Genomic DNA, 47,809 nt, shown 5'->3' on the forward strand with positions numbered 1-47,809 from the left:
TCCGCGACTGCGATAGCCTCGCTGTCACCGCCGCCTGCTGCGCCGCGGCCGCCGAAAATCGCACCGGAAAGGTCAGCGTCCGCGAGCCAGAAATCGCGCTTGGCCCTGCCTGCCAGAAGCATGGCATTGGTCTTCGCCCGCGTATCGGCGAGGAGTTCGAACGTGTTGGTGAACATCGCGTTGTTCGTCAGCAGGCCTTCTTCTTCAATGCGTGTGCGCAGAGGCAGGACATTGGTTTGGTAATGGCGTGCGATGTCGTGGGTCGAGCGGTAGGCGGTATAGGCCGACCGCGCTTCGGAGCGGATATTGACCGCCCTTTCCGCCAGCAGGTTGGCTGCCCGCATATACGCCAGTTCCGCCTTGCGAAGCCGGGCTTTACCGCTGTCGAAGACCGGAATGACGAATTCCAGCTCGAATTGAGGCGTCGTACTGGTTGAGGTTTCTCCATCGTCCCTCTCTCGCTCCACTTCGAGGCCGCCGATCAGTTCCAGGTCGGTGACGTATCGCGTCGCCTCGGTGAACCTGTAACTCTTGGACATCGCTTCGAGCTCAAGCCGGGCAATCTGAAGGTCGACACGGTTCTTCAAGGCTTCCGCCTCCACCGCGTCCTTTACGGCGAGCCTTCCCGGCAGGGCCGGCAGTTGGTCAGGAACGAAGAAGTCGACTTCGTCGCCCCAAAGTCCCATCAGGCGGGCTAATTCTTCCTTCGCAAGCCTTGCGGCAAGGCGCGCCTCGGCCTTCTGGCCGGTCAACTCGGCATAGAAGACATGCTCGCGCGCCTGGCCCGCTTTCGGCAGCGCTCCCGTTTCACCGAGTTTTTCGGCGAGTTCCGATGCGGCGTCGGCCGCGACCTGCGCCTGGTTGAGAACCTGGACCGCTTCGAAGCCGGAAACCGCGTCGATCCAGGCTTTGCGGGTGGCACCTGCGAGACGAAGCGTTTCTTCTGCCGCCCTCAATTGCGCTTGCCTGAAGCGGGTATCCGCCAGATCGACGCGATCCTTGCGGGTTGCCAGCGATAGGATATTGGCGGCCACCGTCCCCTCAATGCTGCGGAACGCATCCAGGCCTGGAGCACCGATGCCGAATGTGCCGATCGAAACGCGCGGGTTTTCCGGCAGGAGCTGCTGCCAGACATCCGCAGCCGACATGCCAAGGTCGGCGTAGGCCGCCTGCAGACCTCGGTTGTTGAGAAGCGCAACCTGGATCGCCGTGTCAGCCGAGACGGTTTTCTTGTGCACCAGGCCATGCACCTGTTTCTTGAGCGATTCCGCGTGCTCCTGGTTCTGAATCCAGACGGAAGATCTGCCTGTTGCTTTGCGGGTAGTTTCGGCCACGGTGGAGAAGCCGGCGCCCGGCTCCGAATATTCCGAGATCTGCGCGGTACTGGCGCAGGCCCCGGCAAGCAGCGACAGCAGGGAGACGGCGCCCATTTGGCGCGCGATACGCCTCATGAATCACCTCCCGCTCCAGGAGCCTGCTCGTCGTTGAGTTGACGCCAGGGTTTGGGGTCGATTGGTACTCTGTGAGTGTATTCGCCGATGGCGGAGATGTCTGCGCTGCGCAGCAAGCCGATTTGGGCGTCGGCCGGCGATTGAAGTGGCAGCACGTTTTGCGGCTGCGATGCCGTACATGCGCCAAGGCCTGCCGGCAGCAGCACTGCCAGGATCAGATTTTTCACGAAATTCACCTGAAAATGAACATTGCCAGTCGCAGGGGGCAATTACGTCCCCCGCGGTCGAGATGGTCAGCGCGCTTCAGCGCGATCAGGCAATGGGTGGCTCGTAAAGGCGACCTACAGGCTGCGCCGCCAAGCCTTCGAGGAAGAGATCGTACATATCGCGACCCGGGCTTCCATCAGTCAAATCCGCTGCCACCGCGAGGTCCGCGACAAAACATAGCCCGTAGCAGCACGTGTCATCACGGGCCGTGTCATGATCATGCGCTGCTTGGTCTTCATCGCACTGCGCCTGACTAAGTGAGTGCGAGCCGGTATGAGACCTGCCGTCAACCTCAGTATCCATCCAAACGAGGGCGGCATCAGCCGCCCCTTGGATTTCCGCTGGCGATACTGCGGCAAGATGCGGCTGGGAAAGGGACGGCAGGACGAGCAGGACGGCGATCATCACCATCCGCATTAGCCCACCGAGCGTCCCAATCTTCGCCAACATCGAATCCTTTTCTCACGATTCGCTTAATCCGAGTAGGCGAGATGTATTGTCGCGCCATTTAGAGATCAAGCCCAATCTCGGAGCACTCAACGCGTGCGACCTGTACAGGCCGCCGAAATGACGCGTGAAGGACCAATTAATCTCCTGAGCCAATGGTTTTTTCTAAGCTTTGGCTGATCCGGAGCGGAGCTGAATTTTGCGTGATCGCTGTGGCAAGTGGGCACCGCTGAAAGGGCTGTGCCCGGTTCAAGTCAGGTCCCGCTGCTCGGATAGGCGGCGACGACAAGTGTCTCGGAAAACTTATCCGGTTGCTTTTCGGACAAAATCTTTGCGATTGGTCATTCAAACCTTTTCGAAACGGTCTCTCAAGCGTACAACGGTCTGGCGTAAGTTTTCAGCTAGCGAAAAAGTCAAATTTCTGAGGCATATTCGCCCCACCTTTACGCCCACGGGCTGATACGCAGCAACGCTTTATGGAATAGACTGACTACATCCTAGATAATGCGAATCTCTCATACTGGGAATGATGTGAGTGCCCGCGCCAGGGATACTCCGCGCCTGCTTCGCAGGTGGCGGCGATAGTTTAACACAGTGACGCTTCTGAAGTCTTGTTGAAGGCAGTGCGCTGCAATTCGGCGGTTTCCACCTGTGCTCAAGCTGGCGGTGCGTTCGGGGCGGAGATGGGACGCAGCTACACTGACCTGGACAAGCTCGCCACTCATGGCGCCGGGCGCGGCCGACGCGAGTCTCGCCGATCGGACGATACCAGTATGGAGCTACATGGCGGGCGCCCAGTACATGCTTTCAGGACACTCGAAGCCTGATTGTTTGGCGAGTTTCCTTTCGTTGTAACCCCGGCCAAGCCGTCGTCGGATGCGGTAAACTCGGTGGCGGGAAAGGCAACGGCGCTCCTTCGCCGGCTGTTCATCAAGGCAGTCACCATCCCTGCATGTCTCTCATCGCGTAAATCCCGCGGCGGTCCGTTCAACCCGCCGTCCGAGAAAATTTCCCCTGCCGCGAAAAGTGCTCCGCTGACGCTGCGCCCCCGGCGGCCCGTGGCCGCCTATTCTTCGAATAGCGCGCAAGGCGCGCCGGGGTGACGGCAATGCCGTCAACTTTTCCCGGCATTCCTCGCGCCCGCTTCGCTCCAAATTTTCCCTCCCGGCGGGTCCTCCACTTCGTTCCGGCCCTCCGCTTACGCTGCGGGTGATCCGGCCCGCCTATGCGGTCTTTCCGCTGGAGCCATCGCAGGGATGGTCCCTGCGACGAACAGCGAAAGGATTATCACCATGGCCATCACCCTCGGCACGTTCTCCAAGCAGAACGACGGCAGCTTCACCGGGACCCTCAAGACCCTCAACGTCACCGCCAGCCTCATCGTCGTCCCCGTCGACAAGATGTCCGAAAACGCCCCCGACTATCGCGTCTATGCCGGCAACGGCCAGCGCTACGAGGTCGGCGCCGGCTGGAGCCAGGTCGCCAAGTCGAGCGGCGAGACCTACCTGAACCTCAAGATCGCCGCGCCGGAATTCGGCCCCAACTGGGTACGCGCCCGCCTCGTCAAGCTGGAGACGCCGATGGAGGACCGCACCTCCCACCTCGCCCTGTGGGAGCCGCGCGAGCGCTGATCCCGCCCATTCCCGAAGACCCCGCCGGAGCGCATCCGGCGGGGCTTATCTTCATGCATTCCGCCGCGCCCGACCGCCGCAATCCAATCGGTGTCGGCGCTGGTCGCGCCGACGGGCTTTCCGTCTCGATCTTCCCATTCTGCCATCCGGCGCAACGAGCCTGTAAAGGATCGGTGCTGCGCACCCCTCCAAAATACTCCGTTCCGCTGGCGCTTCACTCCGCATTTTGGCTCCTCCCGCGCCCGCTTCGCGGCGGCTTCGCCGTCCTTGACAGGCTCTATCCGGATGACCGGGGACCCCGTTCTCGACGGGAGAACGGCTCAATCATAGGAGGTTCCCATGTCCATCCAGATCAATTTCGGCCACGACATCCGCGTTGAGTATCGCGGCCATTTCTACGCCGAGGACGAGCTGCGCGAGAGCATCTGGCTCGTCAACATGGAGCTGCGCAATGGCCTGCCGACGCGCGAGCGCATCGAGGCCAAGCGGCAGATCACGGAGATGGAAGCGGCGCTGACAGCGCTGCTGAACACAGCGGAGGCGGGGCATTGAGCCCCGCTTTTCGCGGCGTTTTCGAGCCAGACGCCGGTCTCTCGTCCATTCATTGCGAGGGGGGATCGTTTTCGGCACCCCCCGCTTTTCGATCCTGAGCAAGCGCGCTCCCCGCCGACATCCTTCGCCCATTCGCGTCGAACTTCGCCGAAAGGAGCTAAAGGATGATCGATCACACATCGAGGGCGGCCGAGGCCCGCAAAGGCTCGCCGTTCCTCTCGACGCGGGAGGCCGCATTCTATCTCGGCCTCTCCTTCCGCACCCTCGAAAAGATGCGCCTGACGGGCAACGGCCCGCGTTTCCGCAAGCATGGCCGCTTTGTCCGCTACCACATTGCTGACCTCGATGCCTGGTCGGAAGGACGACGGCATTCCTCCACATCTGATGAGGGAGAACGCGGATGAAAAGGCCCGCTTTCCTTCCTCTCGCCGCAACGCTTGCAGGCATCGTGCTCGTCGGCTTCTCCGCCATCGCGCTCCCCCAGCCGCGCCTTGTCTGGAACGCCTCCGCCAGTGCGCCGATCGGTCTTTATCGCGTCGTCTCCGGCACGCCGGAACGCGGCAACTTCGTCCTCGTCCGCCTCCCGAAATCCATCGAAAAGCTGGCCGCCATCCGCCGCTATCTGCCCGCCGGCGTGCCGCTCATCAAGCGCATTGCCGCCGTCGCCGGGGATGATGTTTGCGCCTTCGACGGGGCCATCATCGTCAATGGCGAAATCGTTGCCCGCCAGCTCAAGGTGGATCGGGCAGGACGTTCCCTGCCGCGCTGGAATGAATGCCGGGAACTTGTCCAGGGCGAATTCTTCCTCTTGGGCGAAGCTCCGGACTCCTTCGACAGCCGCTATTTCGGGCCGGTGACGAGCGCCCGCGTGATCGGGAGGCTCGCGCCGCTATGGATCGACTGAGCCCCCTTATTTTCGCGGCCGCCACCATCATTTCACCGGCCTATGCAGCGCCGCTCGACCAGTTTCAGGCGCATATCAAAGAGGCGTCACAGCGTTTCGGCATCCCCGCCAGATGGATCGAGGCGGTCATCATGGCCGAGAGCAACGGCGATGTGTGCGCCGTCTCACCCAAGGGCGCCATGGGCCTGATGCAGCTCATGCCGGAGACCTGGGTCGAGTTGCGCGATCAGCATGACCTCGGCGCCGATCCCTTCGATCCGCGCGCGAACATCCTCGCCGGAACCGCCTATCTCAAGGCCATGCAGGACCGTTTCGGCTATCCGGCGCTCTTCGCCGCCTACAACGCCGGACCGGGCCGCTACGAGGACCATCTGCGGACCGGAAAGCCGTTTCCCACCGAGACCCGCGCCTATGTCGCGCGCATCGCAGAGACGCTCGCGGACGCGGGCGGATTCGCTTCGGACGGAATGAATTTACCGCCGACCGACACGCGGAATCCCGATCAAATCGCCTCCGGGCATCGGCTCTTTTTCTCTCTCTCGAAGACGAAAAACGAGGCCGCAGGCGACGACAAATCGTTGCTGAGCGGAGCGCTTTTCGTGCCGCTTTCGACGCGAAAACCGGATGAAAAATGAGGCGAGAAATGCGTCGCCAGAGTTCGCTTCCGGTGCGCTTCTCGCTCCTTCCTTCGCCCGGCGGCGCGGCTTCGCCGCTGCCGGGCTTTCTCGCCATCAGTCGATGTGATCGCGGATGATCGTGGATGGTCGCAGGCAGGCTCAGGGAAGCCGCGTAAGGCAAGATGAAGCTCCGGCACCATCTGCGGTGTCGCGCATCGTAAGCCTTTGTCTGCACATCGGTTTTTCCGTGGGCGGATGGTGCCATGCACCTCCGCCGTGGTGCCATGGGGGGCGCAATGCCCCGGATTTCCTGGGGGCGATTGGCACCAATTTCCAGAGGCTCGTTTCGCGCCCATTTTATAGGGATTGATGAGGAGCGGACCGTGTTCGACGACGACGATTTCAAACCCAAACTCGGCAAGATCCGCTCGCGCGGCTCGAAGGGCGGACGCAAATTCCTGCATCAGGTTTTGGCTGCATCGAACCTCGCACGCGGCGGGGCGGGCGGCACACGTAAGTCCCGCTTCACTGGCAGCCGTATCGGGCGCGGCGCCGGCGTGGGACGTGTGCTTGTCAATCGCGACCGTTACGCCGCCTTCCGCCAGCGCCGCGTCATCATCAAGTCCCGCATCGTCAAGCTGGCCGGGAAGGGGATGGCCAAGGGACTGGAAGGCGCGCGGGCGCATCTGCGCTATATCCAGCGCGACGGCGTGACCCGCGAGGGGGAGCCGGGCGAGCTTTACGGCGCCGAGCAGGACCAGGCGGACGGCAAGGCCTTCCTGGAACGCTCGGAGGGCGACCGCCATCAGTTCCGCTTCATCGTCTCGGCCGAGGACGGCGCGGAATACGACGACCTCAAGCCGCTCACCCGTCGCCTGATGACCCGCATGGAGGAAGATCTCGGTACCAAGCTCGATTGGGTGGCGGTCGATCATTACAACACCGGCCATCCGCACACGCATATCCTGCTGCGCGGCCACGACGAGCGCGGCAAGGATCTCATCATCGCCCGCGATTACATCACCACCGGCATGCGCGAGCGCGCAGCCGAGATCGTCAGCCTGGATTTCGGGCCGCGGTCGGATTTCGAGATCGAGGGCCGGCTGCGCCGCGAGGTCGAGCAGGAGCGTCTGACCAGGATTGATCGCCGCCTCGTCCGCGACATGGACGAGGCGGGTCTCGTCGCCGCGACCGACCGCGACGCCTTCCAGCAGAGCCTGTGCGTGGGCCGGCTGCAGAAGCTGAGGCGGCTCGGCTTAGCCGTGGAACTTCGCCCCGGCCAGTGGCGGCTGGAAGTGGGGCTGGAGGATACGCTCCGCCGCATGGGCGAGCGCGGCGACATCATCAAGACCATGCATCGCGAAATGGCCGGAAGAAGCATCGCCCGCAGCCCCGGCGACTACGCGATCCTCGTCCTAGGAGACCCGACCACGAACCCCGTCACCGGGCGCGTGGTGGCGCGCGGGCTGTCCGACGAACTCAAGGACCGGCATTACCTCATTGTCGACGGGGTGGATGGGCGGACCCATTACGTCGACATCGGCAGGGGCGAGGCGACCGAGCCGACACCGGACGGCAACATTGTCCGTGTGACGCCGAAGACCATCGAGCCTCGGCGAGTAGACCGAACCGTCGCCGAGGTCGCCGCCGCCAACGACGGGCGCTACACCATCGACCTGCACCTCAAGCATGATCCCCGCGCCACCGAGGGATACGCCGAGACCCACGTGCGGCGGCTCGAGGCCATCCGCCGCGCCACCGGCGGCGTTGCCCGCGAGCCTGACGGTACCTGGATCATCGCGCCCGACCATCTCGACCGGGTGATGGAATATGAGCGGAGCCTTGCTCGCACAGCGCCGGTCATCGTGGAGAAGCTTTCCCATCTCACTCTCGACCAGCAGGTGGGCACCGACGGCGCCACCTGGCTCGACCGCGAGCTCCTCTCGGATCATCCCGAGCCCAGCCGAGACTCCGGTTTCGGCCGTGAGCTGCACGAGGCGCAGGCGCGCCGTCGGCAATGGCTGATCGCCGAGGGCCTCGCTCACGAGGAACGGGATCGGATCGTCTATCGCGCCAACATGCTGGCGACCCTGCGTCGGCGCGAGCTTGCTCGTGTTGCCGGTCAGCTCTCCAACCAGCTCGGGCTTTCCTACGTCGAGACTCGCTCAGGCGAGCCGGTGGAAGGGACGCTCCGCCGCTCCGTCGAACTCGCCAGCGGCAAATACGCCCTTGTCGAGAACAGCCGTGAATTCACCCTCGTCCCCTGGAGGCCCGTCCTCGAACGCCACATCGGCAAGCAGGTCTCCGGCATCATGCGCGGCGACGGCATCACCTGGAGCATAGGAAAGCAGAGGGGATTGGGGATTTCGTGAGAATCTTTCAACCTGACCATTCCATCAATGATGCCTTGATGTTTTCTAGAATCGTTGCTGACATCGGAGCTCCGCCAGCATGAATCCAAATCCCATTTGGGTAGATTTGGTTCGCAGAAGTCCTTATGGAATATGGTCATGGCGCGCAGCACGCCACGTGCTCCTTGTCAGCGTTATTGGCGACAACACCAATGCCGACACGACGAGCCGGCCTGTTTGTGTGTCATGCTCGTGCAATCATCATGCCCGCAGTAATGATTGCGATATTGGCATTATTGCTACCACCACCGGACTCGGCGCATTGGTCGGCACGCCGCAGTAGGTTTAGCGCAGATTGTAGTTGTCACGACCCTGGTGCTGGCGAGGATGATCGTCATTGTACCCATGGTTATGAATGAGTGATCATTGTCCTAGCTTCCTTTGGTGTAGAGCAATGCGGCGCCGCCCGCGTGTACCCACTTGTGCGTGTGTTTGCCGTTGTAATAGTGGTTCGGGGCGCCCAGCGATGTCGGCGTCAACTGATAGGGAAGACAACTATTTCCGCCTCGGGCTCCGTCTTCTGCACCGTGTGGTTATGGCGAAGGGCGCCTAACAGTGCTTTGTGCCGTGGGCGGACGGTTCGCGCACCAGCAATGTCTTCATTTGCGGAGGATGCGGCGGCGCTCCTCAAGTTCCTTCTTGCAAATCTCGCCCCAGGCGAAGCGATCCTCGATAATTTCCAGACGTGCTCGCGCAGGTGGCGGACAATGCGGCGGCAATGGCGGAACCCTTGTCCACCCCACACGAACCAAATTTATACGCTGCTCCATAATTGCGTTGAATCCGGTCAGGTCGCCTAGGCCGACATCGCCGCTCATGGCCAGTATGAGTACCGGCCCGGTTAGGATCGTGCCGGCGGGCATTGGCTCGGACGTCGGCTTGCCCTTCAGGTATGCTTCCGGCTCGGCCTCGAACTTCTCCTCGCAGCATTCCGAACAGAAATAGTGCTTCTCGCCGACGTGCTGGTGTAGGAAGCGGGCCGTAGCGCGCCTGACCGTCATTCCGCAGACGGGATCCTCGAACATTTTGGTGGCGTCACCGACAGTTTCCATGTTCCTGCCTCAGACTGGCCACTCCTAGAAAATGGCGATTCCAGTCACTAGGAGGTCAAGAAATGAAATTTCTTGCTCTCGCGGCTTGACCTTCCAGTGGATGGAATCTCTATCTTGAACTCGATCGCACATAAGTTGTGCACTCGATGAACATTGGCGACGTCTCCGAATGCTGTGGCCTGCCGGCCAAGACGATTCGGTACTATGAGGATATCGGTCTCGTGCAGCCCGCGCGCCGCGAGAACGGCTATCGTGAATTCGCGCGCCGCGATCTTCACAAGCTGGCGTTTCTCGGTCGAGCTCGTTCGCTTGGCTTCAGCATCAAGGAATGCCGGTCCTTGCTGTCGCTCTACGAGGATCGCAAGAGGTCCAGTTCCGACGTTAAGGCAATCGCGCGGACACATCTGGACCGTATCGATCGGAAGATCGAGGAGCTGCAGGCGCTGAGTGCGACGCTACGTGACCTCGTCGAACGCTGCCAGGGAGACGACCGCCCCGAATGCCCGATCATGGACGATCTGGCCCGGCCCGCCCCCAACGAGCACCCCGCACCGCTGATGTCACGCGCCTCTTCGAAATGTGACAACGCATCGCTGGAAAATCGTTCGGCGCGAATGTAACCTGATCTAATGACGTTCTTCGCACGCCTTTTCTGCATTTTCGCGCTTGCGGCATTCGCCGCAGGTGCGGTTGCGCATTCGGTGGGCTCGGTGGCCATGGCCTTCGCGATCATCGCTTCTGATGCCGACATGCCGGCCATGGACGACTGCGACGCTTGCGGCGACCCGCAAACGGGTCTCAATGATATCGTCTGCGGTTTCGTGTGCAACGCCACGGGAGCGGCTGCAATTCCGACCCCTTCGGTAGGTTCGGTTCCGGCACTCACCTCGTGCGCGCATGCGCGTCTGGAGGAGCGGAGGTCGCACGGCATTGCCTCTCCGCCGGCCAAACAGCCACCTCGATCCTACCTCTGATCTGACACCCGGCGTCTGATCGCGTTCGGTGTGTCGCCTCGTGTCGACAGGGCGCATCGGCTCTGGCGCGCGGGTCAATCGAGTCGTTGCCGCAATTCTGCTTCGGCCGCGCTCCACAAGATCAGAGAGTGTCTATCCATGTCGACTGATTTCAGGCTCACCATATCGCGCCGCTCGTTTCTCACTGCGTCGCTGGCAGGCTTCGCGGCGACCGCCGTGCGAAAGCCGGCCTTGGCCACACAGCAGACCCGCAGATTCACCTTGCGCGCCGCCCCAGGCCGCACGCGGCTGGTGCCCGAACCCCATCCCGAAACCTTGGTGTGGTGCTACAACCGCCGGGTTCCCGGTCCCGAGATTCGGGTGCGGCAGGGCGATCGGCTCCGTATCGAAGTCACCAACACGCTGGCCGAGGAGACCACGGTCCACTGGCATGGCGTCCGCCTGCCGAACGCGATGGACGGGGTTCCGCATCTGACACAGAACCCGATTGCGCCCGGTGAAACCTTCACCTACGAGTTCGATGCGATCGATGCAGGCACCTTCTGGTACCATCCGCACCAGCGCAGTTTCGAGCAGGTCGCGAGAGGACTCTACGGGCCACTTGTTATCGAGGAAGCCAACGCTCCGAACGTCGACCGGGATGTTACCTGGGTACTCGACGATTGGCGGCTGGATTCGGATGCCGCGGTGTCGGACGACTTCGGCGCGGCCATGGATGCAAGCCACGCAGGCCGACTGGGAAACACCGTCACGATCAACGGGCGTGTACCCGAGACTTTCACGGTGAGGTCCGGGGAACGCATTCGGCTGCGGCTAATAAACGCCGCCAATGCACGCATCTTTGCGCTCGACTTCGGCGACCATACGCCGCGCGTCATCGCGCTCGACGGCCAGCCGGTCACACCCCACGCACCTGCAGGAGGGCTCGCCGTGCTTGGACCAGCAATGCGGGCCGACCTCATCCTCGATTTCTCCGCAGAGCCCAGCTCTCGGCTCCAGCTGGTTGACCGGGCCTATCGTGGAAATGAATACCGCGTCCTCGACATCGTCTATGGCGATACCCCTTTACGCGACGCGCTTCCCGACCGGGATATTGCGCTGCCGGCCAATCCCCTTCCCGAGCCGGATCCCGCGTCCGCCCGCCGCCACGACGTCTTGTTCACCGGTGGCATGATGGGCGCAATGGTCGAGCGTCAGATGGACCTCGATGCGTTTGGGGACGCGATGCGGGGCCTACGCCACGAAGGACGCGGTATCTGGTTCGTCAACGGGAAGGCGGCTGAGGGGCACGCGCTCGATCCCTTTCTGACCTTGGAGTCTGGCGCGAGCCATGTTCTTCAGATGACGAACGCAACGGCGTTCCATCATCCGATTCACCTGCACGGCTACTCGTTTCGCGTCATCAGCCGCGACGGGAAGCCGACCAAACACCGCGAATGGCAGGACACGGTGCTAATGGCCCCTCGCGAGCGCGTCGAGATCGCGTTCGTCGCCGACAATCCGGGCGACTGGATGTTCCACTGTCACATTCTCGAGCACCAGGCGGCCGGGATGATGGGCGTGATCCGTGTCGCATGAGCGAAGGAGTGCTCGAGATGAAATCGAGTAATGAAATCCGACCGACAAGACGCGTTTTTCTGACGTCAGTGGCGGCTGCCGGCGCTATCTCGTTTCTGCCAAGGGTCGGATTGGCATCGCAAAACGAAGCCACAAGCAAGACACTGGCTTTCGATGGCGACAACCTCCTTTCCGCAGGCCGCGGGTTGGCCGTCAGCGGCGATGACGGGCGCAGCTGGATCGAGCTCGCGTCACCCGGGCGCATCCTGGCACTTGCCACACATCGCGACCAGCCCGGGCTCGTCGTTGCCGGGTTAGCCGAGGGTGGCGTCGCGCGTTCCAGGGACGGAGGCAAGACCTGGCAATCAGGACGCGGCGGGCTTCCTGCTGGCGAGGTCGGCGCGATCGCAAGTGCCGCCCGCAATCCTGACTTGCTCTACGCCGCGATCCGCGGCGACGGGCTCTGGAAGAGCGAGGATGCGGGCAAGAATTGGTCGCTCGCGATGGACCGCCCATGGCTCAACGAGGCGGAGCGCGATCCGCTGACTCTTGTCTCGGTTGATCTCGAAACCGGAATGGGCGGCATCTGGATCTATGCCGGCACCGATGTTGGCCTGACGAGGGTACCCGATTGTTTCTGCCGCTGGCAGGAGGTGCTGCCGGGAAACGCAATGGATGCACTCGTCACAGGTTCCGCGTCGCCACCGGAAGCCCCGCTGCCGCTTGGAGAACCCGTCCTGTCGCTGGCAAGTGCCCCTTCAGCGCCGGAACGGCTCTTTGCCGCGCTGCCCTCGGGCATCTGGGCGTCGGAGGATGGCGGGGTTGTCTGGCGACGCATGATCGAGGGGACCGCCTCGGTTGTCGCGGTTCATCCGGGAGACGAACAGCACATCGCCGCCGTCATCGGCAGCACCTTGAATCTCAGCCGCGATGGTGGCGCAACCTGGCACGCGCGAGCGGCCGGATAATGGAGAGAATGATGCAAAGAAGAACCGTATTGGGTCTCATTGGCGGTGCCGCGGTTGGAGCGACGGCCCTGACGACGCTGACATGGGCGCAGAGCTCTAAAGACACGACGCCCGCGCCGGGCGGCCCTGCGAAGCAGATCACGATATGGCGAGATCCGGGCTGCGGATGCTGCGACGCCTATGCCGACTACCTCGAAGAGAACGGCTTCGCCGTAACCCGCATCGATGACCCCAACTTCGACAAGCGCTCCATCGAGGTCGGAGTGCCCGAGCAAGGGCTCGGCTGCCACCTCGCCGAGATCGAGGGCTACTATGTCAGCGGTCTCGTGCCCGCCGATATTATTGAACGGCTGGTGCACGAACGGCCCGAGATCACGGGCATCACCCTGCCGGGCATGCCTGCGAACGCCCCGGGCATGGCGCGAGTAAAAACCGGCACGCTCAAGACCTATGCCTTCGGAGAGGGCGGCATCACCGTCTATTCCGATGAATGAGTGCATGGGGGAAATGATGGGCAGCCCCATGATGCTGCTGATGATGGGCGGGGTTGGTTTGCTGTTCGTGCTCCTCGTGGCCGTCCTGATCCTAAGCCTCTTCGCGTTGGCGAAGTTTGTTCGGAGTTAGGCGTAACCGAGAAAGAAGCCAGAAGCCAAGAAGCGGGTGATGGCGCCCTCCGTGCGCTCAAATGGCGCATGGATGGCACATCCAGCAAAGCATCCAAGGAACCACCACGATGACTGACGAAATAGGATCCAGCATTTCCGCCGAGATCCGCAGCACTTTCGCCGAATTTCTCACAATCAAAGGATTGTGGACGATGGCGCTCGCCGGCGCCTGCGCCACCGTTGCCTTCGATTTCTTCGGCCAGAGCCTCAGCCCGATGCTCGGATTTGCCAATCTTGCGCCGGTGCCTCTCGCCAACAACGTAATCCAGGTGCTGTTCGGCGCAGCATATCGACCGGGCGCCGAGTTCCTGCACTACTTCGCGGGCATGGTGGCCTATCCCCTCGGCTGGATACTACTCGGCCGCCCTATCGCGCGGGCGGTGATACCCAGCCTTGGTTGGGTCATCCCGGCGGCGATTTACGGTGTGCTGCTTTGGATCTTCGCACTCTATGTCATGGCCCATCTCGTGGCGGGAAATCCGCCGTTCCTCGCGTTCACCGGGATCACCTGGGTCGCGCTGATCGGCCATGTCCTCTTCGCCCTGATCGCGGCATGGGCCGTCGACTGGCGGGAGAACAGCAAATGAAACCTCGCTTTCTCCTTCTTGCCTGCGCGGGCATAACCGCCGCGATCGCGGTCGCCGCGCTCGCCCAAGCGGGCGGTCCGACGGCCAAGGCCGAAGGCGTCACCTTTCTCGGGGAACCCCTCACGCCGGAACAGATCGGACTCGGGCGGGAACTCTACGCCGCCAACTGCGCCTCCTGCCACGGGAGCAAGCTCGAGGGCCAGCCCGACTGGCAGAGGCGCCTGCCGAACGGCCGGATGCCGGCGCCACCGCATAACGAAACCGGGCATACCTGGCACCACGCGGACCGCCAGCTCTTCACCATTACGCAGCGCGGCGTCAGTGCGGTCGTACCGGGCTACGAAAGCGACATGCCGGCCTTCGAGGGCGTGCTGAGCGATGCCGAGATCGCGGCCGTGCTCGCCTACATCAAGAGCACCTGGCCGGAACGTCAGCGCGAGTTCCAGGCAAAAGTCTCGGCAAGAGACGGAGGGCGATCATGAGGGCAGATATTTCCCGCAGTCCTACAAAACTGTCCTGGTTCGCCTTGGCGCCCCTGGTTTTCTTCGCCCTGATCGGCGGGCTGTTGTACTGGGGACTTTTCAACAGGACCGACCGCCTGCCTTCGCCGCTCATCGGCAAGCCGGCACCGCAATTTCATCTGCCACCGATCGAAGGCCGGACGGATGGGCTCTCCACTGCGGATCTGATTGGACAGGTCTCGATCGTCAACGTCTGGGCTTCCTGGTGCGTACCTTGCCGGGTCGAGATGCCGCTCCTCAATGAATTGGCGGAAAGTAACGAAGTGACGATCTTCGGAATCAACTACAAGGATAATGCGAAAGAAGCGCTCGCCTTTCTCGAAGAGCTTGGCGATCCATACACCAAGGTCGGCGCGGACCGGACCGGCCGCGTCGCTATTGAATGGGGCGTCTACGGCCTTCCGGAGACCTTCGTCATCGATGCCGAAGGCCGCATTGCCTACAAGCATATCGGCCCCTTCAACCGCCACTCGCTGGAAGCGGATATCCTTCCGCTCGTTCAGCGCCTGCAGGCGGGAGGCGGCACATGAACCGGCGATCGTTCATGGCGGGGCTGGCGGCGTCCACCCTGGCCGGACCGGCATTGGCCCGGCCTTTGATCCCTCTTCACGACACGCCGCGCGAATTGCTGCCGCCGCCTTTCCTTGATGGCGAGGGCCGCGAGGTCACGCTGGAGGACTTCCGCGGCCGTGTCGTGCTGCTGAATATCTGGGCGACCTGGTGCGTGCCATGCCGCGAGGAAATGCCGACGCTCGATGCGTTGCAGGCACGGCTCGGCGGCGAGGATTTTCATGTGCTGCCGCTTTCCATCGACCGGGCAGGCATATCGGTCGTCCGTCGCTTCTACAACGAGATCGGCATTCGCCACCTCGGCATGTATTTGGCCGATAGCAGGCGCGCGATGTTCGCTCTTGGTGCATTCGGCCTGCCGACGACGATCCTGATCGATCGGGAAGGGAAGGAACGCGGCCGTCTGGTCGGGCCAGCGCAGTGGGACAGCCCCGAAGTCATAACCCAGATGCAGATACTCATCGACGAAAGGAGAAACTGAACGATGTCGGAAGCAACAAACTCACAAGCGGCGGATCGGGCCGGCTCGCGACGGCTGCCGTTTGGCCGCCGGGGAATGATCCTCTGCGCGATGACCGTGATTGGCGCCGGAATGGCCCTCAATTGGGGTTGGCTGACGGCAATTGGCCTGGCGCCCTTGATCTTGGCGGCCGCTCCATGCGCGGTCATGTGCGGGCTGGGCCTTTGTATGATGGGTGGATCCAAATCCTGCAACACCACGACGGGTCCGATGGTTCCACCGAGCCAATCGAAGGACTGAATGCAAACAAATCAAAAGGAACGGAAAATGAAGCGTCTCAGGACACTTAGCGCCGCCGCAATCGTGGCGACCACTGTCGCTACCGTCGCAGTTGCACAGGACAGCGACGGGGCGTTCGGACCGATAAAGGATGGCAACTCCGGCATCTCGGGAGAAATGATGGGCGGCAATATGTCGGGAATGCGAGGCATGATGCTGATGATGCAGCAGATGGGGCCGATGATGGAAGCCTGCGCCGAGATGATGCAGGCAATGACCGGCAGCGTCCAACAGTCGCCCTCGGCCGTCGAAAAGGGTTGAGACAAGACGCCGTTGGCGAATGCTTGCGGCGCCATAGGCATGGAGATCCCTCGTGCGTTTCGCTCGACTGACTTTATGGAGCATGGCATTTCTGGCGCTGGCCGGTTTCGCGCTCGTGACCGGGCTTAACTTATACCTCGGAGGGGAAGAGTCGGGAGTTCGGTATTCGGGGGAGGCCGACGTTCGATCGGAGTTCACTCTGACCGATCATACCGGCCGGCAGGTTACGCAGGCCGACTACTCCGATCGCTGGCAACTGGTGTTCTTCGGCTTCACCCATTGCCCGGATGTCTGCCCTACCACGCTCGCCTACATGGCGAGCGTTCTGGATCGGCTCGGCGGTAATGCGGACCGGGTGGCGCCGATTTTCATTACGGTCGATCCGGCCAGAGATACGGTGCCGGTCATGGCGGAGTACGTGTCGGCATTCCACCCGCGCCTAATCGGCTTGACTGGCTCCGAGGCACAAACCGCCGAAGCCGCACGGAACTTCCGAACGTGGTTCGAGCGTTCCGATGACGCCTCGGCCCCGGACGGATATTTCATGGCACATGCGGGGCATATCTACCTCATGCGTCCGGACGGTGCGTTCGAGGCCGTTTATCAGGAGGGCGGCCAATCGTCGGAAGCATTGGCGGAAGAAATTCGCAAAAAAATATAGAGGACGAAGCAAGCAGGATGAGAACTTACATACTTTTGGCGGCGATGGCGTTTTGGCCGATTTCGGCGCAGGCCGACGTCACGGTCCGTGACGGCTGGGCGCGGGCGAGCGTTCTCGAGTCGCGCCCAACCGCAGCCTACCTCACTCTCGCGAGCGATCGGGAGGATCAATTGATAGGGATTGCGTCACCGGTAGCTGGGCACGTCACCATTCACGCCGTTAAGGCCGATGCTTCCGGTGTCAGCCGAATGGTCGAGATCGACGCGTTGAACATGTTTCCAGGCAAAACCGTCACGCTGGCGCCAGGCGGGATGCACTTCATGCTGTTGGACCTGTCGCAGAAACTTGAAAAGGGCACCACTCTGCCCTTGTCGCTGACATTCGCATCGGGCGCGACGATGCAGATTTCCGTCCCGGTGCTCGGGCCGGGCGCCAGCGGGCCACAGGGAGACTAGGCATGAAGCACATTCTTGCGCTCATGGCCTTTCTTGCGGCTGTTCCAGCCTACGCAAATCATCCTGGAGAGCGCTTGGACGAAGTGATGGCGCAGAAGGAACCTTCCTTCGAGGCGGTCGATGTGGATGAAATTCCTGCGCTGAACCTGCGGGACCCGCACGGGGCGCCGGTTAATCTGGAAAGCTTTTCGGATCAGGTTATCGTCCTCAGTTTCGCTCCGTCCGATTGCGGGATGCCCTGCGTCAATCAGCAGGCGCTTCTGTCAGAGGTGATAGACGACGTGAATGCGTCGCCGATGGTGAACCTGGTGACCTTCGTAGTGGTGAGCGACGCAGACAATCCGGTGCCGGCGCACTCCGCTAAAAACGTGGTCGTCGCACGTCCGCAGGAACCGATCGAAACCGTCGTCCAGCGGTTTCGCGCGCTATCGCCGGATGGGCCGGAGGACCCGCTCGTCCATGTGATTGCGCGCGGAGGTCGCCACGGAGGCATCTTCCATGGCGCCGCCTTCCGTCACATCAACATGCTCCTCTACGTCAACGGCCTGACGAACGAGCACTGAATCAAGGCAAAGCTTAGGGCATGACGACAAAAGCAAATTCCTACCAAGTCCCAGACCTCGGCTGGCTCCCGGTCATCCGCCGCTATATGGCTTATTCAGCCGCAGGTCACCTGATCTGGGAGACCGCCCATATTCCCCTCTACACCATCTGGGTCGATGGCAGCTGGGGCGAGATCGCCTTCGCCATCGTGCACTGTACCGGCGGGGATTTGCTGATCGCCATGAGTACGTTGCTTCTCTCCCTCTTTCTCGTCGGCAGACAGGCCTGGCCCGCTGCGCACGCGGGGCAGGTCCTCCTTCTCGCCATCGCTTTTGGCGTGTCCTACACGGTATTCAGCGAATGGCTGAACATCGTCGTCCGGGCTGCCTGGGCCTATCGCGACATCATGCCAGTGGTTCCCGTTCTCGATGCCGGGCTGACGCCCCTGATGCAATGGGTGATCGTTCCGACGCTGGCCTATCTGACTGCCGCCCGATATCGGCTGCGCGGGATCTTCAACCCCGAGTACCGCCAATGGTAGACGTCTCGCTTTTCAGCCTCACCGCAGCGCTCCTAGCCGGCGCGATTTCATTCGTGTCTCCCTGCGTGCTGCCGCTGGTGCCAGGTTACGTCTCCTATGTCGCCGGGCGCACTGCCGCTCAGGGCGTCACCGCCTCGGCACCTGCGTCTCGCGCCGTATGGTTGAGCTTCTGGTTCGTCCTGGGCTTCTCGACGATCTTCATGGCGCTCGGCGCCTCGGCGTCGGCCCTGGGTCAGGCTTTACTGCGTTGGCGCTACGAACTGAACCTTGTCGGAGGCGCGATCGTCGTCCTGTTCGGGCTCTTTATGATTGGTGCCGCACGATTGTCGGTCATGGAACGCGACCTTCGCTTCCATGTTAACATTCCCGGCGGCCAGCCCGTTGCCTCGTATGTTCTCGGCCTTGCGTTTGGTTTCGGTTGGACACCCTGCATCGGTCCGATCCTTGGCGCGATCCTCACCGCCAGCGCAGCCAGCACGACGATAGGCGAAGGCGTCGTGCTGCTCGCCGTCTATTCGGCCGGGCTCGGGATTCCATTTCTGATTGTCGCGGGCTTCACCGATAGGATCGCCGGCAGATTGAAGTCTATTGGGCGGTTCGGTCGATGGCTTCACCAGGCGGCGGGCGTCGTCATGATCCTGATGGGGCTGGCGATGATGACGGGACAGCTAAGTGCCTTCTCCTACTGGATGCTCGACGCCTTTCCATTTCTCGGACGGATTGGCTGAAAGTCGCAGCTGACCAACCCTGTCGCAGCCTTTCCGTCCCGGATGAAATCTCCGATGGCTAAATGCGTTCAGAGTGGCGAGCACGGTCGCGCCGGTATTTGTGAGAATGGCGATCCAGGCTCTTTGATTCCAAGGAACGTCGTCATCTGAAATGCCGTTTCGACGACAAGTCCGATCTGCTTGTTCCTAGCGCCATTCGTCATGGCCGCTTGGGCAGGCAGAGGCGTTCCGGCCACGTCGGTCATCCGGTGGTGCAAGGTCACTGTCCTGATAGTCTCGAGAGCGACGCCCAACATCGTTTCCACGGCCACGCCGATGCAGACGGGGGCGAGCGTAGGCGCGTCACCAGTGCCGGGGCCAACCTGCATGGCTCGGCCCATGATCGTCATTTCGAGGAGGCTGGCCGTTGAGTGAGCCGGGTGCATTCCAGCTCGAAGGCTCGATCAGATTTTTACCAGCATCGCCGTTGCGTACATGAACGCCACGCCGAAGGCCAAGCCCGAAAGGACTGGCCAGGAGGAGAGTGCAACAACACCGCGTCCGTCGGCCTTCATCAGGTAGGACGTGACTTCGACTACCACCTGCAGGATCGCGCCTGCCCCGATCGCCAACGCCAGTGCCGACCATTGGGGCGCATAGGCAAGGCTGCCGATCCAGAGCCCAAGAACTGCCGGGCCGCCGGCAAGCAGCGCCAGCGCAGCAAACACCCATAGCGCCGGCCGCACTTTGAGAATCGGGGCGGCGATGCCGATCCCCTCGGTGATGTTGTGGATGGTGAAGCCGAGCACCAGGAAGGTGCCGAGCCCGGCCGCTCCCGACGCGAAGGCCGCGCCGATGGCAAGGCCCTCGCCGAGATTGTGCAGGCCGATGCCCAATGCGATGAGCGTCGCAAGCGTCAGCCCGGATGGCGTTCCCCCGCGGCGACCGGCCGCCATGAGCATGAGGAAGGCAGCGCACGCCGCCAGAACGACCATGACCCGCCCCTGGAAAATGGCGGCGGCTTCACCCGCAAGCTCGAATGCCTCCCCTCCGGCGTCGATCATAAGGAACACCAGCAAGCCCACCGTCATCGCGAGAAGGAAATTCATGCCGCCGCGGCCGATGCCGCGCAGCGCTGGATAGAACATCAATCCGATGGCGACCGGCACGATGCCGACGAAGGCACCCAGAAGCATCTGGCTCCAGAACGTAGCGACATTCGCGACCGGGGTCGGCACGGCAACGGCGATCTCGTGCACGAAAGTGGCGCCGGTATTGGTGACGATTTGCACCGCATGCGCCTCGCCGAGAACCCATGGATAGGACAAGCGAATCCATGCGGTGTCGCCACGCCGGAGGGGGGCGGCGGGTTCCTGCACAAACTGCCAATAGGCGCCGTCAACCTGCACTTGAGCAATCGTCATCGGCTCCGATCCGCCGGCGCGGACGAGAAGATCGACGCGGCCTTCGGACAGGATGGTGCGCTCGAATGTCAAATTCTCTATCGGCGGCGCGCCGTTGTCGAAGCGGCTCAACGGGTTGGCTGTAACGAGCCAGGCTACGGCAAGGACCAGCACGGCGAGCGGCAGAAGCAGCCAGATGAGGGCAGCGCGTGACCCCACCTGCTCGACCGGAACCGAACCTGCTTTGGGAACGGGGCGGGTTTCGTTCATGCCACGGCATCCTTGACGTCGAAAAAGCTCATCCAGCCGAGTTCGGCAAATTCCGACTGATGGGCATGGAACATGTAGAGGCCCGGTTCGTGCTCGTTGAAAGAGAATTCGAGAATGCCGCGTTGCGCCTGGCATTGGGTGATCGTGTCTACGGTCCGTAGCGTCGGTGTCAGATTTGTCCCGTGGTCGTAATAGTCGAAGAAATTGCCGTGCAGGTGGAACGAATTGATCGGATCGAACTCGACGGCGTTGACGAGATAAATGCGCACGGGCCTGTCACGCCGAACAGGAATTGGCCGTTTCATGTAGGTATGGGCCACGGTGTTGACCGCATAGACCTCGTTTTCGTCGTCGAAATTGGTGTCGAAGGCGTTCATCACCATGGCGAATTCCTGCCACTCGTCGTTTTCCGGCGTGCCGAGGAGACGCGAGCGGGCGACATGCGCCTGATCCGGGCGCCGCTCGGGATCGGGATCGACCACGAACAACCCGTAAAGACCTTTGTGGATGTGCCGTTTCAAGGGCAGCGCATGGCAATGGTAGAAATGGCAGCCGAACGGTTTGGCGTCGAACTCGTAGACGAACTCTTCGCCTGGATCGATCACGCCTGCGCCTGGGACGCCGTCCATGCGCGCCGAATGGATGCCGTGGAAGTGGATCGAATGAGGGTGAGAGCCGAAATTGCGGAAGACGATCCTCAACCGCTCTCCTTCGGTCGCCCTGAGCGCCGGGCCAGGAACGCGGCCGTTGTAGGTCCAGGCCGGGAACATTACGCCGGGCGCGATCTCGATTTCCTTGTCGATGGCGTCAATCTTGAAGGTGCGCAGAACGCGTCCGTCGGGGAGGCGGGAAACCGTTCCCGTGTCCCACTCGGTCAGCATTTTCAACGTGTCGAAGCCGTTCCTCGCCTCGTCGACATCGCCGACTGTCATCATCGCGCCGTGGCTGGAGCCATGACTGGATTGATGGCTTGAACCGGCTATTCCTTGATGCGGCTTGCCGCCAGCATATCCAGGTTGAGCGACCTCTTGTGCACTGCCTACCGCGGCGACGGCGGACCCACCCGCGGCCGCAAGGCCCGCTCCCAGAACCATACGCCGGCTCAATCGTGTTCGCAGCCAATCGGAAATCTCGAACATTCAACGTTCCTGCAATTGAGAATTATTTGCAACTTAGCAGGAGCTGTAATTCGAAGCAAGAGCTGCATTTTCTGGTGTGGCACACCGCCACCCGCGCATCGGGCGGGGCATCGACCGTCAAGGCTTAAGTTGTCGCGGCGTGGCTGCCGCGTGTCCGCAGCCTCGAGACGGCCATCCGGGGATGTCAGCTCGGTCGCGGACTCCAAACGATGATCGCTGCACCAAGGAGACATACGATGGCGCCTGTCACGTCCCAGCGGTCGGGTCTTTGGGATTCCGCTACCCAAAGCCACAAGAGCGACGCCCCGATGTAGATGCCGCCGTAGGTCGCATAGGCGCGGCCGGCAAAATCGCTGTCGATGCGCGTCAGCAACCAGGCAAAGAGAGTAAGGCTGGCCGTGCCCGGCACGAGCCAGAGTGGCGAGCGGTCCAGACGCAGCCAGGCCCAGAAGGCGAAACAGCCGGCAATTTCCGCCAGTGCCGCGCCGACATAGATTGCGAGCGTTGCCATCACGATGCCAGCGCCTCCAGCACCGGGCATTCCGGCACGTCCTCGCCGGAGCATTGCGCGGCGGTCGCCGCCAATACTTTCTCGATGCGTTTGAGATCGGCGATCTTGGCGCGGACATCGGCGAGGTGCTGCTCGGTTTGTTCCTTCACTTCGGCGCATGTCTGCGTGCCGCCATCGACAAGGTCGAGCAGGCAGCGGATCTGCTCGATGGAAAAGCCGAGTTCGCGGGCGCGCAGGATGAAGCGTAGCCGGGAGACGTGGGTGTCGTCATAGACGCGATAGCCGGACGCCGTGCGCGGCGGGTCGGGCATCATGCCGGTCTTCTCGTAATAACGGATGGTTTCGAGATTGCAGCCCGTGCGCCTCGCCAATTCGGCGCGCTGCAATCGCTTCCCGGAAACGTGATTGGCCATGGCTCGATTTTCTCCTTGAGTCTGTAGTTGCTACAGACCCTAGCTTGCCTTGGACTGAAATTCGAGGGCGAACCGTATGAGCGAGACAAAAATCGAAATCGTTGCGTTAAATGCGCCGACGCAGCTGGCAGATCGGAAGAAGGGATGGTTTGCCGCCGGTGGTGTCATCGGCGCGATTCTGGCTTCAACCTGCTGCATCGCGCCGCTTGCACTGTTGATGCTCGGCGTATCGGGCGCGTGGATCGGCAACCTCACCGCGCTCGAGCCCTACAAGCCGATCCTTGCCGGCGTGGCGCTGGTCTTCATCGGCCTTGGGTTCCGGCAGGTCTATTTCAAGGCCCAGCCGGTCTGCGAGGACGGGTCCTACTGCGCCCGTCCCGAGTCCGCCCTGATTACCAAATCGGCCCTTTGGCTTTCAACGGTGCTGGTCGTCCTGGCGTTGACGATCGACAGCTGGGCACCGTTTTTCTACTAGGAGAACTGACATGAAACGACTTCTCATCGCTACGGCGGGATTGATGGCCATCGGCGTGTCCGGCCTTCCCCTTATTGCTTCGGCTCCCTCGTCCGTTCTCGTTTCGGCCGCGCAGGCGGCGGAGGCCGAACGGACCGCCACCTTCGATGTGCCGGGCATGACCTGCGCGCTTTGTCCCGTGACAGTGAAAAAGGCGATGGAAGGTGTGGAAGGCGTGAGTCAAGTCGAGGTTGATTTCGATACCAGAACGGCGATCGTGGTGTTTGACCCGTCTGTGACGAGCGTTGAAGCGATCGCCGCCGCTTCGGCCAATGCGGGATATCCGGCGGCAGCAAGAGGTTGAGTCCGGTGAAGGACGCGACGTTCCTCAGAGCCGGGATCGTCGGCTCGATTGTCGCCGCAGTCTGCTGCTTCACGCCCGTACTCGTGATTCTGCTTGGGGCCGTCGGCCTATCGGCCTGGCTCGGCTGGATCGACTATGTGCTTTTCCCGGTCCTCGCAATCTTCCTCGGTTTGATCGCCTACGGCCTTTGGCGGCGGCAGCGTGCTGCGGCGTGCTGCTCAAGCGAGACCCAACAGAACAAGGAAAGCGCCTGACATGTCCGATTGCTGCGCGAACAGCCACAAGGGCAAGAACAACTACGACCTGGCCGTTATAGGCGCAGGATCGGCCGGCTTCTCCGCCGCCATCACAGCGGCCGAACAAGGCGCGAATGTCGCGCTGATCGGTCACGGCACGATCGGGGGGACCTGCGTCAATGTCGGCTGCGTGCCGTCCAAGACCATGATACGTGCCGCCGAGGCGCTGCACAGTGCACGCATTGCCGGCCGGTTTCCCGGACTTGCCGGCGAAGCGCATGTGACGGATTGGCGCGCGCTTATCGGCGCCAAGGACGATCTGGTCGGGACGCTCAGGCAGAAGAAATATATCGACCTGCTGCCCGAATATAACGGCGTCGCCTATCTCGAAGGCGCGGCGCGCCTGAACGGCCGGGGTGTCGTTGTCAACGGCGCCGCCATTGCGGCGGACAAGATCGTCGTTGCGACGGGGTCCTTGCAGGGCGTTCCGGACATTCCCGGCATGGCCGGTGTCCCTTACCTAACCAGTACTACGGCGCTGGAGCTCGCCAATCGGCCTCGTTCGCTGATGGTCCTCGGCGGCGGCTATATCGGCTGCGAACTGGCGCAGATGTTTGCCCGGGTGGGAACGAAGGTCACCCTCGTCACCCGCAGCCGCCTGCTGCCCGAGGCCGAGCCCGAAATCTCCGACGCTCTGGCCCGTTACCTGGAGGACGACGGGATCTCGATCCTGACCGGACTCTCCTATCAGGCGATGAAGGCTGTTGAGAATGGCGTCGAACTGTCCATCGATCGCGAGGGTAGGCCAGAGCTTCTCACAGCGCAGCATGTTCTCGTCGCGACCGGCCGCAGGCCCAATTCAGCCGGTCTCGGGCTTGAGGAGGCGAGGGTGAAGCTTTCCCCGAATGGCGGCATCGTCGTCGATGAGCGGATGCGAACGTCGAAACCCGGCGTCTACGCCGCAGGCGATGTTACCGGTCGTGACCAGTTCGTCTACATGGCGGCCTATGGCGCAAAGCTCGCTGCGCTCAATGCGTTGAACGGCGACAGCCTCGCTTACGACAACAGGGCCATGCCCTGGGTCGTGTTCACCGACCCGCAGGTTGCTGGCGTCGGGCTTTCAGAAGCCCAGGCGAAGGCGCAAGGCTTCGCAACCAAGACCTCGGTGGTGCCGCTCGACCAAGTGCCGCGGGCGCTTGCGGCGCGTGACGTGCGCGGACTCATCAAGCTGGTCGCGGACGCTGACACGGATCGTTTGCTCGGCGCGCAAATCCTGGCGCCGGAAGGCGCCGACAGCATCCAGACCGCCGTGCTCGCCATCAAGCACGGTATGACGGCCAAGGCTCTCGGGGAAACGGTCTTCCCGTACCTCACGACCGTCGAGGGGCTGAAACTCGCGGCCCAAAGCTTTGGCAAGGACGTTGCAAAGCTTTCCTGCTGCGCGGGGTAATGACGTCGGTCTGGTCAGGTTGCAACGGCTCGCCTTCTCACTTGTTGACTCCGTACCAATGTACGGAGTCTATATCTTCTTGAAAGGTGAGGAGCCATGGCAAATCCGATGACGATTGCCCGTGCTGCCGAAAAGGCAGGCGTGGGTGTGGAGACCATCCGTTTCTACGAGCGGCGCGGGCTGATCGCGCAGCCGCCCAAACCCCGTGACGGCGGCTACCGTGACTATGATCTTGGGACCGTCGAGCGCATCCGTTTCATCCGGCAGGCTCAGGAACTTGGCTTTTCGTTGCGTGAGATCGAAGAGCTTCTGGCTCTGAAAACGGACAGGCAAGCGGACTGTGCCGACGTGCGCATGCAGGCGGTCGCCAAGCGTCGGGAGGTCGAGCGCAAGATCGGCCAACTCGAAGAAATCAGGTCTGCGCTCGACGCCCTGATCGCCACTTGTCCCGGAGGTGGAGACTTGAGTGCCTGCACGATCATGGAGGCATTGAGCCATCGGCGCACGGCGGTAACCCCAACGCCTTCGGAAAGCCGATCCGGCAATATGGCAACGCGCACGACATTCAAGATCGACGGAATGCATTGCGACGGCTGCGCGCGCACGGTCGAAGCCGTGCTCTTGAGCGAGCCGGGGGTTAGTGAGGTGGACGTCTCGTTCGGTCGCCGGGAGGCCGCTATCCGTTTCGATCCCGCGGCCACAAACGGGGACCGGCTGAAGCAGGCGATCGTCCGGGTGGGCTATTCGATTACGGGGTCCTCTTGAATAATGGAATTCGGGCTGTTCAATCTCCTCATCCTGCCGTTGGGACTTGGCCTGTTCGGATTCATCGAACCCTGTTCGATCGGTTCCAGTCTGATCTTCATCAAGTATCTGGAAGGCAGGCAGGACACGCAGAAGCTCGCCGAAACGGTGATTTTCGCGGCGACGAGGTCTCTATTCATCGGGAGTCTTGGTGTGGCGGCGGTTCTGGTCGGCTCGGCATTTGTCGGGTTTCAGCGCGGCGCCTGGATCGCGCTTGGGACCGTCTATGGGGCAATAGGTGTCCTCTATCTCACTGGCCGGGCCGGGTTTCTGATGCGGTCACTCGGGCCGAGACTGGCCGGATTGAACGGCACAGGCGGCTCGATCGGGCTGGGGGTCATCTTCGGCCTCAACATCCCCGCTTGTGCCGCGCCGCTTCTCCTGGTCCTGCTCGGCTTCGCGGCAACCAGCGGGGCGAGCGGCTCGGCGCTCATCAGCGGCTTCGTGTCGCTGGCGGTGTTCGGGCTTGCCCTGTCGCTGCCGCTGGTTGCCGCGGTGGCGTTTGAGCCGGCGCGGCGGATGCTCGACAAGCTGGCAGGCCTGTCGGCGCGGATGCCCTTTTGGGCGGGCGTTCTTCTCATTGTCCTCGGTCTGTGGTCGATCTGGCTCGGCGTGTTCGCCACACTGCCGACCTCCGCCTGAATTCATCACGAATGGCCCTTGACTCTGTATCTTGGTACGGAGCGCAAACTGCCTCTCGAACGTGCTCTCCATGGGGGGCACGAGAAATCGGAGGCAGCCATGGTTGTAGGTTTTGCAGGAAGAGCCGTCGCACCGGCCTTCGCCGGCGTCGTCGCCGCAGCCGGCCTCCTCGCCGCCCAGGCGCGGGCGGGAGAAACGTTCCACTACGACGAAACCAATGTCAGGCCGGCCGTCTATTTCGCGGCCCTGTCCAATCTCGCCAATGCGGTGATGTTCTCTGGCCTCGGCGAGGCGCTGATCATCTCGCCCTATGAGCGCGATGAATGGCTGCGTCGCGCCGGCTACGTCACGCGCCCTGCCATGCCGGACATGGCGGCGGTCGGCCCGCTCTACGCCGGCGCGGAGCCCCGCTTTGCCGGTTCGCCGGATATTGCCGTACCGCGGACGCTGGTCTGGAAGCAATCTTCCTTCGACCGGACGCTCGACCCGGGCGCGCAGGCCTGGGCGATGGCCAAGATCGCCAGCCCTGAATTCCACCTGCAATATCACGACCTGCCGGACAACAAGCTCGCCGGGTTGATGATGATCCCGCAGGCGCGCGCGCAGGCGCAAACGCTGGAGCGGCGGCTTCTCAGTCCAGCCGGATTGTTTGTGCCGCTCCATGCTGACGGCGCCTTCGGCGAGCCTTCGCCGCGCGACCAGATCGCGGTGCTGTGGGCGGCGTCCAACATCATCCTGGCTGGCACCAGCGGGCGCGACGACTATTGGCACGCGGCCTACCGCGACCTGACGGATGCCGATAGCTATCGCGGCCTTCTGCGCAATGCGTTCGCGGCGGTCCGAAAGCTGCCGCCGCAGACGCCGGCCGACCGCGGCCTCGCCGTCGAGGCCCTCGGGCGCTTCGCGTTCGCAATCGATGACGATGAGGGACGGGCGGACGCGCTGACGCTTGCCCGTGAACATGTGGAAGCCCTGAAACAAGGTGAGGCGACGGAGATCGAGGATATCGCCTTTGCGATCTATGGCCTGACCGAGGCCGGGCGGCTGCTGGCCGAGCCCGGCTATGGAGAGGCAGCGGCAAGGATATTTCGCAGTCGTTTGCTGCCCCTGTGGGACGATGCGGCCTCGGTTTTCCGCAGCGGAGAGGAGCCGATGATCTATACGCCGCGTCTGGCGGGCGCGGTTACGGCAGCGCTCGATGCCATGCGTTGGCACGGGAAGGGTGAAGAAGTAGCAAGTGCGGCTACGCTGTTCCCGCGCTTCTTCGAGAACGCCGTCATCCGCTCCGGCCTCATGCAGGCGAGCCCGCTGCCGCTGGTGGCAAAGCCCTATCTGGAAAACGAGCTGCCCGAGCACTTCGCCCATCCTGCGCTTTCTGAAGCGGAGCGAACCGGAACGGCGCCCGTCTTCGCCTCCAAAGTGATCTACGAGGATGGCCGTTGGCGTGTAGGCGATCCGGCCTTCCGCACGAGTGACGCCTTGTTCCTCGCCAACATGCTGGCCATTCGGAGCGACGACGACCGGACCGATATCTTCTTGCCCGATGAGCTCATCGGCAAGCTCTCGAGGTGACACCATGCCCGTCGCCGCAACAGAGCCTTCATCCGGGCGGGCCGGTACGCTGCAACTCAAGATCGGCGGCATGAGCTGCTCGTTCTGCGCAAACTCGATCTCGTCGGCGCTCCTGCGGGACAAGGGCGTGCGGGAGGCACACGTGTCGCTCGCCCACGAAGAGGTGCTGATCCGCTTCGCGCCGGAGGAAACCGACGAAGGCCGCATCAAGCGTACGTTGACCGATCTCGGCTTCACGATCCGCGATCCGCGCAAGGTGAGCGCCTTCGAGGAGCAGAGAAAGGCGATCCGTCAGGAGGCGACCGATCTCGCCATGGCGGCGTTGGCGGCGCTTGTCCTGTTTGCGGCCATGGCCGCGATGTGGCTGGGGCTCTGGCAGATGCGCGACTGGCATGCCTGGAGCGCTTGGGCCATTGCCACATTCGTATTCACTTGGAACGGGCGACGCATTATCCGCATGGCCTGGGGTGCGGCCAAGCGCGGTATCACCAACCAGCATGTGCTGCTCTCCGTCGGCGCCATCGGCGCCTATACCGGCGGCCTGCTCGGCGCCCCCATGCCGTGGTTCGGCTGGTACGGTTTTGTCGGCTTCCCCGCGGTCGATTTCTTCGGCGTCGTCGTCTTTCTCACTGCCTATCATCTGCTGTCGGGCTGGGTCTCGCTTCTGGTGCGCACAAAGGCGTCAGAAAGCGTGCGCCGACTGCTCTCCATGCAGCCGGCGACGGCGAATGTCATCCGTGACGGCGGGGAATACGAGGTTGGTATCGAGGATGTTGCGGTTGGCGATCAGGTGCGCGTGCGCCCTGGTGAGCGTATCCCGGTGGACGGCACGGTCGTCGAGGGCGAAAGCGCCGTGGATGAGGCGATCGTCACCGGGGAGTCCATGCCCGTTGAAAAGGCTATCGGCGCAGACGTCATCGGCGGGTCGATCAATCAGACCGGCGCGCTCCTTATTAAGACCACGCGCATCGGCGAGGACAGTTTCCTCCATCAGGTCGCCCGCCATGTCGAGGAAGCTAAGGCGATGAAGCCGGGCATCGTGGTGCTGGTCGACAAGGTGCTGAAGCGCTATGTGCCGACGGTTCTCCTGATCGCGCTCGCCGCGCTTCTGTTCTGGGGCCTTGCCCCGGATGATTGGAGCCGCGAGCCGCATTGGGTACGTGCCATCTATGCCGCCGTCACCGTGCTGGTCATGGGATATCCCTGCGCCCTTGGCATGGCGACGCCGCTGGCGCTGATCCGGGGCGGCGGTATTGCCGCGACTCGCGGCATTCTCATTCGTTCAGGCGAAGCCTTCCAGGTCCTAAAGGACATTACCTATGTCGTGCTCGACAAGACCGGTACCCTGACCGAGGGCAAGCCGCGCCTGGTCAAGATCATTCCCCTGAACGGCTTCGACCGCGAAGAAGCCCTCTCGCTTTCCGCTGCCGCAGAGGAGCATTCCGAACACCCATTGGCCAAGGCGATCGCCGCCGGCGCCCGGGAGGAGGGTATCGTCGGGGCCGAGGCGAGAGATTTCCATTCAGTGACCGGCGGTGGGGTGTCCGCCAGCGTCGATGGCGCGCGGGTGCTGGTCGGCACGGCGCGCCATCTCAGCGCCGAAGGTGTCGATACGGAGACCGCTGAAGCCGCGCTGCAAGAGCAGGAAGCCCGCGCGCATACGGCTGTCGTCCTGGCGGTGGACGGCAGGCCGGCTGCCGTGCTGACGCTGGCGGACACACTGAAAGCCGATGCATGCGAAGCCGTTTCGGCGATCAAGAGACAAGGTGCCACGCCCCTGCTGGTGACGGGCGACAATCGCCTGACCGCCGAGGCGATCGCGCGGCAGGCCGGCATTGACACTGTCCATGCCGAGATCCTGCCGCAGGACAAGGCGGGGATCGTGCGCGATCTGCAAGCCAAGGGCGCCCGCGTGGCCATGGTCGGCGACGGCATCAACGATGCGCCCGCGCTGACCCAGGCCGACGTGGGCATCGCCATCGGTGCGGGCACTGATATAGCCATCGAATCGTCCGACGTCGTTCTGATCGGCGCCCGCGTAAGCGCTGTTGGCGAAGCGATCGGTATTGGCGCCATCAGCTATCGAAAGACGGTGCAGAACCTGTGGCTTGCCTTCTTCTTCAACGGCATCGGCGTGCCGTTGGCGACGACAGGTCTGGTGCATCCCTCCTGGGCGATGATCGCGATGGCGCTTTCGGTCAGCGCAGTGCTCACGAACTCCTTCGGTGGGCGTCTCTTCGACCGCCGCGCCGTACCGGACACTAAGGAGCACGCTGTCATGACGAAACCCCAGGCAAAAAGCCCGCAGGGGCGCGAAACCATCGGGTTTTCCGTGCCGAGTATCCACTGTCAGGGTTGTGTCGACACGCTCACTGCTGGCCTGACGATGCAGGACGGTATCCTCGACGTGAGCGGCGATCCAGCGGCCAAGACGCTTACCGTCACCTTCGACCCTGGCCGCCTCGCGTCCCGGAATATCTCGGACGCGATCATCCGACTCGGTCACCGTGTCGGCGGGCAGGTCGAATCGCCGCGAGCACAAACGAATGGAAAGCAGACCGTATGAGTGGAATCGAAACGCTCTTGCAGAATATCGACGGTCTCACTCCGCTTACGGTCGCCCTCGTCCTCCTGGCGGGCTTTATCGTCGGGATCGCGCCAAGTTCGTTTCCACTGATCGCCGTGGCCACCGGCCTTGGCGCTAGCGAAGGAACGAACGCAACAGGAAATGCACGCATGCGGGGGCTTTGCTTGTCGGCCGGGTTTGCGCTCGGGATCGTTACCGTCGATGCCATCCTGGGAGGCCTGTTCGGTCTCGCTGGCTTTGCGGTGCTCCGCTTGCTGACTTCTGCGCTGGCCTATGTCTACGGACTGCTGGCCCTCATCCTGGCAGTGACCGCACTGGCGTTGTGGCGCGTCATTCACATCACCATCCCGATGCTTCGTCCTTCGGCAGGATCGGCCAGCACGCTTTTCGGCGCCTATGCTCTGGGCTTGCCTTTCGGACTTTCCACATGTCCGGCTTGCACGCCGCTACTCTTCCCCGTCGTGGTCGCGGCGTCCTCGACCGCCGATCCCATTCTGGGAGCCGTGCTCATGGGCAGCTTCGGCCTGGCGCGCGGAACGCCCCTCGTGATTGCGGGAACCACGGCGGCGAGCCTTGCGCAGTTCAGGCACACACGAAGTGTCATGCTCTGGGCCGAGCGCGTGGGCGGCGTATTGCTCATGGCTGCGGCGGGGTATTTCGCTTGGCAGACGGCGCTTTATGCCGGGTGGCTGGCCTGATTTAAGAATGTCCATCGCATTTCAGCGTATATAAAGACCGTAAGCGCTTCCGCCGCGTCGCGCGATTATCGTTCCGTTTGCCTCCATCAACGGAACGACGCCCATGACACCCACCAAGCTCCTGATCGGCCAGATCGCCGTTGTGTTCGCCATCGTCATTTTCGGCGTGTGGACGGCGACTCAGTGGTGTGCGGACATGCTGGGCTATCAGGCGCAGCTCGGCAGCCCTTGGTTCGTTCTCATCGGCTGGCCGGTCTATGAGCCGTGGAAGCTGTTCGAATGGTGGTATTTCTACGAGGCCTATGCGCCGGAGGTGTTCGACAAGGCCGGGATGCTGGCGGCGGGCAGCGGCTTCATGGGCTGTGCCGCCGCGATTGCGGGCTCCCTCTGGCGGGCGCGGCAGAGCAGGCTCGTCACCACCTATGGCTCGTCGCGCTGGGCCGTGAAGGGGGAGATAGAGAAAGCGGGACTGTTTCGTCCGGCGGGCGTGTTCCTCGGCCGGCTGAAGGACCGATACTTGCGCCATGATGGACCGGAGCATGTCATGGCTTTCGCGCCGACGCGCTCGGGCAAGGGCGTCGGCCTCGTCGTCCCGACGCTTCTCACCTGGACCGGCTCGGCGGTGATCCACGACATCAAAGGCGAGAATTGGCAGTTGACCGCCGGCTGGCGCGCAAAGTTCTCGCATTGCCTCTTGTTCAACCCGACCGATCCGCGTTCAGCCCGCTACAATCCGCTGCTGGAAGTGCGCAAGGGGCCGGACGAGGTGCGCGACGTCCAGAACATCGCCGATATCCTGGTCGATCCCGAGGGTGCGCTCGAGCGCCGGAACCATTGGGAAAAAACCAGCCACGCCTTGCTGGTTGGCGCCATCCTGCACGTGCTTTATGCCGAGGAGGAGAAGACGCTGGCGCGCGTCGCCACCTTCCTGTCCGATCCGCGACGGTCCTTCGCGGCGACGCTGCGGCGCATGATGGCGACCAACCATCTCGGCACGCCCGAGGATCCGAAGGTCCATCCGGTTGTGGCGTCGGCCGCTCGGGAGGTGCTGAACAAGTCGGAGAACGAGCGCTCGGGTGTGCTCTCCACCGCCATGTCCTTCCTCGGCCTCTATCGCGATCCTACCGTCGCGGCGACGACCTCGGCCTGCGACTGGCGCATCGCCGATCTCATGGATGCCGAACATCCGGTCTCGCTCTATCTGGTCATTCCGCCGTCCGACATCTCCCGCACCAAACCGTTGGTGCGACTGGTGTTGAACCAGATCGGCCGGCGGTTGACCGAGCGGCTGGAAGGAGACCCGAAGAAGGCCCGCAGGCATCAGCTCATAATGATGCTCGACGAGTTCCCGGCGCTGGGGCGTCTCGATTTCTTCGAGACCGCGCTCGCCTTCATGGCCGGCTACGGCATTCGTGCCTATCTGATCGCTCAGAGCCTCAATCAAATTTCCAAGGCATATGGCGAGAACAACGCTATTCTCGACAACTGCCATGTGCGGATCGCCTTTTCCTCCAACGACGAGCGGACGGCGAAGCGCATCTCCGATGCTCTCGGCACGGCGACTGAACTGCGCGCCCAGCGCAACTATGCGGGCCATCGTCTGGCGCCGTGGCTGTCGCATGTGATGGTCAGCCGGCAGGAGACGGCGCGTCCGCTGCTTACGCCCGGCGAGGTGATGCAATTGCCATCCGCGGACGAGCTGGTGCTGGTCTCCGGCCTGCCGCCGATTCGGGCGAAGAAGCTCCGCTATTACGAAGATCGGAACTTCACGCAGCGTGTTCTGCCGGCCCCGCATCTTTCCGAAGGCGGCTACGAGGACAAACCGGCACCGCGCCCCGACGACTGGAGCGGCCAGGTGCGCGATACCGACGACCGCCTGATGCCTTCCGACGAGGACGGTACCAGGCGCGGTTCTCTTGGCGAGGAAGGCGGGCTTCAGCAGCAGCGCCACCCGGGCTTGGCGGAGGAAGAGACCGCGAAGCCCGTCGAGCCCGGGCAGCCGGATCTTCCGGGGCTCGATGTGGACGAGTCGGATGTCGTCGCCGACAAACGCGCCCTGGATCGGCTGTCGAAGCCGGCGCGCGTCTATGGCGTCAACGAAGCGATGGGGCCGGAGAAGGATATCCTCGAAGGATTCTGATCCCGCGCAAGCATCCGCATGTGATCGCATTCCATCGTACATAAAGGCCGTAAGAGATTCCGGCGCATCCGGCGATCCTTGTCCTGACTTTTTCAAGACTGTCAGGGCAACACTGCATGAAGCCGCGTCACAACATCTACATCGACGAGGAAACGAGCGCCGAGCTGGAAGCGCTGGCGGCCAAGCCTGGCGCCTCCAAATCCGCGATCATCACTGACGCGATCCGCCATTACATCCGTCACCGCGGTGCCCATGCGATCGATGAGGCGTTGAGGATCCGCCTCGACCGGCTGACGCGCGAGAACAACCTCATCCGGCGCGACATCGATGTCCTGACCGAGAGCCTCGCCTTCTTCGTGCGGCTCTATCTCACCTTCAACGCGCACACGCCGATCCCGGACAAGGCGACGCAGGCGGTCGCGCAGGAGCGTTACCAGAAATTCGTCGAGCAGGTCGGCCGCCAGATCGCCGGCGGCAAGCGCTCGCTCGGCCCCAGGGACGAGGAGGAAAACCCGTGAGCACGACTGCCGAGGAACGCCGCCGCGCCATGCTGAAGACGGCGATGGGGCCGACGATCAACGAGGCCCTTGGCGATGCCGCCGTGATCGAGGTGATGGTCAACCCCGACGGCAGGCTCTGGATCGACCGTCTCGGCGAGGGACGCAGCGATGCCGGCCTGCGTGTTCACCCCTCCGAAACCGAGCGGATCATCCGCCTGGTCGCTTCCCATGTCCGCGCCGAGGTGCATGCGGACAATCCCATCGTCAGCGCCGAGCTGCCATCGGGAGAGCGCTTCGAGGGCGTGCTGCCCCCGGTCGCATTGGCGCCGTGCTTCGCCATCCGCAAGCCCGCCGCGAAGATCTTCACCCTAGCCGACTACGTCCGTGCCCAGATCATGGTCCCGATCCAGGCCGAAGCCCTCAGGCAGGCGGTGCGGGAGCGGATAAACATCCTGGTCGCCGGCGGCACCTCCTCGGGCAAGACCACGCTTGCCAATGCGCTGCTTGCCGAGATCGCCAACTGCGACGAGCGGGTGATCCTCATCGAGGATACGCGCGAGCTGCAATGCGCGGCGAAGGATTGTGTGGCGCTGCGCACACGGCCGGGCGTCGTATCTCTGGCCGATCTCGTACGCTCGACCCTGCGCCTGCGCCCCGACCGCATCATTGTCGGCGAGGTGCGGGGTGCCGAAGCGCTCGACATGCTCAAGGCCTGGAACACCGGTCATCCGGGCGGCATCGCCACCGTGCATGCCAATTCCGCGCACGCCGCCCTCTACCGGATCGAGCAGCTCGTCCAGGAGAGCGTCACCGTCATCCCGCGTCGCCTGATCGCCGAGGCGATCGATCTTGTCGTGTTCATCGCCGGGCGCGGCTCATCCCGACAGATCGAGACCATCGCCGAAGTCACCGGCCTCGACGCCAACGGCGATTACGCGGTGACCACGCTTTCCATGCCCCAACTGCAATCGCTCTCGTGAAAGGACATCTCATGCGCAAAAAGCTCCGATTTCTGTCGGCTACCGCCCTCACGTTTCTGCTCACGGCCCCGGCCTATGCGGCGGGCTCCGGCATGCCGTGGGAAGAACCGCTCCAGCGTATCCTGGAATCGGTTCAGGGGCCGGTGGCCAAGATCGTAGCGGTGATCATCATCATTATCACCGGCCTGACGCTCGCCTTCGGTGAAACCTCGGGCGGTTTCCGGCGGCTGATCCAGATCGTCTTCGGCCTGTCCATCGCCTTCGCGGCGTCGAGCTTCTTCCTCTCCTTCTTCTCCTTCGGCGGCGGGGCGCTCGTCTGATGGATGCTGCTCGCCACATCGAGGGCTTCGAAATCCCGGTCCATCGCGCGCTGACTGAGCCCATCCTGCTCGGCGGCGCGCCGCGCGCCGTCGCTATCCTCAACGGCACGCTGGCGGCCGCCATCGGTCTCGGACTCCAGCAGTGGATCGCCGGGCTCGGCCTGTTCGTCGCCGGGCATACGCTCAGCGTTTTTGCGGCCCGGCGCGATCCGGACTTCCTGTCCGTGCTTGCCCGCCACCTGCGTCAACGGGGGTGGTGGCGATGCTGAATCTGGCCGAATATCGCAATAATGCCGACCGGCTTGCCGATTTGCTGCCCTGGGCGGCGCTGATCGAGCCCGGCATCGTCCTCAACAAGGACGGCAGTTTCCAGCGCAGCTTCCGCTTTCGCGGCCCCGATCTCGAAAGCGCGACGGAGGCCGAACTGGTCGGGCTCTGCGCGCGGGCCAACAATGCGCTGAAGCGCCTCGGCTCCGGCTGGGCGCTGTTCTTCGAGGCGGAGCGGCTTGAGGCGCAGGATTATCCGCGGTCCAATTTTCCGGACGCGGCCTCATGGCTTGTCAATGAGGAACGCCGCGCGGCTTTTGAAGAGGGACGGCAGGGCCGGCATTTCGAAAGCCGCTATCACCTCACACTTCTCTACATGCCGCCGCCCGACGCGCAGGCGCGCACCGAGAATGCGCTGCTGGATTCCGACCGGAAGGGGGAAGGGGACGGCGGTGCCCGGAACTGGCGGCAGGAACAGGCCCGGTTCCGGGATGAGACCGAGCGAGTGCTCGATCTCCTGTCCGGTTTTCTGCCCGAGATCCGTGCGCTCGACGATGCCGAGACGCTGACCTTTCTGCACGGGGTCATTTCGACGAAACGCCATCCCGTCGCCGTGCCCGAAACGCCGATGTATCTCGACGGTGTGCTGGTAGACACGCCGCTGACCGGCGGCCTGGAGCCGATGCTCGGCGACTGGCATTTGCGGACGCTGACGATCCTCGGTTTTCCGAACGCGACCCGCCCCGGCATCCTCGACGCCCTGAACCATCAGGATTTCGCCTATCGCTGGGTGACGCGCTTCTTGCCCCTGGACAAGACCGCGGCGACGAAGGTGCTCACGCGGCTGCGCCGGCAGTGGTTTGCCAAGCGCAAGTCGATCACCGCCATCCTGCGCGAGGTGCTGACCAACGAGCCTGCTGTACTGGTCGATAGCGACGCCGACAACAAGGCGCTCGATGCAGACGCCGCTTTGCAGGCGCTCGGCAGTGATCATGTCGGTTTCGGTTATCTGACGACGACCATCACCGTCTGGGACGAGGACCGGGATACCGCGGAGGAAAAGGTCCGCGCCGTCGAGCGCATCGTCAACGGCCTCGGCTTCACCTGCATTCGGGAAACGGTGAATGCCGTCGAAGCCTGGCTCGGTTCACTGCCGGGCCATGTCTACGCCAATGTCCGGCAGCCGCTCGTCCACACCCTGAACCTCGCCCATCTCATGCCGCTCTCGGCGGTGTGGGCCGGACCGGCGCACAATGCCCATCTCGACGGCCCGCCGCTACTCTATGCGGAAACCAGCGGCTCCACACCGTTCCGTTTCTCCACCCATGTGGGCGATGTCGGCCACATGCTGATCGTGGGTCCGACCGGCGCAGGCAAGTCGGTGCTCTTGTCGCTGATCGCACTGCAATTCCGGCGCTATGCCGGCTCTCAGGTCTACATCTTCGACAAGGGCAATTCGGCGCGCGCCGCCGTGCTCGCCATGGGTGGGGAGCATCATGCGCTGGGTGCGGCCCCTGATGACATCACGAACGCGCTCGCCTTCCAGCCGCTCCGCGACATCGACGATCCGGCGACGCGAAGCTGGGCGGTTGAATGGATCGGCGCCTTGCTGGCGCACGAGAAAGTCACCGTCACCCCGGAGGTGAAGGAGGCCGTCTGGTCGGCGCTGAAGAACCTCGCCACCGCGCCGGCCGAGGAGCGCACGCTCACCGGCCTGTCCGTCCTCGTCCAGGCGAACGCCCTCAAGGCCGCGCTCCAACCATACACGCTCGATGGTCCCTTCGGCCGGCTGCTCGACGCCGCCGACGATCGGCTGGCGCTCTCCGACGTCCAGTGCTTCGAGACCGAGGAACTGATGCACGAGGCCAGCGTCGTCCTGCCGGTGCTGACCTATCTCTTCCACCGTCTCGAGGAGCGGTTCACGGGCAATCCAACCCTGTTGGTTCTCGACGAGGCCTGGGTCTATCTCGACAATCCGCTCTTCGCTGCGCGCATCCGCGAATGGCTGAAGGTCCTGCGCAAGAAGAACGTCTCGGTGATCTTCGCGACGCAGTCGCTGGCGGACGTGGCCGACAGCGCCATCGCACCCGCCATCATCGAGTCCTGCCCGCAGCGCATTTTCCTTCCCAACGACCGCGCCGTCGAGCCGCAGGCACGGGCCGCTTATGAGCGCTTCGGTCTCAACGATCGGCAGATCGAACTGATCGCGCAGGCAACGCCGAAACGGCACTACTACCTGCAATCGCGCCGCGGCAACCGGCTGTTCGAGCTGGGCCTCGGTCCCGTGGCGCTCGCGCTCTGTGGCGCCTCCGATCCCGCCGCGCAGACGCTCATCGACACGATCCTGGCCGAGCGTGGCCGGGAGGCCTTCGCCGTCGAATTCCTGAAGGCGCGCGGCCTCGATTGGGCCGCAGACATCATCGGCCGCTTCTCTCCCCAAACGCAGGAGCCAACACCATGAAACGCACGTCTCTCGCGGCGATCGTCGCCGCATCTCTTGCCATCGCTGCGCCACAGGCGGGCCATGCCGCCTGGCCGGTCTTCGATGCCACCAACTACGGTCAGAATGTCCTGCAGGCGGCGCGTGCGCTGGAGCAGATCAACAACCAGATCCAGCAGCTCCAGAATCAGGCGGTCATGTTGCAGAACATGGCAAAGAACCTTCAGCGGCTGGATTTCTCCTCGCTCGGACAACTCCAGGGGGCGCTGAACCGTATCGACGGGCTGATGATGCAGGTCGACGGCCTCAGCTTCGACCTGACGCAGCTCGAAGGCCAGTGGCGGCAGCAATATCCAAGCTCGTACGACGCCACGGTCAGCACCAGCGATATCGCCACTGCCGCGCGCGAGCGCTGGCAGAGTGCCATGAACGCTTTCCGCCAAACCATGCGGGTGCAATCGCAGATCGTCGAGAACGTGCGCGCGGACGAAGGGCTACTCACCGATCTCGTCAATCGGAGCCAGGGCGCCGTCGGGGCGCTGCAGGCGCAGCAGGCCGCCAACCAGCTCATTGCCCTCTCGGCCAAGCAGCAGATGCAGATCCAGACGCTGATGGCCGCCCATTACCGCTCCGAGGCCGAAGACGCCGCGCGCAAGGCGCAGGCGGAGGAAGCGGCGCGCGAGACCACGCGCAGGTTCCTTGGGTCCGGCTCCGCCTATTCCGGGAACTGACGGACGGGGAGGTGGCGCGCGATGAACGATCTCGGCATTATCGACCGGTTCATGGAGACCTTCAGCCGCTACATCGACAGCGGCTTCGGACTCCTGTCGGGTGACGTCGCCTTCCTCACCACCATCCTGATCGGCATCGACATCACGCTGGCAGGCCTGTTCTGGGCTCTGGGCGGCGAGGACAACATCATCGGGCGCCTGATCCGGAAGGTGCTCTATGTCGGCGTCTTCGCGCTGATCCTCAACAACTTCCAGAACCTTGCCGAGATCATCTACAGGTCCTTCTCCGGTCTCGGAATCCAGGCCGCGCCCGGCACGCTCGCCGCCGACGATCTGCTCAAACCTGGCAAGATCGCCGCCACCGGTTATGAGGCGGCGTATCCGCTCATCGATCAGGTCGGCAATCTCGTCGGCTTTCCGGAAATCTTCGGCAACGCACTCACCGTCTTCGTCCTGCTGCTGGCCTGGTTCCTGGTCCTCATCGCCTTCTTCATTCTGGCGATCCAGCTCTTCATCACGGTGCTCGAGTTCAAACTGACGACGCTCGCCGGTTTCGTCCTTGTGCCCTTCGCGCTCTGGAACAAGACGTCGTTCCTCGCCGAACGGGTTCTCGGCAACGTGATTTCCTCCGGCATCAAGGTGATGGTGCTCGCCGTCATCGTCGGCATCGGCTCGACGCTGTTCGCTTCCTTCACCAACGGCCTTCAAGGTCAGGAACCAGACCTTGCCGCCGCCATGTCGCAGGTGCTGGGCGCCCTTGCGCTGCTCGGTCTCGGCATCTTCGGCCCCGGCATCGCCTCCGGTCTTGTTTCCGGCGCGCCACAGCTCGGCGCCGGTGCCGCTCTCGGTGCGACGGGCGCTGCGGTGGGCGCGACCATGCTCGCCGGTGGCGCGGCGCTTGCCGGCGCGCGCATGGCCGCTGGCAGCGGTCTTTCCGCCATCCGTGCGGGCACGGCGATGGGGGCTGCCGCATCCTCCGCCTACCAGCTGGGGCAGGCGACCTCGGGTGCATCCGGCATGTCAGGCGTCGCGGCCGGTGTCGGTGGCATGGCGCGCGCTGCCGGCGGAGCCGCCACAAACGCCGCGCGCCAAGTCGCGGGTCGCGCCACCTCCTCTCTGAAGCAAAGCGCCGATGCCGGCCGCCGTGGCGCCTGGACTGCCACCGGAGGCACGCCGACCGCCTCCATGTCGGAAGCAGCCGCCGCATCGGCGAGCGCCCCCGCCAACGCCGCGCCTGATTGGGCAAATCGCCTGCGCTCCGAGCAGACGGCGCGCGCCCATCGGCACACCGCCACCCAAGCCATCAAGGACGGCGACCGACCCGGCAACGGCGCCAATCCCTCCCTCAATGACAAGGACGACTGACCCATGTTCTTCCGACGACCGATTCAGCGATACGGCACGACGCCAGAGCCCGTCACTCCCTATCAGAAGGCCGCCCAGCTCTGGGACGAGCGCATCGGCGCGTCCCGTATCCAGGCGAGAAACTGGCGGCTCTTGGCCTTCGGCTGCCTGGCGCTTTCCGTCGGTCTTTCCGGCGGTTTGCTCTGGCAGTCGCTGCATAGCCGCGTCACGCCCTATGTGGTGGAGGTCGACAAGTTCGGCGAGGCGCGTGCCGTCGCGCCGGCAATCCAGAACTACCAGCCGGCCGACGCCCAGATCGCCTGGCACCTCGCCCGCTTCATCACCAACGTCCGTTCGGTGTCCACTGATCCGGTGCTGGTGCGCCAGAACTGGTTGGCCGCTTACGATTTCGCCACCAACCGCGCGGCGCTGTTCCTGAACGATCACGCGAAGAAGAACGATCCCTTCAGCGCGATCGGCATCCGCAGCGTCTCGGCCCAGGTGACGAGCGTGGTGCGGGCCTCCGATGCCTCCTTCCAGGTCAAGTGGACCGAGCAGGTCTTCGATCGCGGCAGCTTCGCCCGAACCGAACGCTGGACCGCGATCCTGACCGTCGTGATCCAGACCCCGCGCACCGCCGAGCAGCTCCGCAAGAACCCCCTCGGCGTTTTCGTCAACGCCATCGACTGGTCGCGCGAACTCGATGCTGCCGCGCCGCAATCTCCCAAGGAGTCCTCTCAATGAAGAAGAATGTGTTGATCATCACCGTTTCGGCGCTGGCCCTGTCCGCCTGCGCCACAAAGCCTTTGCCGCCGGCGATCAGCTACGACTCCGACGACTTCAAGCCGGCCGTCATCGACAGGGAACCGGCCAGGCCGGTGAAGATCGTCGAGGTGCCGAAGGTTCTGCCATTGCCGGGCCAGCTTCAGCCAGAGCCCGGCGAGGTGACCGAGGACAAGCGACCGCCGACCCAGCGGGTCGAGGACGCCAACAAGGCGGCGACGCAGGAGCCGACGAAATACGGCTATGTCAACGCCATCCAGGTCTATCCCTATACGGAAGGGGCGCTCTACCGCCTCTATGCGGCGCCGGAGCGGGTGAGCGATGTCGCCCTGCAGCCGGGCGAGAAGCTGACCTCCGTTTCCGCCGGCGACACCGTGCGCTGGGTGATCGGCGATACGGTGAGCGGCGCGGGCGACAGCGAGCGCACCCACGTGCTGGTCAAGCCATTCGCGCCGGGCCTCAAGACCAATCTCGTCATCACCACTGACCGGCGTGCCTATCACCTCCAGCTCGAAAGCACCGAGAGGACCGCCATGGCGGCGATCTCCTGGACCTATCCGTCCGATCAGCTTCTCGCCCTGCGCCGGCAGAACACAGCGGCCGAGGCGGCGCTGCCGGTCGCCTCGAGTGTGGCGTTGGAGAATATCCGCTTCCGTTACGCCATCACCGGCGACAGTCCGCCCTGGAAACCGCTGCGCGCCTTCGACGACGGCCACAAGGTCTATATCGAGTTCCCCCGCCGCATCGACCAGGGCGAAGCGCCGCCGCTCTTCGTCGTCGGTGCCGACGGCGGCAACCAGCTCGTCAACTTCCGCATACGCGGCAACTACTACATCGTCGACCGCCTCTTCGCCGCCGCCGAGCTGCGCCTCGGCACCAAGCCGCAGCAGGTGGTGCGGATCTCCCGAACCGACGGGACGCCACGGCGCACCGTGCTGTTTTCGCGCACGGACCGGTAGGGGGAGGGGCCATGACGGATACCGCCGCACCCACGCCAAAACCTGCCGCTTCGTCCAAGCGCGATCCCGGCAAGCTGGACTTGCGCGCCGCGCCCCGCCGTGTCGTCCGCTTCAGGCGCGGTCTTGTCATCGGCGTAGCCGCGCTCGGCTCCGGCGCCATCCTCGGCGTGACCATGATAGCGCTGCAAAGCCCGGCCCTGCGCATTCAGGACCAGGCCGAGGAACTTTACAACACCGAGCGCAAGCCGACCCCGGATGGCCTTGCTGCCCTGCCAGGGGATTACTCGCAGGTCCGTCCCGGGACACCTAAATTGGGGCCACCGCTGCCGGGCGACCTCGGCCGGCCGATCCTTGAACGCCAGCGGCAGCTTGGGATTGCGCCGGGAGGATCGGAATTGTCCGCCGAGCAGCAGCGCCTCGCCCAACAGGCCATTCAGGCGAAGGAGGCCGGCGTTTTCTTCCGTATCGAGAACCGGCCGCGGCATGACACGCCGGCAGTGACGGGCCAGTCCCAGCAAATGGCAGCAACGGAGACCGGTTCGCCCGATGCCAGCCGCCTGGCGCTCGACCCAGAGCGCGACCAGAACAACCAGCAGCGCAAACTGGATTTTCTGAGCCAGCGCGATAGCGGCGGCATCTACAATCCCGATGCTCTGCAGACGCCGGTCTCGCCCTATCAGGTGATGGCCGGCAGTGTGATCGCCGCGAGCCTGATCACCGGGATCAATTCCGACCTGCCGGGCCTCGTCGTCGCCCAGGTGACCGAGAACGTCTACGACACGGTGACCGGCCGCACGCTGCTCATCCCGCAGGGCTCGCGCCTCATCGGCGCCTATGACAGCGTGATTGCCTTCGGCCAGTCGCGTGCGCTGCTTGTCTGGCAGCGCATCATTTTGCCCGACGGTTCCTCCATCGAGATCGACAATCTGCCCACCACCGACACGGCCGGCTATGCCGGGCTCGAGGATGAGGTCGACTACCACACCTGGCGGCTCATCAAGGGCATCGCGCTCGCCACCCTGCTTGGTGTCGGCACGGAGCTGAGCCTCGGCAGCGACGAGAGCGATCTGGTCCGGGCCATCCGCGAATCCACCCAGCAGAACGTCAGCCGGGCCGGCCAGCGCATCACCGAGAAGAACCTCAACATCCAGCCGACCATCACAGTCCGTCCAGGCTGGCCGCTCAAGATCATCGTTCACAGGGATCTCGTATTGCGCCCCTACCAGGGCTGAAAGGATCGATCATGGCCAATCTGAAACTCGGAAAACTCCCCGACCGCACGCCGGCGAAGATCACCATCACCGTCGGCGCCGACCTCAACCAGGCGCTCCGGGACTATGCCGCTCTCTACCGCGCCACCTACGGCGAGGCCGAATCTGTCGCCGAACTCATTCCCTTCATGCTGGAGGCCTTCCTCGACAGCGACCGCGCCTTCGCCAAGGCGCGCAAGGATGGGTTGCCGGAGACGGACACCGACAAACCGGCGCGCCGCGCCCGCTCAGCGCGCGCGGGCGATACCGAAGCGGCGTCGCCCGCTGTCTCATCCACATCGCAGTTCGAGGAGTGACCCATGCAAATCGGCGCCTTCACTTTGTCCAATGACGGCGGCTGGACCGGCTCCATCCGCACGCTCACCATCGACACCAAGGTCCGGCTCGTCCCCAACGACGACCGGACCCACGACAACGCCCCGGCATTCCGCGTCCTTGTCGGCAACGCCCGCATCGGTGATGCCTGGGATGCCCGGACGACGGGCGATAACCCGAAATACTATCTCCGCGTCCGTCTCGACGACCCGAGGCTTCCCGAGCCCTTCACCGCCGCCCTGTTCCCCTCCGAGGAGGGGGATCGGGCGCAACTCGTCTGGAACAGGCGGCGGGAGTAGCGGAGATTGACGAACTGCCTTTCTTTAGCGCGGCAAAGGAGCCGAGCCAAAACCTTCTTGCGTGATGCGGAAGGGTGGCCGGCGGCCGGATCGGCATTTCGAGTTTTGCTCATTTCGATGGCTCCAAACCATCAATTAGGAACTCGTCCGAAATCGGACTTGGCGGGAGCGCCGGTTGCAGGAGCTTTTCGAATGCGCCAGGATGTGATAGAAGGTCGGCATATACATGGAAAAGCCGACAGATCATCACATGCCCGCGCATCGTGCCGAATCTCAGAAAGAAGCAGCCGTCAGACTCCTTGGCGAGCAGGGCATCATGCGGTTGTCAGAGCTGAAGGCGGCCGGGGTCCACTATCAGACACTGGCCCGGATGACGGAAGACGGCTCCGTCCTGCGTGTCGGCCGCGGCCTCTATCAGCTTCCGGAGGCCGATTACTCCCTGACCCACAGCCTTGCAGAGGTGGCCAAGGCCGTGCCGAAAGGGGTGATCTGCCTCATCTCCGCTCTCCAGTTCCACGAGCTCACGCTTCAGGCGCCGCCCCATATCTGGGTCGCCATCGGGCGCAAAGAGCGGATGCCTCGCATCAGCTATCCACCGGTCCGGGCCATCCGGTTCGGCGAAAAGGCCATGTCGGTCGGCGTCGAGCGCCATGTGATCGACAAGGTCGAGACGCCGATCTTCGATCCAGCCAAGACCATCGTCGACTGCTTCCGCTATCGCAAGGAGATCGGCATCGACGTCGCCCTCGAAGGACTCCGCAATGGGATCCGCAGACGCAAGGCGCATCCCGACCGGATCGCCGCCTATGCCGGGGAGCTTCATATCTGGTCAATTCTCAAGCCCTATCTCGACGCGACGGTGGCCGATGAAGGATAAGCGCAAGAACATCGCCCAATCGGTGCGCGACCGGCTCCGGACGGTCACCGTCCGACTGCGCCTGGACTACAACCTCGTTTTGACCCGCTACGTGCTTGAACGCTTGCTGTATCGCCTGAGTGTGTCGTCGCAGCGAGATCGCTTCGCGCTCAAAGGCGCCATGCTATTTGTCGTCTGGACGACGGACATCATTCGTCCGACGCAGGATCTCGACCTGCTTGGTTTCGGTGATTCCGACGTCGATGCGCTACGAGATGCGTTTCGCGACATCATGGGCACATCTGTCGTCGATGACGGCGTCGTGTTCGATCTCGACTCGGTGCGCGCTGAACCGATTCGGGCGGAGCAGCTCTACGACGGCGTTCGGGTCAGCGCGCTGTCATTCATCGGTACGGCGCGCGTGCCGATCCAGATCGATATCGGTTTTGGCGATGCAGTCACGCCAGACCTGGAGGAGCAGGAGTATCCGGTGCTGCTCGATGCCCCGGCACCGCGGCTCAGGATCTATCCGCGCGAAACGGTCGTTGCCGAGAAACTCGAAGCGATCGTCGATATCGGCACCCGCACCAGCCGGATGAAGGACTTTTACGATCTGCTGTCCATGGCTCGCCTCTTTGCTTTTGACGGACAGACGCTCTCGCAGGCCATTCGGGCCACGTTCGAGCGCCGCGAGACAGAACTGCCGGATACGGTGCCGCCGGCGCTATCGCAAGACTTCGCCGCTGACATGGACGCCATGGAGCGCTGGAATGCGTTCGTCCGGCGAACGCCGCTGCCGATCGATCCGCCGAACCTGACCGGGGTCGTCGAGGAGATCACAAGGTTTGTCATGCCGCCGACAATTGCGGCGGCATCGGGAAAGTCGTTCACGCAGAATTGGCGGCCATCCAAGGGATGGACGGCAGAAGTGTCAGAGGAGCGTACATAAGGGCCATAAGAGTAATCCGCGCCTCGGGCGATCCTTTTCCGGTGTGTACCAATACTGGAAAGGTTCGACCCATGAAGGAAAAGGAGGAACAGGCGGCTGCGCTCATCCCGCCCCCGACGAACGATAATGGGCCAGACCAAATGGCGGGGGAAGAAGCCGAGCGGCACCTGGACACCATCGCACGGGCCATCGGCCGCCACATCGCCCGCGAACACATCAGGGCCTGGGAGCGGGTGCGGCGGAAGCGGGCAGCGAACGACAACCGGCCAGAGAAAGAGGGGCGGGAACCGGACGGGTAAAATCCGCCCTTGAGAGAAAGGAAAGTCTTATGACCCGCGTTGCGCTATACGCCCGCTATTCCTCGGACAATCAGAGCGTTTCCTCCATCGAGGATCAGTTCCGCATTTGCCGGGACCAGGCGGCGCGGGAGAAGTGGAAGGTGGTGGGGGCCTACAAGGACGCCGCCATTTCGGGTGCGAGCGTCACCTTGCGGCCGGGCATCCAGGCGCTCTTGCAGGACGCGCAGGCGGGCAAGTTCGAGGTCGTGCTGGCGGAAGCGCTGGACCGTATCAGCCGCGACCAGGCCGATGTCGCCATTCTCTACAAGCATTTCAATTTTGCCGGCGTGACGCTCGTGACGCTTGCCGAGGGCGAGATCTCCGAGCTGCATGTCGGTCTGAAGGGCACCATGAACGCCCTGTTCCTGAAAGACCTCGCCGCCAAGACCCACCGCGGTCTGCGCGGCCGAGTCGAGAAGGGAAAGGCGGGCGGCGGCCTCTGCTATGGCTATGACGTCGTGAAACGTCTCAACGGCGATGGCGAGCAGGTGCGCGGCGAACGGAAGATCAACGAGGCCGAGGCCGAGATCGTCCGCCGCATCTTTCGCGAATTCGCCGCCGGCAAGAGCCCCAAGGCTATCGCCGCCGATCTCAACCGCGATGGCATTCCCGGCCCCAATGGCAAGGCTTGGGGCGACACCACCATTCGCGGCCATGTCTGCCGGGGCACCGGCATCGTCAACAACGAGCTCTATGCCGGTGTGCTGGTCTGGAACCGGCTGCGCTACATCAAGAATCCAACGACGGGAAAGCGCGTCTCTCGCGTCAACCCGGAGTCCGAATGGATCAGGACCGAGGTGCCAGAACTGCGCATCGTCGACGAAGACCTATGGCAGGCGGCGCGGCGGCGGCAGGAGCAGATCTCCAAGCAGTTCGAGAATGTCACCAAAGGCGTGCGCGCCTATCGTGCCAGGCACGTCAACGAGCTGCGACGTCCGGCCTTCCTGTTCTCGGGCCTGCTCAAATGCGGCTGCTGCGGCGGCAATTACGGCATCATCACCCGTGACCGCTATGGCTGTCTCAATCGTTATCGGCGGGGTACCTGCGACAACGGCCATACCATCCGTCGCGATGACATCGAGCAGCGTATTCTGTCCGGTCTTACCGAGCGGCTGGTTTCGGCCGACAGGGTCTCCAAGGCCGTGCGCGCCTATGCCGAAGCGCTGAACAGTCAGAACCGTGAACGTCGGGCGCAGGCGGAGCTTGACCGTAGGGCGCTGGACAAGATCGAACGCGGCATCGCCGGCATCATGGCGGCGATCGAGGATGGCATGTATCAGACCGCCATGAAGGATAGGATGGAGGAACTTGAGCGCCAGAAGGAGGATGTCCTGGCGCGTATGGAACAGGCGCCCGAGGACGTCCCCGACATTCACCCCAACATCGCCGAAATCTACAAAGCCAAGGTGACGCAGTTGAGCGAGGCTCTGGCTGATCCCGAACTGCGCGATCAAGCTGCCGAGGCGTTCCGCGCGCTGGTCGACGCGGTGGTGGTTGAGCCCGGCGACAAGCGCGGCGAAGTCAACGCCACCTTACGCGGCGAGGTGATGAACATCCTCGACATCGTTTCCGGGCGCAAAACCCGAAACCGGTCCCAAGTTATAACAAAAGACGTTGCGGGCCCCCGCAACCA

54 protein-coding genes (1 of these 54 running past the window's edge) are annotated in these 47,809 nt (G+C 63.3%); 46 read left to right on the plus strand and 8 right to left on the minus strand.

Annotated features, from left to right (window positions below; all coding sequences use genetic code 11):
- From H2509_RS00310 to H2509_RS00320, 3 genes are all read right to left on the minus strand, one after another.
- Nucleotides 1-1,451 carry the 5' portion of a TolC family protein gene (locus H2509_RS00310; RefSeq protein WP_182161114.1) on the minus strand. It extends 22 nt beyond the left edge of the window, so 1,451 of the gene's 1,473 nt are visible here — the first part of the coding sequence; the start codon lies at nt 1,449-1,451; the stop codon falls past the left edge of the window.
- Entirely contained in the window at nt 1,448-1,678 is a 231-nt protein-coding gene (locus H2509_RS00315) for a hypothetical protein (RefSeq protein ID WP_182161116.1), read from the minus strand. The genes H2509_RS00310 and H2509_RS00315 overlap by 4 nt, the downstream gene beginning before the upstream one ends.
- 85 nt (nt 1,679-1,763) lie before the next feature.
- Nucleotides 1,764-2,168: a hypothetical protein gene (locus tag H2509_RS00320; RefSeq protein WP_182161118.1), complete on the minus strand. Its 405-nt coding sequence runs from the start codon at nt 2,166-2,168 to the stop codon at nt 1,764-1,766.
- A 1,289-nt stretch (nt 2,169-3,457) separates the two neighbouring features.
- Between H2509_RS00320 and H2509_RS00325 the strand changes: the two genes are divergently transcribed.
- From H2509_RS00325 to rlxS, 6 genes are all read left to right on the plus strand, one after another.
- The gene (locus H2509_RS00325) at nt 3,458-3,796 is read left to right on the plus strand and encodes a DUF736 domain-containing protein (RefSeq protein WP_182161120.1); all 339 of its coding nucleotides are present in this window, start codon (nt 3,458-3,460) and stop codon (nt 3,794-3,796) included.
- A 339-nt stretch (nt 3,797-4,135) separates the two neighbouring features.
- Complete coding sequence (locus H2509_RS00330; protein ID WP_182161122.1) at nt 4,136-4,348, plus strand: hypothetical protein; 213 nt, start codon at nt 4,136-4,138, stop codon at nt 4,346-4,348.
- 164 nt (nt 4,349-4,512) lie between these two features.
- Complete coding sequence (locus H2509_RS00335) at nt 4,513-4,752, plus strand: helix-turn-helix transcriptional regulator (protein WP_085126727.1); 240 nt, start codon at nt 4,513-4,515, stop codon at nt 4,750-4,752.
- On the plus strand, nt 4,749-5,252 hold the full coding sequence (traF, locus tag H2509_RS00340; RefSeq protein ID WP_182161124.1) for a conjugative transfer signal peptidase TraF: 504 nt from the start codon (nt 4,749-4,751) through the stop codon (nt 5,250-5,252). Before H2509_RS00335 ends, traF begins: the two co-directional genes overlap by 4 nt.
- Nucleotides 5,240-5,887 carry a lytic transglycosylase domain-containing protein gene (locus H2509_RS00345; protein WP_182161125.1) on the plus strand — a complete coding sequence of 216 codons (648 nt, stop codon included), beginning with the start codon at nt 5,240-5,242 and terminating at the stop codon, nt 5,885-5,887. The genes traF and H2509_RS00345 overlap by 13 nt, the downstream gene beginning before the upstream one ends.
- 365 nt (nt 5,888-6,252) lie before the next feature.
- Complete coding sequence (gene rlxS, locus H2509_RS00350; protein ID WP_328804933.1) at nt 6,253-8,241, plus strand: relaxase/mobilization nuclease RlxS; 1,989 nt, start codon at nt 6,253-6,255, stop codon at nt 8,239-8,241.
- Nucleotides 8,242-8,879: 638 nt separating this feature from the next.
- On the opposite strand, the gene H2509_RS00355 is transcribed toward rlxS, so the two are convergent.
- Nucleotides 8,880-9,332 carry a YHS domain-containing protein gene (locus H2509_RS00355; protein WP_182161129.1) on the minus strand — a complete coding sequence of 151 codons (453 nt, stop codon included), beginning with the start codon at nt 9,330-9,332 and terminating at the stop codon, nt 8,880-8,882.
- 146 nt (nt 9,333-9,478) lie between these two features.
- Between H2509_RS00355 and cueR the strand changes: the two genes are divergently transcribed.
- The 14 genes from cueR to H2509_RS00425 all read left to right on the plus strand — a co-directional run bounded on the left by cueR (nt 9,479) and on the right by H2509_RS00425 (nt 19,162).
- Nucleotides 9,479-9,952: a Cu(I)-responsive transcriptional regulator gene (gene cueR / locus H2509_RS00360; RefSeq protein WP_182161131.1), complete on the plus strand. Its 474-nt coding sequence runs from the start codon at nt 9,479-9,481 to the stop codon at nt 9,950-9,952.
- A 492-nt stretch (nt 9,953-10,444) separates the two neighbouring features.
- Complete coding sequence (locus H2509_RS00365; RefSeq protein ID WP_182161133.1) at nt 10,445-11,884, plus strand: multicopper oxidase family protein; 1,440 nt, start codon at nt 10,445-10,447, stop codon at nt 11,882-11,884.
- 110 nt (nt 11,885-11,994) lie between these two features.
- Nucleotides 11,995-12,831, plus strand: a complete 837-nt coding sequence (locus H2509_RS00370; RefSeq protein ID WP_209001706.1) for a WD40/YVTN/BNR-like repeat-containing protein — start codon at nt 11,995-11,997, stop codon at nt 12,829-12,831.
- Between the two features lie 8 nt (nt 12,832-12,839).
- On the plus strand, nt 12,840-13,325 hold the full coding sequence (locus H2509_RS00375) for a DUF411 domain-containing protein (RefSeq protein WP_235974568.1): 486 nt from the start codon (nt 12,840-12,842) through the stop codon (nt 13,323-13,325).
- Between the two features lie 239 nt (nt 13,326-13,564).
- Complete coding sequence (locus tag H2509_RS00380) at nt 13,565-14,083, plus strand: hypothetical protein (protein ID WP_209001707.1); 519 nt, start codon at nt 13,565-13,567, stop codon at nt 14,081-14,083.
- The gene (locus H2509_RS00385) at nt 14,080-14,565 is read left to right on the plus strand and encodes a c-type cytochrome (protein ID WP_182161137.1); all 486 of its coding nucleotides are present in this window, start codon (nt 14,080-14,082) and stop codon (nt 14,563-14,565) included. The genes H2509_RS00380 and H2509_RS00385 overlap by 4 nt, the downstream gene beginning before the upstream one ends.
- The gene (locus tag H2509_RS00390) at nt 14,562-15,134 is read left to right on the plus strand and encodes a DsbE family thiol:disulfide interchange protein (protein WP_182161139.1); all 573 of its coding nucleotides are present in this window, start codon (nt 14,562-14,564) and stop codon (nt 15,132-15,134) included. The genes H2509_RS00385 and H2509_RS00390 overlap by 4 nt, the downstream gene beginning before the upstream one ends.
- A complete protein-coding gene (locus H2509_RS00395; RefSeq protein ID WP_182161141.1) occupies nt 15,131-15,655 on the plus strand; it encodes a TlpA family protein disulfide reductase in 525 nt (174 codons plus the stop codon). Before H2509_RS00390 ends, H2509_RS00395 begins: the two co-directional genes overlap by 4 nt.
- Before the next feature lie 306 nt (nt 15,656-15,961).
- On the plus strand, nt 15,962-16,234 hold the full coding sequence (locus H2509_RS00400; RefSeq protein ID WP_182161143.1) for a hypothetical protein: 273 nt from the start codon (nt 15,962-15,964) through the stop codon (nt 16,232-16,234).
- 82 nt (nt 16,235-16,316) lie between these two features.
- Complete coding sequence (locus tag H2509_RS00405) at nt 16,317-16,895, plus strand: SCO family protein (protein WP_182161145.1); 579 nt, start codon at nt 16,317-16,319, stop codon at nt 16,893-16,895.
- Nucleotides 16,896-16,912: 17 nt separating this feature from the next.
- Nucleotides 16,913-17,350, plus strand: a complete 438-nt coding sequence (locus H2509_RS00410; protein ID WP_182161147.1) for a copper chaperone PCu(A)C — start codon at nt 16,913-16,915, stop codon at nt 17,348-17,350.
- Between the two features lie 2 nt (nt 17,351-17,352).
- Nucleotides 17,353-17,913: a thioredoxin domain-containing protein gene (locus H2509_RS00415; protein ID WP_182161149.1), complete on the plus strand. Its 561-nt coding sequence runs from the start codon at nt 17,353-17,355 to the stop codon at nt 17,911-17,913.
- Between the two features lie 20 nt (nt 17,914-17,933).
- Nucleotides 17,934-18,434 carry a hypothetical protein gene (locus tag H2509_RS00420; RefSeq protein WP_182161151.1) on the plus strand — a complete coding sequence of 167 codons (501 nt, stop codon included), beginning with the start codon at nt 17,934-17,936 and terminating at the stop codon, nt 18,432-18,434.
- Complete coding sequence (locus H2509_RS00425; RefSeq protein WP_182161153.1) at nt 18,428-19,162, plus strand: cytochrome c biogenesis CcdA family protein; 735 nt, start codon at nt 18,428-18,430, stop codon at nt 19,160-19,162. The genes H2509_RS00420 and H2509_RS00425 overlap by 7 nt, the downstream gene beginning before the upstream one ends.
- Nucleotides 19,163-19,605: 443 nt before the next feature.
- On the opposite strand, the gene H2509_RS00430 is transcribed toward H2509_RS00425, so the two are convergent.
- The 4 genes from H2509_RS00430 to H2509_RS00445 form a co-directional block, all read right to left on the minus strand.
- On the minus strand, nt 19,606-20,814 hold the full coding sequence (locus tag H2509_RS00430) for a ZIP family metal transporter (protein WP_209001708.1): 1,209 nt from the start codon (nt 20,812-20,814) through the stop codon (nt 19,606-19,608).
- The gene (locus tag H2509_RS00435; RefSeq protein WP_182161164.1) at nt 20,811-21,953 is read right to left on the minus strand and encodes a multicopper oxidase domain-containing protein; all 1,143 of its coding nucleotides are present in this window, start codon (nt 21,951-21,953) and stop codon (nt 20,811-20,813) included. The genes H2509_RS00430 and H2509_RS00435 overlap by 4 nt, the downstream gene beginning before the upstream one ends.
- A gap of 184 nt (nt 21,954-22,137) precedes the next feature.
- Nucleotides 22,138-22,464, minus strand: coding sequence for a YnfA family protein (locus H2509_RS00440; protein ID WP_182161166.1), 327 nt, complete (start codon nt 22,462-22,464; stop codon nt 22,138-22,140).
- On the minus strand, nt 22,464-22,877 hold the full coding sequence (locus tag H2509_RS00445) for a MerR family transcriptional regulator (protein WP_182161168.1): 414 nt from the start codon (nt 22,875-22,877) through the stop codon (nt 22,464-22,466). The genes H2509_RS00440 and H2509_RS00445 overlap by 1 nt, the downstream gene beginning before the upstream one ends.
- Nucleotides 22,878-22,953: 76 nt before the next feature.
- Between H2509_RS00445 and H2509_RS00450 the strand changes: the two genes are divergently transcribed.
- From H2509_RS00450 to H2509_RS00575, 26 genes are all read left to right on the plus strand, one after another.
- The gene (locus H2509_RS00450; RefSeq protein WP_182161170.1) at nt 22,954-23,352 is read left to right on the plus strand and encodes a mercuric transporter MerT family protein; all 399 of its coding nucleotides are present in this window, start codon (nt 22,954-22,956) and stop codon (nt 23,350-23,352) included.
- A 43-nt stretch (nt 23,353-23,395) separates the two neighbouring features.
- Complete coding sequence (locus H2509_RS00455; RefSeq protein ID WP_235974569.1) at nt 23,396-23,695, plus strand: cation transporter; 300 nt, start codon at nt 23,396-23,398, stop codon at nt 23,693-23,695.
- Nucleotides 23,696-23,700: 5 nt separating this feature from the next.
- Nucleotides 23,701-23,949 carry a mercury resistance system transport protein MerF gene (gene merF, locus H2509_RS00460; protein WP_182161174.1) on the plus strand — a complete coding sequence of 83 codons (249 nt, stop codon included), beginning with the start codon at nt 23,701-23,703 and terminating at the stop codon, nt 23,947-23,949.
- Nucleotide 23,950: 1 nt separating this feature from the next.
- Entirely contained in the window at nt 23,951-25,381 is a 1,431-nt protein-coding gene (merA, locus tag H2509_RS00465) for a mercury(II) reductase (RefSeq protein ID WP_182161177.1), read from the plus strand.
- A gap of 96 nt (nt 25,382-25,477) precedes the next feature.
- Nucleotides 25,478-26,146: a MerR family transcriptional regulator gene (locus tag H2509_RS00470; RefSeq protein WP_182161179.1), complete on the plus strand. Its 669-nt coding sequence runs from the start codon at nt 25,478-25,480 to the stop codon at nt 26,144-26,146.
- Between the two features lie 3 nt (nt 26,147-26,149).
- Entirely contained in the window at nt 26,150-26,827 is a 678-nt protein-coding gene (locus H2509_RS00475) for a cytochrome c biogenesis protein CcdA (protein ID WP_182161181.1), read from the plus strand.
- 99 nt (nt 26,828-26,926) lie between these two features.
- On the plus strand, nt 26,927-28,399 hold the full coding sequence (locus tag H2509_RS00480; protein ID WP_182161183.1) for a hypothetical protein: 1,473 nt from the start codon (nt 26,927-26,929) through the stop codon (nt 28,397-28,399).
- A 4-nt stretch (nt 28,400-28,403) separates the two neighbouring features.
- Nucleotides 28,404-30,965, plus strand: a complete 2,562-nt coding sequence (locus H2509_RS00485) for a heavy metal translocating P-type ATPase (protein ID WP_182161185.1) — start codon at nt 28,404-28,406, stop codon at nt 30,963-30,965.
- Nucleotides 30,966-30,982: 17 nt separating this feature from the next.
- Entirely contained in the window at nt 30,983-31,684 is a 702-nt protein-coding gene (locus tag H2509_RS00490) for a cytochrome c biogenesis CcdA family protein (protein WP_209001710.1), read from the plus strand.
- Between the two features lie 103 nt (nt 31,685-31,787).
- On the plus strand, nt 31,788-33,824 hold the full coding sequence (locus H2509_RS00495) for a conjugal transfer protein TraG (RefSeq protein WP_182161190.1): 2,037 nt from the start codon (nt 31,788-31,790) through the stop codon (nt 33,822-33,824).
- 116 nt (nt 33,825-33,940) lie between these two features.
- A complete protein-coding gene (locus H2509_RS00500) occupies nt 33,941-34,342 on the plus strand; it encodes a ribbon-helix-helix domain-containing protein (protein WP_182161192.1) in 402 nt (133 codons plus the stop codon).
- A 29-nt stretch (nt 34,343-34,371) separates the two neighbouring features.
- Complete coding sequence (trbB, locus tag H2509_RS00505) at nt 34,372-35,304, plus strand: P-type conjugative transfer ATPase TrbB (protein WP_182161245.1); 933 nt, start codon at nt 34,372-34,374, stop codon at nt 35,302-35,304.
- An 11-nt stretch (nt 35,305-35,315) separates the two neighbouring features.
- The gene (locus H2509_RS00510; RefSeq protein WP_085126703.1) at nt 35,316-35,624 is read left to right on the plus strand and encodes a TrbC/VirB2 family protein; all 309 of its coding nucleotides are present in this window, start codon (nt 35,316-35,318) and stop codon (nt 35,622-35,624) included.
- On the plus strand, nt 35,624-35,893 hold the full coding sequence (locus H2509_RS00515) for a VirB3 family type IV secretion system protein (RefSeq protein ID WP_182161194.1): 270 nt from the start codon (nt 35,624-35,626) through the stop codon (nt 35,891-35,893). Before H2509_RS00510 ends, H2509_RS00515 begins: the two co-directional genes overlap by 1 nt.
- Nucleotides 35,887-38,352, plus strand: a complete 2,466-nt coding sequence (gene trbE / locus H2509_RS00520; protein WP_182161196.1) for a conjugal transfer protein TrbE — start codon at nt 35,887-35,889, stop codon at nt 38,350-38,352. Before H2509_RS00515 ends, trbE begins: the two co-directional genes overlap by 7 nt.
- Nucleotides 38,349-39,062, plus strand: coding sequence for a P-type conjugative transfer protein TrbJ (trbJ, locus tag H2509_RS00525; protein WP_182161198.1), 714 nt, complete (start codon nt 38,349-38,351; stop codon nt 39,060-39,062). Before trbE ends, trbJ begins: the two co-directional genes overlap by 4 nt.
- Before the next feature lie 21 nt (nt 39,063-39,083).
- Nucleotides 39,084-40,427 (plus strand): P-type conjugative transfer protein TrbL, encoded by a 1,344-nt coding sequence (gene trbL / locus H2509_RS00530; protein ID WP_182161200.1) that lies wholly within the window; start codon nt 39,084-39,086, stop codon nt 40,425-40,427.
- A 3-nt stretch (nt 40,428-40,430) separates the two neighbouring features.
- Complete coding sequence (gene trbF / locus H2509_RS00535; RefSeq protein ID WP_182161202.1) at nt 40,431-41,150, plus strand: conjugal transfer protein TrbF; 720 nt, start codon at nt 40,431-40,433, stop codon at nt 41,148-41,150.
- A complete protein-coding gene (gene trbG / locus H2509_RS00540) occupies nt 41,147-42,148 on the plus strand; it encodes a P-type conjugative transfer protein TrbG (RefSeq protein WP_182161204.1) in 1,002 nt (333 codons plus the stop codon). Before trbF ends, trbG begins: the two co-directional genes overlap by 4 nt.
- Before the next feature lie 11 nt (nt 42,149-42,159).
- A complete protein-coding gene (locus tag H2509_RS00545; RefSeq protein ID WP_182161206.1) occupies nt 42,160-43,380 on the plus strand; it encodes a TrbI/VirB10 family protein in 1,221 nt (406 codons plus the stop codon).
- 11 nt (nt 43,381-43,391) lie between these two features.
- Nucleotides 43,392-43,715, plus strand: a complete 324-nt coding sequence (locus H2509_RS00550) for a DUF2274 domain-containing protein (protein ID WP_182161208.1) — start codon at nt 43,392-43,394, stop codon at nt 43,713-43,715.
- Nucleotides 43,716-43,718: 3 nt separating this feature from the next.
- The gene (locus H2509_RS00555; protein WP_182161210.1) at nt 43,719-44,033 is read left to right on the plus strand and encodes a DUF736 domain-containing protein; all 315 of its coding nucleotides are present in this window, start codon (nt 43,719-43,721) and stop codon (nt 44,031-44,033) included.
- A 250-nt stretch (nt 44,034-44,283) separates the two neighbouring features.
- Nucleotides 44,284-44,910, plus strand: a complete 627-nt coding sequence (locus H2509_RS00560) for a type IV toxin-antitoxin system AbiEi family antitoxin domain-containing protein (protein ID WP_182161247.1) — start codon at nt 44,284-44,286, stop codon at nt 44,908-44,910.
- Nucleotides 44,900-45,838, plus strand: coding sequence for a nucleotidyl transferase AbiEii/AbiGii toxin family protein (locus H2509_RS00565; RefSeq protein WP_182161212.1), 939 nt, complete (start codon nt 44,900-44,902; stop codon nt 45,836-45,838). The genes H2509_RS00560 and H2509_RS00565 overlap by 11 nt, the downstream gene beginning before the upstream one ends.
- Nucleotides 45,839-45,909: 71 nt before the next feature.
- Entirely contained in the window at nt 45,910-46,137 is a 228-nt protein-coding gene (locus H2509_RS00570; RefSeq protein WP_182161214.1) for a hypothetical protein, read from the plus strand.
- Nucleotides 46,138-46,166: 29 nt separating this feature from the next.
- A partial coding sequence (locus H2509_RS00575; protein WP_182161216.1) for a recombinase family protein occupies nt 46,167-47,809 on the plus strand: 1,643 nt, incomplete at its 3' end.

Source organism: Stappia albiluteola (genome assembly GCF_014050225.1).
Classification (GTDB): Bacteria; Pseudomonadota; Alphaproteobacteria; order Rhizobiales; family Stappiaceae; genus Hongsoonwoonella; species Hongsoonwoonella albiluteola.

Coding starts and splice junctions, on each gene's coding strand:
- trbE (WP_182161196.1), top strand. CDS start 35,887: ATGCTGAATCTGGCCGAATATCGCAATAATGCCGACCGGCTTGCCGAT.
- merA (WP_182161177.1), top strand. CDS start 23,951: ATGTCCGATTGCTGCGCGAACAGCCACAAGGGCAAGAACAACTACGAC.
- H2509_RS00570 (WP_182161214.1), top strand. CDS start 45,910: ATGAAGGAAAAGGAGGAACAGGCGGCTGCGCTCATCCCGCCCCCGACG.
- H2509_RS00385 (WP_182161137.1), top strand. CDS start 14,080: ATGAAACCTCGCTTTCTCCTTCTTGCCTGCGCGGGCATAACCGCCGCG.
- traF (WP_182161124.1), top strand. CDS start 4,749: ATGAAAAGGCCCGCTTTCCTTCCTCTCGCCGCAACGCTTGCAGGCATC.
- H2509_RS00485 (WP_182161185.1), top strand. CDS start 28,404: ATGCCCGTCGCCGCAACAGAGCCTTCATCCGGGCGGGCCGGTACGCTG.
- H2509_RS00425 (WP_182161153.1), top strand. CDS start 18,428: ATGGTAGACGTCTCGCTTTTCAGCCTCACCGCAGCGCTCCTAGCCGGC.
- H2509_RS00365 (WP_182161133.1), top strand. CDS start 10,445: ATGTCGACTGATTTCAGGCTCACCATATCGCGCCGCTCGTTTCTCACT.
- H2509_RS00495 (WP_182161190.1), top strand. CDS start 31,788: ATGACACCCACCAAGCTCCTGATCGGCCAGATCGCCGTTGTGTTCGCC.
- H2509_RS00435 (WP_182161164.1), bottom strand. CDS start 21,953: ATGTTCGAGATTTCCGATTGGCTGCGAACACGATTGAGCCGGCGTATG.
- H2509_RS00545 (WP_182161206.1), top strand. CDS start 42,160: ATGACGGATACCGCCGCACCCACGCCAAAACCTGCCGCTTCGTCCAAG.
- trbG (WP_182161204.1), top strand. CDS start 41,147: ATGAAGAAGAATGTGTTGATCATCACCGTTTCGGCGCTGGCCCTGTCC.
- H2509_RS00500 (WP_182161192.1), top strand. CDS start 33,941: ATGAAGCCGCGTCACAACATCTACATCGACGAGGAAACGAGCGCCGAG.
- cueR (WP_182161131.1), top strand. CDS start 9,479: ATGAACATTGGCGACGTCTCCGAATGCTGTGGCCTGCCGGCCAAGACG.
- H2509_RS00510 (WP_085126703.1), top strand. CDS start 35,316: ATGCGCAAAAAGCTCCGATTTCTGTCGGCTACCGCCCTCACGTTTCTG.
- H2509_RS00390 (WP_182161139.1), top strand. CDS start 14,562: ATGAGGGCAGATATTTCCCGCAGTCCTACAAAACTGTCCTGGTTCGCC.
- H2509_RS00445 (WP_182161168.1), bottom strand. CDS start 22,877: ATGGCCAATCACGTTTCCGGGAAGCGATTGCAGCGCGCCGAATTGGCG.
- H2509_RS00395 (WP_182161141.1), top strand. CDS start 15,131: ATGAACCGGCGATCGTTCATGGCGGGGCTGGCGGCGTCCACCCTGGCC.
- H2509_RS00420 (WP_182161151.1), top strand. CDS start 17,934: ATGACGACAAAAGCAAATTCCTACCAAGTCCCAGACCTCGGCTGGCTC.
- H2509_RS00380 (WP_209001707.1), top strand. CDS start 13,565: ATGACTGACGAAATAGGATCCAGCATTTCCGCCGAGATCCGCAGCACT.
- H2509_RS00455 (WP_235974569.1), top strand. CDS start 23,396: ATGGCCATCGGCGTGTCCGGCCTTCCCCTTATTGCTTCGGCTCCCTCG.
- H2509_RS00560 (WP_182161247.1), top strand. CDS start 44,284: ATGCCCGCGCATCGTGCCGAATCTCAGAAAGAAGCAGCCGTCAGACTC.
- H2509_RS00375 (WP_235974568.1), top strand. CDS start 12,840: ATGATGCAAAGAAGAACCGTATTGGGTCTCATTGGCGGTGCCGCGGTT.
- H2509_RS00355 (WP_182161129.1), bottom strand. CDS start 9,332: ATGGAAACTGTCGGTGACGCCACCAAAATGTTCGAGGATCCCGTCTGC.
- trbF (WP_182161202.1), top strand. CDS start 40,431: ATGTTCTTCCGACGACCGATTCAGCGATACGGCACGACGCCAGAGCCC.
- H2509_RS00430 (WP_209001708.1), bottom strand. CDS start 20,814: ATGAACGAAACCCGCCCCGTTCCCAAAGCAGGTTCGGTTCCGGTCGAG.
- H2509_RS00565 (WP_182161212.1), top strand. CDS start 44,900: ATGAAGGATAAGCGCAAGAACATCGCCCAATCGGTGCGCGACCGGCTC.
- H2509_RS00555 (WP_182161210.1), top strand. CDS start 43,719: ATGCAAATCGGCGCCTTCACTTTGTCCAATGACGGCGGCTGGACCGGC.
- H2509_RS00330 (WP_182161122.1), top strand. CDS start 4,136: ATGTCCATCCAGATCAATTTCGGCCACGACATCCGCGTTGAGTATCGC.
- H2509_RS00515 (WP_182161194.1), top strand. CDS start 35,624: ATGGATGCTGCTCGCCACATCGAGGGCTTCGAAATCCCGGTCCATCGC.
- H2509_RS00335 (WP_085126727.1), top strand. CDS start 4,513: ATGATCGATCACACATCGAGGGCGGCCGAGGCCCGCAAAGGCTCGCCG.
- H2509_RS00320 (WP_182161118.1), bottom strand. CDS start 2,168: ATGTTGGCGAAGATTGGGACGCTCGGTGGGCTAATGCGGATGGTGATG.
- H2509_RS00345 (WP_182161125.1), top strand. CDS start 5,240: ATGGATCGACTGAGCCCCCTTATTTTCGCGGCCGCCACCATCATTTCA.
- H2509_RS00450 (WP_182161170.1), top strand. CDS start 22,954: ATGAGCGAGACAAAAATCGAAATCGTTGCGTTAAATGCGCCGACGCAG.
- H2509_RS00475 (WP_182161181.1), top strand. CDS start 26,150: ATGGAATTCGGGCTGTTCAATCTCCTCATCCTGCCGTTGGGACTTGGC.
- H2509_RS00325 (WP_182161120.1), top strand. CDS start 3,458: ATGGCCATCACCCTCGGCACGTTCTCCAAGCAGAACGACGGCAGCTTC.
- H2509_RS00405 (WP_182161145.1), top strand. CDS start 16,317: ATGGCATTTCTGGCGCTGGCCGGTTTCGCGCTCGTGACCGGGCTTAAC.
- H2509_RS00470 (WP_182161179.1), top strand. CDS start 25,478: ATGGCAAATCCGATGACGATTGCCCGTGCTGCCGAAAAGGCAGGCGTG.
- trbL (WP_182161200.1), top strand. CDS start 39,084: ATGAACGATCTCGGCATTATCGACCGGTTCATGGAGACCTTCAGCCGC.
- H2509_RS00410 (WP_182161147.1), top strand. CDS start 16,913: ATGAGAACTTACATACTTTTGGCGGCGATGGCGTTTTGGCCGATTTCG.
- H2509_RS00550 (WP_182161208.1), top strand. CDS start 43,392: ATGGCCAATCTGAAACTCGGAAAACTCCCCGACCGCACGCCGGCGAAG.
- H2509_RS00400 (WP_182161143.1), top strand. CDS start 15,962: ATGAAGCGTCTCAGGACACTTAGCGCCGCCGCAATCGTGGCGACCACT.
- trbJ (WP_182161198.1), top strand. CDS start 38,349: ATGAAACGCACGTCTCTCGCGGCGATCGTCGCCGCATCTCTTGCCATC.
- H2509_RS00480 (WP_182161183.1), top strand. CDS start 26,927: ATGGTTGTAGGTTTTGCAGGAAGAGCCGTCGCACCGGCCTTCGCCGGC.
- H2509_RS00440 (WP_182161166.1), bottom strand. CDS start 22,464: ATGGCAACGCTCGCAATCTATGTCGGCGCGGCACTGGCGGAAATTGCC.
- trbB (WP_182161245.1), top strand. CDS start 34,372: ATGCTGAAGACGGCGATGGGGCCGACGATCAACGAGGCCCTTGGCGAT.
- H2509_RS00415 (WP_182161149.1), top strand. CDS start 17,353: ATGAAGCACATTCTTGCGCTCATGGCCTTTCTTGCGGCTGTTCCAGCC.